The sequence below is a fragment of the Pseudomonas sp. SIMBA_041 genome, assembly GCF_046535095.1.
Taxonomy (GTDB): domain Bacteria; phylum Pseudomonadota; class Gammaproteobacteria; order Pseudomonadales; family Pseudomonadaceae; genus Aquipseudomonas; species Aquipseudomonas mucoides.
Genome location: NZ_JAWRXJ010000006.1, coordinates 165,306 through 222,603 on the forward strand (window position 1 = coordinate 165,306; position 57,298 = coordinate 222,603).

The window sequence follows — 57,298 nt, forward strand, 5'->3', positions numbered from 1 at the left end:
CAGGTCGATGCTCAACAGACCGTTACGCAGGTCAGCGGCCTTGATCTCGATGTGGTCCGCCAGGCGGAACGACAGCTTGAACGCACGTTGGGCGATGCCTTGGTGCAGGAAGGTCACGCTTTCGTTCGCTTCGCGTTTGCCGCCACTGATGGTCAGCACACCTTTCTCCACTTGCAGGTCCAGGTCTTCTTCCTGGAAACCGGCTGCGGCGACGACGATGCGGTATTGATCATCGCCGTGTTTTTCCACGTTGTAAGGTGGGTAGGTGCTGCCTGGCTCGTTGCGCAGGGCGGTTTCGAACAGGTCGTTGAAACGGTCGAAGCCTACCGAGGAACGGAACAGTGGGGCCAGGGAAAATGCAGTAGTCATGATTCAAATCTCCTGAAAACAATCAGCAAGGTTTTTTATCTCCGCGACCCGAATTCGGCATCGCGTAACCCTTAGATAGGGACCGTTGATTGCATTTCAAGAGACTTTTTTCAGATTTTTTTACGCCGCTTCGGCGACTGTCAGACCCAGCAAACGGGAAACCTGATCCAGCTCGGTTTCACGCCGCAACACAGTAAACAGCTCCACTGCTTCCGGATAATTGCGGGTCAGCATCGCCAACCATTGCTTGAGGCGGCCGGGAGATTGGCGGGGTGTCATCTGCGCCTTGGCTTGCAGCCAGAAGTCCTGGAGCAGCGGCAACAGCTCGGCCCAGGTCATCTCGACCACTTCTTCACCGGCACGCGCTGCCACGATTTGCCGGGCCAGGTCCGGGCGCGAGACCAGGCCACGGCCGAGCATGATGTCTTCCACGCCGCTGATCTCGCGGCAACGACGCCAGTCTTCGACACTCCAGATGTCGCCATTGGCAAACACCGGCACCTTGACCACCTCTTGCACACGAGGAATCCACTCCCAATGCGCTGGCGGTTTGTAGCCATCGGTTTTGGTCCGCGCATGCACCACGATGTGTGCTGCGCCGCCTTCAGCCAAGGCTGTGGCGCACACCAGCGAACCGTCCGGACTGTCGAAACCGAGGCGCATCTTGGCGGTCACCGGGATGTGCGCAGGCACCGCTCGACGCACGTGCTCGACGATTTCGTTGAGCAGTTCAGGCTCTTTGAGCAATACCGCGCCACCGCGAGACTTGTTGACGGTCTTGGCCGGGCAACCGAAGTTCAGGTCGATGACTTCAGAGCCCAACTCGCAGGCCAGCGCGGCGTTTTCCGCCAGGCACACGGGATCAGAACCGAGCAATTGCACACGCAGAGGCACGCCGGAAGCGGTGCGGGCACCGGTCAGCAGCTCGGGACCGAACTTGTGGTAGTAGGCAGGCGTGAGCAACTGATCGTTGATCCGGATAAACTCGGTCACGCACCAATCGATACCGCCCACACGGGTCAGCACGTCCCGCAGGATGTTGTCGACCAACCCCTCCATGGGCGCCAAAGCAATTTGCATGAAAAACACACTCGACGAAAAACGTGCGGCAGTTTACTGGATTGCGCGGGGAATCGCAGATTCCTTGTAGGAGTGAGCCTGCTCGCGATGAACGATGACGCGGCGTACCGGGTAAACCGCGCCGCCTGAATCGCGAGCAGGCTCACTCCTACATTAGATTTGGGTGGTATTTAATTCTTGCGACAATAACGCCGGGCCGTAGCCTTCAATGAACTCGGTCGGCATGCGTTTTGGCTTGCCGGTCGACAGTTCGATGCAGACGAACGTGGTTTGCGCGCGCAGCAACGTGGTGTTGTCGCGCGGGCGCTTCAACTGGAAATGTCGGGTCATTTTCAGGCGCTGATCCCAATCGACGATCCAGGTCGCCAACTGCAATTCATCATCTTCGTAGGCGGCAGCCAGATAATCGATCTCGTGCCGCACCACCGCCATCGCCCGGTCCAGTCGCCGATATTCGACCAGATCAAGGCCCAGACGCTGCGAGTGGCGCCAGGCGCAACGCTCGAGCCATGTCACGTACACCGCATTATTGGCGTGACCCAGCCCGTCGATGTCCTCGGCGCCCACTTGCAGATCAATGATAAATGGCGTTGCCCGATCCCAGCTCATGCCCCACTCCCGGTCAGATAATGTCGACCGGGGCAGTGTAACGGATGCTTACGCCGATTGGCGCGAATGCAGGCTGCGACCGGCCAGGAGTGATAACACGCCATCAATGACCCGGGGATCGGCCAGTACCCGCTGATGACCGCCTTCTTCGAGACGCAGCAAGCGACTGTCAAACCAGGCCTCGTGGATCAGTTGCGATTCCTTGGCCGACACAAAGCGGTCATCTTCGGCATGGACGATCAGGCCTGGCATGTCGAGCTGATAGTGCGCTACGTCCAGCGCCGCTGCGCGCATGCCGACGTCTTTCTCGACCTGACGGATGAAGGCCGAACGCGCCTTCGGCGGCAGTCGCACGTACTTGGCAAAGCCGCGCAGCACGCCGAGAATTCGCGCCGGAGCGGCGATGGTGACCAGGGTTTCGGTACGCAAACCCAGTTGCACGGCGAGCATGGCACTGGCGCCGCCCATCGAATGACCAATGACCGCCTGCAGCGGCGGCAACTCGGCGGCAGCTTCGAGCATGGCCCGGGCAAACAGCACGACGTTCGCTTCTTCGCCCGGTGAACGACCATGGGCCGGACCGTCGAGGGCAACCACGCTGTAACCGGCATCGACGAGCGCAGTGATAATGCTGGCGAACTGCGTCGGCCGCCCTTCCCACCCGTGCATCAACAACACGGCAGGGCCTTGGCCCCAGCGCAGCGCCGAGAGCCCAAAGCGCAGCGTGATACGTTCGGACTTCGCCAGCAGCGGCAGTTCCCAGTCACGCGGAGGCAGTGCTCGCGGGCTCATGAATGCCAGTCGCATTCTGCTCGCGACCAGTTGTGGTGCGAACCAGCCCAAGGTGCCATTAACGCCACGAACCCACTTCAACGTGCTCATCGCTCTCACTCCTCAGGCCAATGCCTTCAGGTCACAGCACCGCCGACTTGGCGGCGCGCAGCAATCGATCGGACAACTCTCCTGGCCCCAGCGCGCGGGCCAGCGCCAAACCACCCACCATCAACGCCATGTCAGCGAGGGCTTTGTCGGTGTCTTCCGGGCTGGCCGCCAACTGCGCGACCATCATTTCCACATGCTCATTCAGTGCGACACGAAACGCGTCCGGCAGCCGCCCCAATTCGCCGACCGAAGCCGGAATCGGGCACGCCGACTCAGAAGAGTCACGGTGTTTACGCGACAGGTAAAACGCCGCCACCAAGGCGCGACGCTCTTCGCCAGTCAACTCGGCATCCATGTCGGCGATCATGCCTCGACGGTGACCGAGCAACTGCTGGAACGCTTCGAGCATCATTGCGTCCTTGCTTTCGAAGTGCGCATAAAAGCCGCCGACGGTCAGGCCGGCTGCGCCCATCACTTCGCCAACGCTCGGTTCTGCCGGGCCGCGCTGAATCAGCGCTGCGCTGGCAGCCTTGAGGATGCGTTCGCGGGTTTGAGCTTTTTTATCGTTCATCGTTGCCTCCGAATATTACGACTAGAATATTATTCTCATAATAATTTTTCGCAAGTCGTGGATGTGACCGCTGGTCTGAAGAACAGTTTGAAAGAAATTGGGGGATTTGGCCAAACGCCAGACAAACAAAAGGGCCATTCAATAATTGAATGACCCTTATAAAATCCCGCAGAGCGGGTAATCGTGGCGTCCCCTAGGGGACTCGAACCCCTGTTACCGCCGTGAAAGGGCGGTGTCCTAGGCCACTAGACGAAGGGGACGCAAAACCTTCTATACAACTGATCAGTGCTGAGAGCTGATCGATTCAAGGCCTGCGTGGCCAGACCTTGAACTGTAAAATTGGTGGAGCTAAACGGGATCGAACCGTTGACCTCTTGCATGCCATGCAAGCGCTCTCCCAGCTGAGCTATAGCCCCGGATTTTTCGCCTCGCGGCGGAGCGACATCTTGCAACATCGCTTCTGTAAAACTGGCGTCCCCTAGGGGACTCGAACCCCTGTTACCGCCGTGAAAGGGCGGTGTCCTAGGCCACTAGACGAAGGGGACGCAAACCCTTCTATACAACAGATCAACGCTGAGTGTTGATCGCTTCAAGGCCGGTGTGGCCAGACCTTGAAGTGTAAATTGGTGGAGCTAGACGGGATCGAACCGTCGACCTCTTGCATGCCATGCAAGCGCTCTCCCAGCTGAGCTATAGCCCCTCATCGCTGAGGACGGGGCGAATCTTAATGGCGGATCGAAAAGCTGTCAAACTTATTTTTAAAATATTTCAAAGTTTTTTGCCGACATAACAATCACTTACCGCCCTCCCCCGTAAATCCGGGGGTGTATCCGCTCCTGTAGTAGCTGCCGCAGACTGTGTTCGAGTGCGCAGCGCTCGCCATCCCATTGGGTGGCGGCCCTCAAGGGCCGCTCCGCAGCCCGACGCAGCCTTCGGCAGCTGCTACAGGTGAACGTCATCAATTACGCGTGAACGCCGAAGAGCGAGTCTGTCAGGCGATGTTGCCCAAGAGTTTTTCCCATTCCTTGTTTTCTTTCTTCGACACGCCGCCCAGCAGGTCAATCGCCTGACGCAAACGGAAACGAGTCAGGTCCGGACCGAGGATTTCCATCGCATCCAGCACCGACACCGAGCTGGCTTGGCCAGTGATCGCGGCAAACATCAACGGCATGGCGTCACGCAGCTTCAGCTCCAGCGATTCAACCACCGCCTGAATCGTCGCAGTGATGCTGTCCTTCTCCCACTGACGCAGGCTTTCCAGCTTCCACAGGATCAACTGCATCAACTGACGCACCTGATCGCCCGAAAGCTTCTTGGATTCGAACAGCTTGGCATCCGGATTCACGCCACCGGCAAAGAAGAACCCGGCCAGCGGAGCCACCTGGCTGAAAGTTTCAACCCGGCCCTGAACGTGCGGCGCGATCTTCATCATGTACTCAGGGTTCAGCGCCCAGGTCTGCAGGCGCGCAGCGAACTCTTCCACCGGCAGGTCACGCAGCCACTGGCCGTTGAGCCAGGACAGTTTCTCGATGTCGAAAATCGGCCCGCCCAGCGACACACGGCTCAGGTCGAAGTGATCGACCATTTCCTGCAACGAGAACTTCTCGCGCTCGTCCGGCATCGACCAGCCCATGCGCCCCAGGTAGTTGAGCATCGCTTCCGGCATGAAGCCCATGCGCTCGTAGAACGTCACCGAGGTCGGGTTCTTGCGCTTGGACAGCTTGCTCTTGTCCGGGTTACGCAGCAGCGGCATGTAGCACAGCTCCGGTTGTTCCCAGCCGAAGTACTCGTAAAGCAGGATCAGTTTAGGCGCCGACGGCAGCCACTCTTCGCCGCGCAAGACGTGGGTGATGCCCATCAGGTGGTCGTCGACCACGTTGGCCAGGAAGTACGTCGGCAAGCCGTCGGTCTTCATCAGCACTTGCATGTCCATGCGATCCCACGGGATCTCGACATCGCCACGCAGCATGTCCGGCACCACGCACACGCCTTCGCTCGGCACTTTCATGCGGATCACGTGAGGTTCGCCAGCGGCCAGGCGGCGCGCGACTTCTTCCTTGGACAGCAACAGCGCACGGCCGTCGTAACGCGGGGTTTCGCCGCGAGCCATTTGCTCGGCGCGCATCTGGTCCAGCTCTTCGGCGGTGCAGAAGCACGGGAAGGCATGGCCCATTTCAACCAGTTGCTGGCAATACTTCTGATAAATATCGCCGCGCTCGCTCTGCCGGTATGGACCGTGCGGGCCACCGACGTCCGGGCCTTCGCTCCAGTCGATGCCCAACCAGCGCAGGGCGTCGAAAATCTGCTGTTCGGACTCGCGGGTCGAACGCAATTGGTCGGTGTCTTCGATCCGCAGGATGAACTCACCGCCATGCTGCTTGGCAAAGCAGTAGTTGAACAAAGCGATGTAAGCGGTACCTACGTGGGGGTCCCCGGTAGGCGATGGCGCGATGCGCGTGCGGACGGTGGTCATGGCAAGTCTCGAATGAAGATAAAACAAAGGGCGAATGGTAACAGGCGATACCCGCCCGGCTCCAGTGAGCAGGGCATTTAAGCCAAGTTTGCGCCTACAACGCGCGTATACCCTGGTGAATGGCCGAATATCAGCCGATGGCATTTACCGCTTGTCGGCTGTATGACAGATTCACCAGCTGTTAACTTTCCTTACAATTTCTCGACTACAGTCTGCCCCATGCCTGCCCAACTCAAGCGTCGCCTGTTTATTTTCCTGTTGATTGTCCTGCTGATTGCCGGGGGCTTCTTTGCCCAGTGGTTCTTCAAGGGACGGTTTTATGAAAGCACCGACAACGCCTATGTCCAGGGCGAGATCACCCGTGTCTCGAGCCAGTTGGGCGCGCGCATCGACCAGGTGCTGGTGCACGACAACGAGCACGTCGAGAAAGGCCAGTTGCTGATCAAGCTCGAAGGCGCCGATTTCGACCTCGCCGTCGACCGCGCCAACGCGACCCTCGCCACCCGTCAGGCCGAACGCCTGCAAGCGCAAAGCAAACTGACCCAGCAATCCAGCCTGATCGCCGCCAGCGAAGCGCAAGTGGCATCCAGCCAGGCCAGCCTCGGCCGCTCGCTGATCGATTTGACCCGCGCCCAGACCTTGCGCAAACCCGGCTACATCTCGGAAGAACGGGTGACCACCCTGTCCGCCGACAACCACATCGCCCGCTCGCAAGTGGCCAAGGCCCAGGCCGACGCTCAAGGCCAGCGCCAGCAGGTCAACGCCCTGAATGCCGAGATCAAGCGCCTCGACGCACAGATCGCCAACGCCAAGGCCGACCTGGCGCAAGCCGAACTGAACCTGACCCGCAGCGAAATCCACGCGCCGATCAGCGGCCTGATTGGCCAGCGCGCCGCCCGCGAGGGCCAAGTGGTGCAGGCCGGCGCGTATTTGCTGTCGATCGTCCCGGACCAGGACATCTGGATTCAGGCCAACTTCAAGGAAACCCAGATTGGCCACATGCAGCCCGGCCAGAGCGCCGAGCTGACCTTCGACGCCTACAGCGACACGCCGATCAAGGCCCGCGTCGACAGCCTGTTCGCCGCGTCGGGCGCGCAGTTCAGCCTGTTGCCACCGGACAATGCCACGGGCAACTTCACCAAAGTCGTACAACGGATTCCGGTAAAACTGACGTTCGACGCGGACAATCCGCTGCGCGGCAAGATCCGCCCGGGCATGTCAGTCACCGCCAAAGTGAACATCAAAGACGCCCCTGACGATGGCCGGTGATCAACTGATCCGCCCGGCCGACGAACCGACCCGACGGGACTGGATCGCGGTCATGAGCGTGATGCTCGGCGCCTTCATGGCCGTGCTCGACATCCAGATCACCAACTCGTCGCTCAAGGATATTCAGGGCGCCCTGTCGGCCACCCTGGAAGAAGGCTCGTGGATTTCCACCTCGTACCTGGTAGCGGAAATCATCATGATTCCGCTGACCGCCTGGCTGGTGCAGTTGCTGTCGGCGCGGCGACTGGCGGTGTGGGTGTCATTGGGTTTCCTCGCCTCCTCGCTGCTGTGCTCCATGGCGTGGAGCCTGGAAAGCATGATCGTCTTTCGCGCCATGCAGGGCTTCACCGGCGGCGCGCTGATCCCGCTGGCATTCACCCTGACGCTGATCAAACTCCCGGAACATCACCGCGCCAAAGGCATGGCCATGTTCGCCATGACTGCCACCTTCGCGCCCTCGATCGGCCCGACGCTGGGCGGCTGGCTGACCGAGAATTGGGGTTGGGAATACATCTTCTACATCAACGTGCCACCAGGCCTGATCATGATTGCGGGCCTGATGTACGGCCTGGAGAAGAAGGAAGCGCACTGGGAATTGCTGAAAAGCACCGATTACATGGGCATTCTCACCCTCGGCGTCGGGCTCGGTTGTTTGCAGGTATTTCTGGAGGAAGGCCATCGCAAGGACTGGCTGGAGTCGAACCTGATCGTGACCCTGGGCAGCATTGCGCTGATCAGCCTGATCACCTTTGTGATTGTGCAGTTTTCCAAACCCAACCCGCTGATCAACCTCGGCATCCTGCGCAACCGCAACTTTGGCCTGTCGAGTATTTCCAGCCTGGGGATGGGGGTCGGGTTGTATGGCTCGATTTACCTGTTGCCGCTGTACCTGGCGCAGATCCAGAACTACAACGCCCTGCAGATCGGCGAAGTGATCATGTGGATGGGCGTGCCGCAGCTGTTTCTGATTCCGCTGGTGCCCAAATTGATGAAGTACATTTCGCCGAAATGGCTGTGCACGCTGGGATTTGGACTGTTCGGGCTGGCGAGTTTTTCATCGGGGGTACTGAACCCGGACTTCGCCGGACCGCAATTCAATCAGATCCAGATCATCCGCGCGCTCGGTCAGCCACTGATCATGGTCACCATTTCGCTGATCGCCACCGCATACATCCTGCCGCAGGACGCGGGTTCGGCGTCGAGCCTGTTCAACATCCTGCGCAACCTCGGCGGTGCGATTGGCATCGCCCTCCTCGCCACCCTGCTGGATGCGCGAACAAAGACCTACTTTGATTATTTGCGTGAAGCCATCGTGCCGAGCAATCCGCAGGTGGCCGAGCGACTGGCGTCGATGGCAGACCGACTGGGCAATGAGACGGCGGCACTGGGGAAAATCAGTGAGATTGCGCATCAGCAGGCGTCAATCATGGCCTACAACGATGCGTTTCACTTTGTCGGGATTGCGTTGGGGGTGAGCATGCTGGCGATCTTGTTGACCAAGAAATTGCCGGAGGGGATTAAGGCTGGGGAAGCACACTGAGAGCGAGGCGCAAGCATCGCGAGCAAGCTCGGCTCCTACCGCAGGAACCGAGCTTGATCGCGATGGCGGCATGACAGGCGCTGCAAATATCAGACAGTGATCAACCGCTCCCGCAACTTGCCAATCTCATCGCGCATCTGCGCCGCCGCTTCAAACTCCAGATCACGCGCCAACGCGTACATCTTCTCTTCCAGGGCTTTAATCCGCTTGGCGATCTCACCCGGCGAGCGCAATTGCGCTTCGTACTTGGCGCTCTCTTCTGCAGCCTTGGCCATGCCTTTGCGCTTCTTGCTGCGCGAGCCCGGCACAGTGGCGCCTTCCATGATGTCGGCGACGTCCTTGAACACGCCCTTTGGCGTGATGCCGTTGGCCAGGTTGAAGGCGATCTGTTTGTCGCGACGACGCTCGGTTTCGCCGATCGCCCGCTCCATGGAGCCGGTGATGCGATCTGCATACAAAATCGCCCGACCGTTGAGGTTACGCGCCGCCCGGCCGATGGTCTGGATCAGCGAACGCTCGGAGCGCAGGAAGCCTTCCTTGTCCGCATCGAGAATCGCCACCAGCGACACTTCCGGCATATCCAGGCCTTCACGCAGCAGGTTGATCCCCACCAGCACATCGAACGTACCGAGGCGCAAATCGCGAATGATTTCGACCCGCTCCACGGTGTCGATGTCCGAGTGCAGGTAACGCACGCGAACGCCGTGGTCGGCCAGGTAATCGGTCAAGTCTTCGGACATGCGCTTGGTCAGGGTCGTGACCAGCACCCGCTCTTCGAGCGCGACGCGCTTGCCGATTTCCGAGAGCAAGTCGTCGACCTGAGTCAGCGCCGGACGGATTTCGATCTGAGGATCGACCAGCCCCGTCGGACGCACCAGTTGCTCAACGACACGCCCCGCATGTTCCGCCTCGTAATTGCCGGGCGTCGCCGAGACAAAAATCGTCTGCGGGCTGATGCTTTCGAATTCGTCGAAACGCATCGGCCGGTTATCCAGCGCCGACGGCAGACGGAAACCGTATTCCACCAGCGTCTCTTTACGCGAACGGTCGCCCTTATACATGGCGCCGACCTGCGGCACGCTGACGTGGGATTCGTCGATTACCAGCAAGGCGTCGGCCGGCAGGTAGTCGAACAACGTGGGTGGCGCCTGGCCCGATTCACGGCCGGACAGGTAGCGCGAGTAGTTTTCGATACCGTTGCAATAACCCAGTTCGAGAATCATCTCCAGATCGAAGCGCGTACGTTGCTCAAGACGCTGAGCCTCGACAAGCTTGTTGTTGGTGCGCAGGTAATCCAGACGCTCCTGCAACTCGACCTTGATCCCTTCGACGGCACCCAGCAGGGTTTCTCGTGGCGTCACGTAGTGGCTTTTCGGATAAAACGTGAAGCGCGGCAGTTTGCGAATCACTTCGCCGGTCAGCGGATCGAAGGCGGACAGGCTTTCCACTTCGTCATCGAACAGCTCGATGCGGATCGCTTCGAAATCGGATTCCGCCGGGTGGATATCGATCACATCGCCACGCACCCGGAAGGTTGCACGGGCGAAATCCATGTCGTTGCGGGTGTATTGCAGGTCCGCCAGGCGACGCAGCAAGGCACGCTGATCGAGTTTGTCGCCGCGATCCACGTGCAACACCATCTTCAAATAGGTTTCCGGGCTGCCCAGACCGTAGATGCACGACACGGTGGTGACGATGATCGCGTCTTTGCGCTCCAGCAACGCCTTGGTCGCGGACAGGCGCATCTGCTCGATGTGGTCGTTGATCGAGGCATCCTTCTCGATGAAGGTGTCGGACGACGGTACGTAGGCTTCGGGCTGGTAGTAGTCGTAGTAGGAAACGAAGTATTCGACGGCGTTGTTCGGGAAGAACGCCTTGAACTCGCCGTATAACTGCGCGGCCAGGGTCTTGTTCGGCGCCAGCACCAGGGTCGGACGCTGCACTTGCGCGATCACGTTGGCGATGCTGAAGGTCTTGCCGGAACCGGTCACACCGAGCAACGTCTGGTGCGCCAGCCCGGCTTCGATACCCTCGACCATCAGGCGGATGGCTTCCGGCTGATCGCCGGCGGGCTCGAAGCGGGTGACTAGCTGGAATTCAGACATTCAATACCCCTGGGGTCGCGCCTGACCGGTCAAACCGGACAGCAACGAGAAAGACCGCAAACGACCGACGTCGCCCGAGGAAAAAACTGGATTGTGCTCAATGTGGAGTCGATTGCCTGCTCTTTCAAGGCAAACGTCCTACATCCCGTGAATCCTTTGACGACGGCAATCGACTAACGGTCGAAAAATAATCGGAAAAACTTAGCGAAAAAGCCGAAACGTCTGTCGCCATCGGTCGCTGATGGCCTCTATACTAGCTCCCCGTTTGTGCACCGCTCTAGTGCATTCGGCTGGAGCGCCACACGTCCCTCCACACTCCATTCAGAGCCGCCGCAAAAATGAGCCTGTTCTCCGCTGTCGAAATGGCACCACGCGATCCAATCCTGGGCCTCAACGAAGCATTCAACGCCGATACCCGTACCAACAAGGTCAACCTGGGAGTCGGTGTTTACTGCAACGAGGAGGGGAAAATTCCACTCCTGCGCGCCGTTGTCGAAGCCGAGACGATTCGCGTCGCTCAACACGCTTCCCGTGGCTACTTGCCAATCGACGGTATCGCCGCCTACGACCAGGCCGTGCAGAAACTGCTGTTCGGCAATGACTCGCCACTGATCGCCGCTGGCCGCGTCATCACCACCCAGGCTGTGGGCGGTACCGGTGCACTGAAAATCGGCGCCGACTTCCTCAAGCAACTGCTGCCGAACGCTGTCGTGGCGATCAGCGACCCGAGCTGGGAAAACCACCGCGCCCTGTTCGAAACCGCTGGTTTCCCGGTGCAGAACTACCGCTATTACGACGCCGCGACCCACGACGTAAACCGCGTCGGCCTGCTGGAAGACTTGAACGCCCTGCCCTCCGGCTCGATCGTTGTGCTGCACGCCTGCTGCCACAACCCGACCGGCGTGGACCTGAGCCCGGCGGACTGGAACAACGTGCTGGAAGTGGTTAAAGCCAAAGGCCACGTACCGTTCCTAGACATGGCTTACCAGGGCTTTGGCGACGGCATCGACGAAGACGCCGCCGCTGTGCGCCTGTTCGCTGAATCGGGCCTGACCTTCTTTGTGTCCAGCTCGTTCTCCAAATCGTTCTCGCTGTACGGCGAGCGCGTTGGCGCCCTGTCGATCGTCAGCGAATCGAAAGAAGAAAGCGCGCGCGTGCTGTCGCAAGTCAAACGCGTGATCCGCACCAACTACTCCAACCCGCCAACCCACGGTGCAAGCATCGTCGCCGCGGTATTGAACAGCCCGGTCCTGCGCGCCCAGTGGGAAGAAGAACTGGCTGAAATGCGCCTGCGGATTCGCGGCATGCGCATTCAAATGGTCGACACCCTGGCGAAAAACGCCCCGCAGCGCGACTTCAGCTTCGTCGGCCGTCAGCGTGGCATGTTCTCTTACTCCGGCCTGACGGTTGAGCAAGTCACCCGCCTGCGCACCGAGTTCGGCATCTACGCCCTGGACACCGGCCGCATCTGCGTGGCGGCGTTGAACCAGAGCAACATCGACGCAGTGACCAAGGCCATCGTTGCGGTGATCTGAGTCGTTCGGTGATATGAAAAACGGGAAGCCGATGGGCTTCCCGTTTTTTATTTGTCGCAGATAACTCTCAACCCGACGGCCAAGCCCTCTAGACTGCACACCATCCCACTGTGGGAGCCGGGCTTGCCCGCGACGAGGCCATCACATTTAACATCAATGTTGGCTGATCGACCGCCATCGCGGGCAAGCCCGGCTCCTACAGGTTTTGTGTACACCCGAGAATTTTTACGAGAACCCACATGAAAAACGATGACCTACGCGCAGACCGCGATGAGCTGGACGACTTCGTCCCTCGCACCCCGGCCAAACGCGGGAATAACCTGATACTGCAAGTCGCTGCGGGTGTGTTTCTCGGCGGCCTGGCCTTGTGGCTGGTACAACTGGCCGCCGCGACGCTCTACGCCAAAATGATGCTCGGCACCTTCACGTTAGGCGGTTAAGCCAGTTCGGTAGCACGCTGGCTGGCGGCGTCGTCATAGGCGACATAAAGCGACTCGGCAATCTGACTCTTGATCGCCTTGGCACTTTCCAGGCCCAAAACAAAACCCTCGGCCTTGCCACCGGCACGGTTCAAATCCTCGGCCGTGCTGGCCTGCGTGATTGCGTCGAGCAGTTTTTCGGCGTGAGGGCCGACACCTTTGGGCAAGCTGATCTGAGCGATGCTCATGCGAACACCTCGTTTGTGTGAGGTGCAAGGATTGAATGATTCATGGCGCATACCTGTTTCGGCGAATGGCCGGTAGCGCGTGTGACCACTTCCGGGCAGCCATGGTAGACCTCTGGGACGATTCTGGTAACCGCTCATGGTCGATAAACCACCGCCTGTCCCGACGAATCGCCCAAGTTGCTAGCAGGCGCTTGACTTCTCTTTTTGAATCAGTAACATAGGCGCCATTCCGCGATAGCTCAGTTGGTAGAGCAAGTGACTGTTAATCACTGGGTCCCTGGTTCGAGTCCAGGTCGTGGAGCCATCTAGATACACAAAAAAGGTCAGCGCTTAGCTGGCCTTTTTTTGTGCCTGTTTATTGGGTTGTCCCACTCGCCCTCCGCTCAGCCCTTCCCCGCAACGCAATTAATAACCCCTCGCAGTCACGCAAAAAATAAGCAGCCCGCACCAAAAAAACAGCAATAAAACATTGGCTGACGCAGTGGCTGCCTTGCAAAAGAGTGGCCTACTGCTATCGTCGAAGACAGCAGCATTTTGTATTAGTTCCAAAGCAATATGACCTGTGCCAGCGCTGGCTAAGGCTTTGAATTTGAAACGATTCAGCTGCAAGCACAGGGACAGACACTTCGCTATCGGTGACACATTTAGCCGCTCGAATGGAGCGATTTGAATAAGGACCAGCCCTTGTCTTCTTATGACTTTGACCGCAATTATTCCTCCGTTCGACCTGACTTCACCTCCTTGGTTTGGCCCGTCCTGTTCATTGCCTCGGGCGGCGCTGTGTCGCTCCTGGTTTTGACCGGGTTGGCGGCACTGCCGATAACGGCCGCGCTGATCCTGCTCGCCAGTGGCGGCGCTGCCAGCGTCTGGATTGTCCGCAGCCAGCGCAAGCTGTTTGACCAGGCGTTGAGCCAGGCTCATGCCCGCAGCCTGAGCCAACACCAGGCCGCCAGTGCCGCGTCCGCAGCCAACGGTCTGGAGGCCGTGTGCCTGGAAGCGGTGCCCATCTGGACCAAGCAGATCGAGAACTCCCGCAGCCAGACCGAGCAGGCCATCGTCACGCTGAGCCAGCGCTTCTCAGGCATCTACAGCAAGCTGGAAGAAGCCGTACAGACTTCGCAACAAGCGGCGGACGGCCTGGCCGGCGATGCCCAGAGCGGCGCAGTGGTGGTGCTCGCGCAGAGCGAAACGGAACTGACGCAGGTGGTCAACTCCCTCAAGGCCACGCAACTGAGTCGCGACCAGATGCTGGAACAAGTCCGCAGCCTCACCGACTACACCGGCGAACTGCTCAGCATGTCTAAAGAGGTTGCGGCGATTGCTGCGCAAACCAACCTCCTGGCACTGAACGCCGCAATTGAAGCTGCACGAGCAGGTGAAGCCGGGCGTGGTTTCGCCGTAGTGGCCGATGCCGTGCGCAGCTTGTCGAGCCTCTCCAGCGACACCGGAAAAAAAATGTCGGCCACCGTCGGCATCATCAACAGCGCCATCACCCGCCTGGTCGAAGTCGCCGACGACACTGCAGCGAATGACCAGCACTCGGTCTCCGCCTCCGAAGCCAGCATTCAACATGTGCTGGACCGTTTTCACAGCATTACCCAGCGCCTGTCGGGTTCTACCGAGTTACTCCAGCAAGAGAGCGTCGGCATCCGTGACGAAATCAGCGAGGTCCTGATCGGCCTGCAATTCCAGGATCGCGTCAGCCAGATCCTCTCCCATGTTCGCGACAACATGCAGGCCTTGCACCAGCACCTGCAGAACGGCCAGCGCAATCCGGATCAGCTGGAACAGATCGATGCCCGAGCCTGGTTGGCGAGCATGGAGCTGACCTACGCCACCGATGAGCAACGGCAAATCCATCACGGACACAGTTCCAGCGCCGCCAAGGAACAGGAAATCACTTTCTTCTAGCAGGAGAGCAGCATGGCTAAAACCGTAATGGTCGTCGACGATTCCAGCAGCGTACGCCAGGTGGTCAGCATTGCCTTGAAGGGGGCTGGCTACGACGTGATCGAGGCCAGCGATGGCAAGGATGCGCTGACCAAGCTGAACGGACAGAAAATCCACCTGATGATCAGCGATGTGAACATGCCCAACATGGATGGCATCACGCTGGTCAAGGAGGTTAAGAAGCTGGCCAATTACAAATTCACCCCGATCATCATGCTGACCACCGAATCCCAGGAAGCGAAGAAACAGGAAGGCCAGGCTGCCGGGGCCAGGGCCTGGGTGGTCAAACCCTTCCAGCCGGCACAAATGCTGGCCGCCGTCGCCAAACTGATCCTGCCTTGATCGACCGAATCCGGAGGCGAGCATGAACATCCGCGTAGCCACAACCAACGGCCTGTGCCAGTTGCATATCGAAGGCGAGATGAACATCTATACCGCGGCCGAGTTCAAGGCACAGCTATTGCCCCACCTGGCCGAGCCCGGCGAGCTGGAAATCGACCTGTCCCTGGTCAGCGAGATGGACGGCGCCGGCATGCAGCAACTGTTGTTGGCCAAACGCGAAGCCACGCGCGTCGGCACGACCTTGCGCCTGGTTGGGCACAGCCGCGCGGTATTGGAAGTCTTCGACCTGTGCAACCTCGCTGCGTTCTTTGGCGATCCTCTGGTTATTTCCAACTCGGCCGCTAGCTGACCTCAGCGTAAAAGGAATTCAGCGTGAGTATAAATCTCGATCAAGCCCTGCAAACCTTCATCGCCGAAGCCCGCGAACTGCTGCAGGATATGGAAGAGTCGTTGCTGCGACTGGAGAGCGAACCGGGCGACAGCGACACCCTGGGCGCCATCTTTCGTGCCGCGCACACCATCAAGGGTTCGGCCGGGCTGTTCGGTCTGGAGCCGGTCGTTGGCTTCACCCATATCGTCGAAGACGTGCTCGATCGCGTGCGTGACGGCGCGGTCGGTATCAATAGCGAACTGGTCGCCCTTCTGCTGGAATGCGGCGACCATATGCTGGAGCTGGTCAACGTGGTTGCCGCCCAAGGTGGTCAGCTGGATACCCCGGCACAGACTCGGGAAAGCGGCCTGCGCCAACGCCTGAACACTTACCAGGGCAACTCGCTGGCGCTGGAGCCACCCGCCACCTCAATTGCGCCGTTCAATACCGATTATCTGACCGAGGTTTGCGCGGATGACAGCGTGGCCTCCGACCTCTGGCACATCTCGCTGCGCTTTGGCCAGGACGTGCTGCGCAATGGCATGGATCCGCTGTCGTTCCTGCGCTATCTCAACAGCCAGGGCGAGATCGTCCGCATCACCACCCTGGCCGACGGCATGCCGCAGGCCGATGCCATGGATGCCGAAGCCTGCTACCTGGGCTTCGAGATTGACTACCAGTCCACAGCGGACAAAGCGGCCATCGCCGAAGCCTTCGACTTTGTGCGCGACGATTGCCTGATCCACATCCTCCCGCCGCACAGCAAGATCGCCGAATACATCGAGCTGATTGATCGGCTGCCGGAAGATGCGGCCCGTCTGGGTGAGCTGCTGGTCAGCAGCGGCGCCCTGACCCCGCAAGAACTGGAAAAAGCCCTGCACGCACAACGCGCCCCTGTTGAATCCAACAACCCGGCTGTCCCCCTGGGCGAAATCCTCGTCGAGCAGCGCTCGGTGACGCCCGCACTGGTGCAGGCCGCCCTGAACAAGCAAAGCCAGATCCAGGAGAGCAAGAGCAAAGAGAACCGCTACGTTCGCGTGGATGCGGACAAGCTGGATGAGCTGATCAATCTGGTCGGCGAGTTGGTCATTGCGGGAGCCGGCGCCAACTTGCTGGCTCAGCGCAGCCACAACGATGCGCTGCAGGAAGCCAGTTCCCGGGTCTCAGGCCTGGTCGAGGAAATCCGCGACAGCGCCCTGCGCCTGCGCATGGTGCCGATCGGCGACACATTTAACCGCTTTCAGCGAGTGGTGCGCGATGTCAGCCTCGAACTGGGCAAGGACATCGATCTGCAGATCAGCGGCGCCGACACCGAACTGGACAAGACCGTGGTGGAAAAGATCGGCGATCCGTTGATGCACTTGCTGCGCAACGCCATGGATCACGGCATTGAATCGCCCGAGGTTCGCCAGGCGGCGGGTAAATCGCTAACGGGTACGCTGAGCCTCAACGCCTACCACGACTCCGGCAGCATCGTCATCGAGATCGTCGATGACGGCGCCGGACTCGATCGCGAACGCATCCTGTACAAGGCCCGCGAGCGCGGCCTGCTCTCCGCCACCGCCACACCGTCCGATCAGGACATCTACAACCTGATTTTCGAGCCGGGTTTCTCTACCGCGGCGACCGTCACCAACCTCTCCGGCCGAGGCGTCGGCATGGACGTGGTCAAGCGCAACATCACTGCCCTGCGCGGCAGCGTCGACCTCGACAGCCAGGCGGGTCGGGGCACCCGGGTGCGCATCCGCCTGCCGCTGACACTGGCGATCATCGATGGCTTTCTGGTGGGCGTCGGTCAGGCCACTTACGTGGTGCCTCTGGACATGGTGCAAGAGTGCCTTGAGTTGACCGAAGAAGATCGCCAAGCCACCCGCGAGCGCAGCTACCTGAACTTGCGGGGGGAAGTGCTGCCGCTGGTGTACCTGCGTGAACAGTTCAACGCCGAAGGCAGCCCGGGCCGACGCGAGAACGTGGTGGTGGTGCGTTGCGGCGAACAGAAAGCCGGTTTGGTGGTGGACGAACTGCAAGGTGAATTCCAGACCGTGATCAAACCGCTGGGCAAGCTGTTCAGCGCCCTGCGCGGCATCGGCGGCTCGACCATTCTGGGCAACGGTGAGGTGGCATTGATTCTCGATGTACCGAATTTGCTGCAACAGGTCACCCAACAGCAGGCACACAACCACCTGCAACCGGCGTTGGCTGAAGCCTGAAACTGACGTGAAAAACACGGTTGATGAACGCGCAAAGCGCTGATTCAAGGGGAACTGACGCGTGTCGAACAAGGGGCGCATGACTGACCTGCTCAATAACATCTGAAGCGATGCAACAGGCCACCGAATAAAAAATTGAACTTCATTGGGAGTTGTCATGAATCAGGCTAATCAATCAATGATCACCCGTTTAATTAATCGGTTCAGTTATAACCAGGAAGATCGCCTTAAAGAGCAAGCGCTGTTATCGGATTTAAAAGGGCAAATCGACGCTATCAACAAGGCACAGGCCGTCATTGAGTTTTCACTCGATGGCAGGATCTTGCACGCCAACGACAACTTCTTGAACACAGTCGGCTACACCCTGGCCGAGATCAAGGGCCAACATCACAGCATGTTTGCCGATCCGGCCTACAGCGCGTCCCCTGAATATCGCCTGTTCTGGGACAAACTGGGGCGCGGTGAATTCGATGCCGGCGAGTACAAACGCATCGGTAAAGGCGGCAAGGAAATCTGGATACAAGCCTCCTACAACCCGATCATGGACATGGACGGTAAGCCCTTCAAAGTCGTCAAGTACGCGACTGACATTACCCAGAGCAAGTTGCAGGCAGCCGATTTCGCCGGCCAGCTCAGCGCCATCGGCAAGGCGCAAGCGGTGATCGAGTTCTCGCTCGACGGCAAGATTCTGCACGCCAACGACAACTTCCTGAACACGTTGGGCTACACCCTCGCCGAGATCAAGGGGCAACATCACAGCATGTTTGCCGACCCCGTCTACCGCGCCTCGACTGAATATCGTCTGTTCTGGGAAAAACTCGGACGCGGTGAGTTCGATGCCGGTGAGTACAAACGCATCGGTAAGGGCGGCAGGGAAATCTGGATACAAGCCTCTTACAACCCGATCATGGACATGAACGGCAAGCCCTTCAAAGTCGTCAAGTATGCGACTGACATCACCCAGAGCAAGTTGCAGGCAGCCGATTTCGCCGGCCAGCTCAGCGCCATCAACAAGGCACAAGCGGTGATCGAGTTCTCGCTCGACGGCAAGATTCTGCACGCCAACGACAACTTCCTGAACACGCTGGGCTACACCCTCGCCGAGATCAAGGGGCAACATCACAGCATGTTTGCCGACCCGGTCTACCGCGCCTCTCCAGAATACCGTGTGTTCTGGGACAAGCTGGGGCGTGGTGAATTCGATGCTGGCGAGTACAAGCGCATTGGCAAAGGCGGCAAGGAGATCTGGATTCAAGCCTCCTACAACCCGATCATGGACATGAACGGCCAGCCCTTCAAAGTCGTCAAATATGCCACCGACGTGACGGCGCAGGTCAATGCCAACAACATGCTGGTGCAAGCGGTAGAGCAAGCGCAGCACGTGACTTCAGCGGCGAAGGATGGCGATCTGAGCCAACGCATTCCCCTTGAAGGTAAGAGCGGCCCGATCCAGGTGCTATGCGCCGGCGTCAACTCGCTGATGGAAACCACCGGGGTTATTTTCGCGGACGTGGGACGCCTGTTTGGCGCCATGTCGAAGGGCGACCTGGGACAACGCATCACCCGCGACTATTCGGGTGTCTTTGGCCAGGTCAAAGACGATGCGAATGCCAGCTGTGACGCACTCTCGAACGTCATCGAGGATGTCAGTCGTGTCTTCAGCGGGCTTGCCAATGGCGACCTCGGACAGCGCATCACGCGAGAGTCGACCGGGATCTTCACTCAGGTCAAAGACGATGCAAATTCCACGGCGGAGAAGCTGACCACGATTATCGAGGATGTCAGTGCCGCGGCGGACGCGTTGGTTACCGCCTCCGAACAGGTCAGTGCCACCGCCCAGTCCATGAGTCAGGCCACCAGCGAACAAGCGGCCAGCGTCGAGGAAACCAGCGCGTCGATCGAGCAGATGAGCGCGAGCATCAATCAGAACACCGAAAACGCCAAGGTCACCGACGGCATGGCCAGCAAGGCCTCCAAGGAAGCCACCGAGGGTGGCGAATCGGTACAGCAGACAGTCGCCGCGATGAAACAGATCGCCCAGCGCATCGGCATCATCGACGACATTGCCTACCAGACCAACCTGTTGGCGCTTAACGCCGCCATCGAGGCCGCGCGGGCGGGCGAGCATGGCAAGGGCTTTGCCGTCGTCGCCGCCGAGGTGCGCAAACTCGCCGAGCGCAGCCAGGTGGCGGCCCAGGAGATCGGCCAGTTGTCCTCCAGTAGCGTGGAGATGGCCGAGAAGGCCGGCAAATTGCTCAACGAAATGCTGCCCTCGATCAACAAGACCTCAGACCTGGTGCAGGAGATCAGCGCAGCGTCGGAAGAACAATCTTCCGGGGTGGCGCAGATCAACACGGCCATGAACCAACTGAACCAGATCACCCAGCAGAATGCCTCCAGCAGTGAGGAACTGGCCGCCACCGCCGAGGAGATGAGCAGCCAGGCCGAACAACTGCAACAGGCGATGAGCTTCTTTGCCCGGGAGTCCGATGTCAGCGACAGCCTGCACAAGGCCGTCGCGCACAGGACGCTGTCGGGCAAAAAACCGCCACAACCTCCCAAGCACCTGCCCCACCGGGCGGCCACTCACTACGCGACCAGCAGCGTCGCAGAAGCCGAATTCACTCGGTTTTAACGGGAGGTCAGCATGGGTGCTCTGATTACTACCAATCGACCCGAGGCCCTCCACCAGGAGGAAGCGCAGTACCTGACTTTCCTCCTGGGCGGCGAGATGTTTGCCATCGGCATTCTCGGGATCAAGGAGATCCTCGAGTACGGCAACATTACCAGCGTACCGATGATGCCCGCCTTCGTTCGTGGGGTGATCAACCTGCGTGGCGCGGTGGTGCCGGTGGTGGACCTGTCGGCGCGGTTCGGCCGGCAAAAGTCCGATATTACCCGGCGCTCGTGCATCGTCATTATCGAGGCCGACTCGGACGCCGGCACTCAGGATGTGGGGCTGATGGTGGATGCGGTCTCGGCGGTCCTGGAAATCCCCGCCAGCGAGATCGAACCGGCACCCAGCTTCGGTGCGCGGATACGGTCCGACTTCATCAGTGGCATGGCCAAGGTGGCGGGTAAATTCGTCATCGTCCTCAATGCCGACCGCGTGCTGTCGGTCGACGAGATGGCAAGGTTATCCGAAGTCGGCGCACTGACGGACGCCGTGTCGGGCTAGCGGCCCGGCCGGCTGATCATCGATTCTGGTCGAGGCGCCTGGTGCGCCTCGGCCTTGATCGATTGTGCATTGCAACGTCGTTCCTGGACCTGGCAAGGATGTTTGATCGTGAATGCAGAAGCGCTCAAGGATAGCGAGTTCAAGCAGTTCCAAAGCTGGCTGTATCGTGCCGCCGGCATCAACCTGAGCCCCGCGAAAAAAGCACTGGTTGCCGGGCGCTTGTCCAAACGTTTGAAGCACCATCAACTGAACAGCTACGGCGACTATTTCCAGATGATCATGGGCCATGGGGCCACTGCGGAACTGCAGATAGCCCTGGACTTGCTCACCACCAACGAAACCTATTTCTTCCGCGAACCCAAGCATTTCGATTTCCTGCGCCAGCAGGTTTTACCCAAGGCCGCTCCGGGCAAAACCTTCCGTCTGTGGAGCGCAGCCAGCTCTTCCGGCGAGGAACCCTACAGCCTGGCCATGACCCTGGCCGATGGCCTGGGCAGCACCCCTTGGGAAATCATCGGTTCCGACATCAGCAGTCAGGTGCTGGCCAAGGCCCGCACAGGACACTACCCGATCGAGCGCGCCAGCCACATTGCGCACCCCTTGTTGGCCAAACATTGCCTGAAAGGGACCGGTAGCCAGGAGGGTACGTTCCTGATCGAGCGAAGCCTGCGCAGCCGGGTGCACTTCATGCCGATCAACCTCAACGAAACACTGCCGGATATCGGCGAATTCGAGGTGATTTTCCTGCGCAACGTGATGATCTATTTCGACCAGGAAACCAAGCGCAAGGTGGTCGCGCGCATGCTGCCACGGCTCAAACCCGGCGGCTATTTCATCGTCAGTCATTCGGAAAGCCTGAACGGCATTACCGATGCCTTGAAACTGATCTCACCCTCGATTTACCGCAAGCCATGAACAGGCGCCTCGGCGGCAACGAGATTTTCCTGCAGCCCGGCGAGTTCTATTTCGGCGATGCGGCCACACGTATCCGCACCCTGCTGGGTTCCTGCGTCGCCATTACCCTGTGGCACCCGGCGCGCATGATCGGGGGCATGTGTCATTACATGCTGCCGAACCGGCAGAAGCCCGGCGGGCCACTCGACGGCAAATATGCCGACGAGGCCATGGCGCTGTTTCTGCTGGAGGTGGCCCGCCACCACACGCGGCCCGAGGATTACCAGGTCAAGCTGTTCGGCGGCGGCACCATGTTCCCCGGCTACAGCGAGGAAACCAGCGTCGCCCAAAGCAATATCAACGCCGCGCGCCTGTTGGTCACGCGTCACCATTTGCGCCTGAGCGCCGAGGATTTAGGACGCAACGGGCACCGTGACGTGATCTTCGATATCAGCAGCGGCCATGTCTGGGTCCGCCGTCAAGACTTGAACGAGAGCTAAAAGCGCCTATGAAAAAAATCAAGGTTCTGCTGGTCGACGACTCTGCCGTGGTACGGCAGGTGGTGCTGGCGTTGCTGGAGCGCGAGCCGGATATCCAGGTGATTGGCGCCGCCTCCGACCCCCTCTTCGCCATGGACAAAATGGCCAAAGAGTGGCCCGATGTGATTGTGCTGGACGTGGAAATGCCACGCATGGACGGCATCACCTTCCTGAAAAAAATCATGGCCGAGCGCCCTACTCCGGTGGTGATCTGCTCAACGCTCACGGAACGAGGCGCGGAAACCACGCTCCAGGCCCTTGCCGCCGGGGCCGTGGAAATCATTACCAAGCCCAAGGCCGGCCTGAAAGGTTTTCTGGAACAATCCTCCGCCGAACTGGTGGCGGCGGTCAGGGCCGCCGCCCAGGCCAACGTCAAGCAACTGGTCAGGAACGCCGCAGCGCATACGCCGGTGGGCGCCAAATTGAATGCCGACGCCATTCTGCCGCCCTCCAGCGGCCAGGCCATGGCGCAGACCACGGAGCGGATTGTCGCCATCGGCACCTCCACCGGTGGCACCCAGGCACTGGAACGGGTGCTGACCGCACTGCCACGGGTTTGCCCGGGCATCGTCATCGTGCAGCACATGCCGGAAAAATTTACCGCCTCGTTTGCTGCGCGCTTGAACACGCTGTCGCAGATAGAAGTGCGCGAAGCGAAGAACAACGACCGAGTGATTCCCGGCCTGGCCCTGATCGCCCCCGGCGGCAAGCACATGCTGCTCAAGCGCAGCGGCGCCTACTATCACGTCGAGGTCGTCGATGGCCCACTGGTCAACCGTCATCGCCCGTCTGTGGACGTGCTGTTTCGTTCGGTGGCCAAGTTCGCCGGGAAAAATGCCACCGGCATCATCATGACCGGCATGGGCGATGACGGTGCCCGTGGCTTGAAGGAATTACATGCGACCGGGGCACGCACCTACGCTCAGGATGAAGCCAGCTGCGTGGTGTTTGGCATGCCCAAAGAGGCGATCAAACTGGGTGGAGTGGACCGGGTGATCGCCCTGGACGACATTCCCAGAGCGATCACCAATGGCAGGTAACGCGCGTCGTTGGCAGGGAATTTACTGTTGCAAGATGAACGTGCTCAGGGTGTGCAGATCATCCGGGCTTAACTGCGCAAAAGGCGGCATCGGAATGTCCCCCCATTTGCCGGTACCGCCGTGCTGAATGCTCGACGTGACCTTGGCCAAAGCCTGCGGATCGTTGGCGTACTTGGCTGCCACCTCGTGATAGGCCGGGCCTACAATCTTGTGATCGATGGCGTGGCAGGACAAACAGGCGTTGCCCTGGAGCAATGCCATGGCATCGACTTTGGCCACGGGCGCTGCCGGAGGCTGGCTTGCCGGCGGGTTCGAGGCTGCCTGCACCTCGGCATCGTTCGCATGAGCACTGCCGTAAGTGACCGCCAGGTAAGCGCCGATCACGCTCACATCCTGATCACTGATCGGCGCCCCGTACACGTGCTGCATCTTGCTCGCCTCTCCCGTCCACTGCGCCAGGGTCATGCCGGGAGGCTGGAAGTTGATGTAATCCGCGGAATGGCAGGTGGAGCATTTCTGTTGGGCCAGTTGATAACCTGGCAGCGCATTGGGTTTGAGCACTGCCGTTTCGGGCGGCAAGGTGATCGAGAGCGGCGCTGCGCCAGCCAGGCCAATCCAGCCAACCTGAGCCGCGCACAGCAAAGTGGTCATGCGTTTCATAAGTTTCATGCAGGCCCCTCAGGCGACAGTCACGTGGCTGGTTTCTATGACGTGGCGGCGGTAGCCCCCCGGGTTCCAGTCGGCTTGCAGCGGCTGCGTCTCGCCCGCACTGTTACTGGCTCGCACCATCAACTGCGTGGCGCCCTTGCTGGTAAAGGTGATCGGTAGCGTCCACTCCCGGAAGGAGAAACGGCCAAGGTCCTGACCCAGTTTGGCTTCGCGCCAGTTTTTCCCGCCGTCGATGGAAACTTCCACCTTGTTGACGCCTGCGCCGCCGTCGAATGCGATGCCCTTGAGCACCACGCTTTTATTCAGCGGCAACACATCGCCATGTTTGACGCTGGTGATAAAGCTGCGCACCGGCAGTTTGGAAATCGGCTTGGTTTGCGCCGCCGTAGTGCCGGGGGCGATGCAGAAGCAATCGTTGTCGGGTACGCGGTAACCTTTGGCCATGAAAAAACCGTCGTAGGTGCGGTCGACGACTTCGATCTCGCTCAGGTGCTTGACCCAGTACGTGCCGAAATACCCCGGCACCACCAGACGTATCGGGTAACCGTTGAGGAATGGCAGATCAGTGCCGTTCATCGACCAGGCGATCATCGGCTCACCGTCCATGGCGTGACTGATGTCCAGCGCCTTGATGAACTCCGGAGTGCTAGGCAGCACGGGCTTATCGAGCCCACGGAAGGTCACCTGTTGAGCGTCGGCTTTCACACCGGCCTTTTCCAATACTGCCTTGAGTGGGACGCCCACCCAGCGGGCATTGCCCATTGAACCGTTGCCCAATTGAGCACCGAACACGCGCGGCATCGAGAAGCCACGGCTGTTACCCGAACACTGATTGACGGCGACCACTTCTACCGGCTCGGCGAGGGCTTTCAGCTCCGCCAGGGAAAGGGACAGCGGCGTATTGACCGAGCCCTTGATCGTCAGACGGAAGGTGTCCGGATCGATGCTGGTAGGGAAATTGGCCAGGTGATAACGCACGAAAAAGGCGTCATTGGGCGTGATCGGCCCTTCATTGAAAACCGGGAACGGCGTCTCAAGGTGCGGCGGGCGAGTGGTTACCAAGGTCAACGGACGCTTTTGCGGGTATTGCACCAACGGCCGTGGGCCAGCCGCGAAGGTGACTTCTTCGGCGGCTTCGTCAGCTGGCCCGGTTTGCTCGGCAGCCTTGGCAAGACTTGCCAACGGAGAAGCCGCAAAAGCCAGGACGAAGGTATCGCGTAGCACGCGCCGGCGGCTCGGCTGGCTGTTGTCTATAAAACTGAACTTCATTCTGCGCTCTCTATAATTGTTTTACTGAGATGCAACTGACCGCTCTCCCCCGCCAGGCTTGATGGGTAAACGGGGACTCGCAGGGAAACCAGTATCGCCACGAGCACGTCGACCGCTTTTCATTTGACGTCAGTGACTTCACATTTGACGACAGGCTTGGTTGGTCAGCACCGTCGCCAGAGCGTAGTTCAGGCAATAAAAAAGGCGCCCCGAAGGACGCCTTATTCATAGTTTCATGTCTTGAGTGTTGTCAGACATGCTCACTGCTTTTCGCATGCGCGGCACGCGGCTCGCCATGCCCATGGTCAGCCTCCACCACCGGGATTTCTTTCCCGTCGCAGTCATGCAGCTTGCCTTCACTGAAGTAATCCCCTTCACGCAGCGCTGCCAGATCCTGATAGCGCAGCACTCGCTCCGTACCGGCCGCAAACACCGACTGCTGATCCGAGTTACCGGCCGTGAGGTGGTTGAAGGTCAGGTTCAGCACAATCGCCATGATCGCCGACGAGCTGATGCCCGAATGAAAAATCGTTGCGAACCAGCTTGGGAAGTGGTCGTAGAAGTTCGGAGCAGCAATCGGAATCATGCCGAAACCGATGGAGGTAGCGACGATGATCAGGTTGACGTTGTTGCGGTAATCAACTTTGGACAGCGTACGGATACCACTGGCCGCCACGGTGCCGAACAGCACGATACCGGCGCCGCCAAGGACCGACGTCGGCACGGCGGCGATGACCCGCCCCATGAAGGGCAGCAAACCGAGGATCACCAGGAACAAACCGCCCGTGGCGACCACGAAGCGGCTCTTGATTCCGGTCACCGCCACCAGCCCGACGTTCTGGGCGAAAGCGCTTTGGGTGAACGAACCGAAGATCGGCGCGATCATGCTCGACAGCATGTCGGCGCGCAGGCCGTTGCCCAGGCGTTTGGAGTCGACTTTGGTGCCGATGATTTCACCGACGGCGAGGATGTCCGCCGAGGTTTCCACCAGTGTCACCATGACCACAATGCACATCGACAGGATGGCGGCGAAGTGGAAGGTCGGCGTGCCGAAATGGAACGGCGTCGGGAAGCCGAACATCGGGCCCTGGGTGACAGACGAGAAGTCTGCCATGCCGAGGAACACCGCGATGACTGTACCGATAACCATCGCTAGCAGAATCGACAACCGGGAGATAGTCGCGCTGCCAATCTTGCTCAACAGCAGCACCAGCACCAGCGTCACCGCTGCCAGGCCAATGTTCGCCATGCTGCCGAAGTCCGGCGCATGGCTGTTGCCGCCCATGGCCCAGCGTGCCGCCACCGGCATCAGCGTCAGGCCGATGGTGGTGATCACGATGCCCGTGACCAGCGGCGGGAAGAACTTGGTGATGCGTGAGAACACCGGCGTGATCAGCAAGCCAATCAACGACGCGGCAATCACCGCCCCGAGAATCGACTGAAACCCGCCCTCCCCGCCACTGCTGACAATCGCCACCATGGTCGCGACGCCAGAGAACGACACGCCCTGTACCAGCGGCAACTGACAACCGAAAAACGGTAAACCAAGGGTCTGCAATAACGTCGCCAGCCCCCCTGCAAACAATGAAGCAGCAATCAACAAACCGATGTCCGCCGGCGAAAGCCCGGCCGCCTGACCAATGATCAAAGGCACCGCAACGATGCCGCCGTACATGGTCAGAACATGTTGCAGGCCGTAAGCCATATTCGCGCCGATCCCAAGGTTTTCATCCTCGGGCCGTTGGTGTGAAACATGGGGCGTTTTCATAGTTAGGGGGTTCCCTGGTTTTTGTTATGCGCACACTGTATGCAAGACTCAGGACAAATGTCTATAGAGTTGTATACAACTCCCCAGTCAGATTATGGACAGGTGTCCATTTCGGCCTTAAACGCAGCCAACAAATTAAAGCACCAAGGCATCAGCCTTTCAGAAACGGAGCCGGTGTTCTATGACGAGCGGGCCCTTACGTTCCAGGACCTCCACCATGATGAACAGCGGTGGATCATCATGGGAATGGATGCAAAAGGTCGCCTGTTGGTCGCTGCCTATCGAGATCCGAATTTCGTTCGAATCATTTCCGCGCGTATCGCTACCAAAAACGAGCGTCGCCGGTACATGGAGGATTGACCAATGAAAGACGAATACGACTTCAGCAATGCCAAGCGTGGCGCCATCGCCAGCAGCAAAGGCAAAACCCGAATCACCATCATGCTGGACGATGCCGTCATAGAGGCGGCTCGCTCTCTTGCCGAGAGCGAGGGCTTTGGCTATCAGACGGTGATCAATAACACCTTGCGTCAGGCGCTGCTCAATCGCCGGGAAACACCCGTTGAGCTCGATCAGCGCACGGCTGTCGGGAATGCCAGGCATTTCAAGGAAGGGATAACCCCTGGCGAACTGAAGGACCTCGAGAAAAAATTAACCGAGGTGCTCAGTGAGATTCATCGGGTGATGGCGCCTTGAACACACCGCTCTGAGGCCGCAAAAAACACGGGCTCAGCTTGGGCGAATCAATCGCTCAAGCACGGTCCTTAATACCTCGTGTTCCGGCACCCGAATCGCGAACTCGTCCTGCAGTACCCCGACCAACTCGTCCACATCCGCCACCTGCCGCCGTTCGCTTTCGCGACCGACCCGGTGTATCGCAAAGCTGCCGTTATTCAGCGTACGGCGCCAGCCGTCTCCGGTCCGGGCGACCATCAACTGCCGCGCAAACGACGACTCGGGATGGGTGGAGACGTACCAGTTGCCGACGGTGTAATCGGTATCTTCCTGGCGCTGCAGGTCGAAAATGTACATCGGCCGCCACTCGCCGCCGACGTTGGCCCGCAGGGTGTAGCCGTCTTCATGGCGTTCAATGCGATACGGTTCATGGGGGGTGAGTTGTTCAGCGTCGGTATCGAGTATCAGGGGTGCGGTGGGGACCATGCCGCCGAAGCCGACGTCAGTGATGTAGCGCACGCCGTCCAGCGTAACCAGGCTCAAGCGGTGCGTGCGCGCAGTCCACGCGCCTTCGGGTTGGCCCATTACGACACGGCCGGTAATGCCGCGAGCATCGAAGCCCAGTTCCTGGAGCAAGGCCAGAAACAGGTTGTTGAGTTCATAGCAATAACCACCGCGACCGTCGAACAGGACTTTCTGCTCGATGGACGGCAGGTCAATCAGCACCGGCTCGCCCGACAACGTGGTGAGGTTTTCGAACGCGAAGGCACCGGTGTGGCGCAGTTGCAGCTGACGCAGGGTTTCCAGGGTCGGCGCCGGTGGGGCGTCGAAACCCAGGCGCTGTAGATACAACGCAAGGTGGGTCAGGCGTGGCTCGCTCATTGCTCAGTCCTTATGCTTGGGCCGCGGATCTCTCCGCCGATGGCCGCCATGTATAAGGGATAACGCGGTGCCACTGACAATTGATTTAGCCAATCAACCCACTGGCCAACATCAATGTCGCTTGCGCGAACTCACACGAATCCACGTCGGCGCGTGATCACTGGCATGCGGCTCATTGCGCACCCAGGCATCGACACCCGCCTCTTGCAGATAAGGACTCAGCGCCGGGTTCAGCAACAGGTGATCGATACGCAGCCCGGAATTGGTCTGCCAGTGTTGGCGGAAATAATCCCAGAAAGTGTAAAGCCGATCCTTGGGATACAAATGACGCAAAGAATCAGTCCAGCCCTGATCCAGCAAGCGTTGATAACACGCGCGGCTTTGTGGTTGCAGCAACGCATCCTTGAGCCAGGAGCGTGTGTTGTAGATGTCCAGATCGGTGGGCACCACGTTGTAGTCGCCGGCCAGCACCACGGGGTGCTCGCTGCTCTGCAGATCCTTGGCATAGGCGATCAGCCGCTCGAACCACGCCAGTTTGTAATCGAATTTCGGCCCCGGCTGCGGGTTGCCATTGGGCAGATACAGACACCCCACCAGCACGCCGTGCACTGCCGCTTCCAGATAGCGACTGTGGGTGTCCGTGTCGTCACCCGGCAAACCGCGTCGACTTTCCAGCGGTTGCGCATCCCGCGCCAGAATCGCCACCCCGTTCCACGACGCCTGCCCCTGCCAGAGGGCGCCATAGCCGACCGCTTCAAGCTCGGCAACCGGAAACGCCGAGTCGACCGACTTGAGCTCCTGCAGACACGCGATGTCCGGTTTTTCCCGTTCCAGCCACGCCAACAAGTTGGGCAGGCGTGCGCGCAGGCCGTTGACATTGAAGGTAGCGATTTTCAGGTTTTTCATGGTCCGAGGCTCGCAACGGATTGGCGGTATCCGGTTGTGACCCGATTGCGTGGCGACAGTTGCCATGACCCGCGCAGCAGGCGATTAAAGGTCTCAGTAGCGCACTTGCCAATCGACGACGGCTCCCCTTGTACCTGATGCCGTGCCATGCATTCGAGGTGCTGGACTGTGTGCGGGTGCAATTCACCACCGGCGAAAACAACCAGGGGGCGGTGCGGCTTAATCTCGAGAAGAAACTGGCGGAATACGTCCCTCGATAACACCTCAAAACACTGTAGGACTGAGCCTGCTCGCGATGGCATCAGGTCTGTCAGAGCTGAGTCGGATGAAAGGACGCTATCGCGAGCAGGCTCACTCCTACAATGATTCACTCCCAACCAGGGTGTTAAGCACTGCCACTCGTCATCCAACCGGCACCAACCACCCCGCCCTTCGCACCAACATCAGGTAACGACTCAGTTTTTGGAGACGAACCATGATGACCAAAAAATTCACGTCACTGTTACTCGCTGGCTTGTTAGGCGTCGCCTCGGCAGCCACGTTTGCAGCGTCCAACGAAGGCACCCGCTCGACCGGCTCCCAGTCCGGGACCAGCAGCGGCTCGAACACGTCAACCGACCACACTCCCGGCACGCCGCCGGCCGGAAGTAACACGGACTCGGGCGGCGGCACCGGCACCGGGACTAATGGCGGCGCCAGTGGTTCGGGCTCCGGAGCAGGTGGCGGAACCGGGGCGGCGGGAGGCGGAACCGGAGGTGCCGGGGGTGGAACGGGCAGCTGAACGAATAAAAGCAGGCCATGAAGCGATTCATGGCCCGCTTTCATTACCCGTCCATTACATGCGCTTGACTGCGGGAGGGTTCCACTTGCCGTTCAACGCCTCGGGTTTCGGGCCGTACAAGCGCATGGTCAAGTTGAACGCGCCTTTGGGAGCGGGCAGCCAATTGGCCTCCAGGTCCTTGCCGGGGCTTTCGTTCTGGAAGTAGATATCCAGAGAGCCATTGGCATTGGTCTTGAACGGCATCCAGCTACTGACCGCAAAACGGTTGAGTGAATTGCCCACCTGAAACCCTTCCGGATCGTACAAGGTGATCGACCAGAAGGCGTTCACCGGTGGCACTTGATCTTTATCGAAATGCAGCACGTACTTGTTGGCCCCGTCGAGCGGCTTGCCCTGGTCATCGCCCAGGTTCAGCGGATAAATCGCGTCCTCGGGCAAGTTCGCCCCCAACCCGACCTGTGCCACGATCGCGCGCTTAAGGTAGTAGTTGCCATAGACGCCCATGGTGTCGGTGTTCATCGACCAGCCATTGACCACCCGAGCAAGGGTTGCCACTTTCCACTTCATCAGCGTCTGCGCTTCATCAGGCACCGTCTGCAGCGCAGCTTTCACGGCCGGGTCCAGCGCCTCAAAGCTGAACGATTTGCCCACTTCAATGCCGATGCGTTGCATCTGCGCCAGGATCGGCTGGTCGGTGAGATGTGGCGGATGCAATTTGAGCAGCTCGGCTGCGTAGGCAAAATATTGTGCTGCCGACATCGTATCGACCTGAATCTTCGGCGGGGTTTTCATGTCCACCGCCGGGTCGATTTTTACCGTGACCGGTTCCACTTTTTTACCCAGCTGCGACAACGGCGTCACCGTGTAGCCCGCCTGAATGCTGTGCACCGCCGCGTAGTCCGCTTCGCCGTCGGTCTTGGTACGACCGATGATCCAGACGAAAGGCGTCGGCGCCGGCAAATGGCTCAATCCGGCCGGAACCGTTCCGGTCCAGCCCGGCGGGGTTACCAGAAACTGCCTGGCCTGCGTGCCGGTCGTGCGCCAACCGGGCGAGGCAAATACGTCGCTCCACATGTCGAGCATCGGCAACAGATAAAAACGCCCCGCCGTGTCCGGCGCGGAAATCACCAATGGCTCCTTGGTCAAGTCGAGCCAGGCGATGGAATACAACGTATCGAAATTCGAGCGCACGACCCCTTTGAAATCCGCGGGCGGGTACTGCGGCACGCTCACAAACATGTTCATCGGGCCTTTACCAAACGCTTTGCCGGGTTCGATATTGGTGAACTGTTTGCGGGTGATGTCCATGGTCAGCAGCGGATAAAAATACAGGTAGGCGTCGACGCCAATGGCGTGCGCTTCTTCGGGTGTGACTTTCGGTTGAGCCTGGCTGGCCAGTGGGAAAACGGCAGCCGCCGCGAGGGTTAGAGCAACGGCTGTCAATGCTTGAGTAATCAACATTTAGGCGATCGTCCGTGCGTTGGGGAGCGCTGCCGGGTTCGGCAGGGCTTACGGAACTCTAGACGATCGATTCAGCCAGAATTGACAGGCGGACGGCCGGTTGTCGGGGTGTTGCAAGACTGAAACAACAAGGCGGGCGACTCAACGATCCGAGCGCAGCAGCGCCTCCAAGCCCCCTTCCAACGACAACACGCAGGACCGGTTACGCCCCGAATGCTTGGCCTGATACAACGCGGCATCGGCGCGTTCGATGAACACCTCAATGCTGTCGCGCCCGGTCGGTATAAATGCGTAACAGCCCAGACTGACCGTCACATAGCCCGTGGGCGAACCACTGTGGGTGATGTTCTTGTCCATGACGCTGCGGCGGATTTGCTCGGCAATCGCCAACGCGCCATGGATATCGGTGTTGGGCAGCAACACGGCGAACTCTTCACCGCCATAACGCACCGCCAGATCGGCCTTGCGATGGCAGCAACTCTTCAACGCTCGCGCCACCTCGGCCAGGCAATGGTCGCCGGCGACATGGCCGTAGGTGTCGTTGTAGCGTTTGAAGAAATCGATATCGAGCATGACCAGGCCCAATGAACTCAACTGCCGGGCCCCGCGCGCGAACTCGATGTCCAGTGCCCTTTCAAACAACCGACGATTGGCCAGGCCGGTCAGGCTATCGTGAGTGGCAATCAGCTCCAGCGCTTCTTGCGCCTTGCGTAAATCAGCCTCGATCCGCTCACCGTCGCGCACCTGATGGATGAACACCCAGCCAAACAGCCCAACCCCCAGGATCACCAGCGCCACGATGACGCTGGATTGAAACGCCGTGTCGTACCAGCCCTTGAGCACCGCGTCCCGTGAGGACGCTGCGGAAACCACCAGCGGATAACCTTCCAGTTGACGATAGCCGTACAGACGGACGATGCCGTCCACGATCGAACTGATCATCGCGTTGCCGGCCGGTGCGTTCGGCAGCAGCGTCTGAAAGATGTCGCCCTTGGCCAATGACGTGTTGATCAGCGACTCCACAAACGGCCGTCGCGCCAACAGTGTTCCGTCGGTCAGGGCCAAAAACATCGAACCCTTGTCATCGATGCTGAAGCTTTTGAAGAATTGATCGAAGTACGCCATCTTGATGCCGGCCAGCAATACGCCCTGAAACTTGCCGCTCTTGTCATTGACGCGCTTGGACACTGGAATGATCCACTCGCCATTCTGCCGACTGCGGATGGCCGGTCCGATGTGCACGACCGACGACACGTTTTGCTGGTGAAACTTGAAGTATTCACGATCGGCAACCCCCGCGCCCCGGGGCAGATCCTCGAACGACGTCACCACCCACTGCCCCTGCTTGTCGAACAGGAAAATCCCGTGCAACTGGTCCAGCGTCAGCACCCTGCGGGCAAAGGTTTTCTGCAAACGCGCCCGTTGTGCAGTGCCATAACCGTCGGTTTGAATCCAGTCCACCAGGCTGGTCAGCACCAGGTCGGCTTTCATGAAGGTGTCTTCAGCCTGCTGCGCCATGGCCCGGGTCAGGTTCGACGACGCCACTTGCGCCTCGTCCAGATCGTGGCGGCGCGACTGCTCCAGTTGCAGGTACAACAAAGCACAGAGGCACAGGCACACCGTCGCGATGAACAGCACCGAAGCTGTCAGCAGCGGTAACCGTTTCAACGCGCCGCCGGGGGCGTGATGCGGGTCGTGAAGGGGAATAGGCAAAGCTCGTCCTGTAAGGGTAAGGCGTGGGCGAAGGCCCAAAACCCTTATTTTTTGTGAGCTTAGTCTACGCCGTGGTGAGGGGCAATTGTCCTTTGGACAGACGCCGCATCGCACTGTCCAATTGTGCACGAGCACTTTGGGCATCGCCCAGGTTGCAACGCGGGCTGGTGGAGTTTTTGCGGGGAGAATTGACGGTCCTGTCGGCCTGAAAAGAATTGTCACGCTTGTATGGCTGGCATGACCCAAGGCAAGACCCGGATGGCGCTGGAGGAGCTACGATTACTCTTACATCATGACAAGGAATCGAAATGAGTAAGGCAGACGAGCTCGCCACGAAGTTGAAACAAACCGGGTCTACCCGTGCCGATCAGGCGATCGACAGCTGGCCGAGCCAGGTTTATGACCTGTATCGCCAGATCGAGGTTTGGTTGCATCCGCTGACCGAGGTGGGTTTGGTCCTGCGGCGTAACCCCACTCATGTCATCGAGAGCCGTCAGGACGGGGAAACGTTCGACTATGCCATCGACCAACTGGTAATCGAAGGTAATCGCCACACCCTGACGTTCGACCCGGTCGCCCGCTTCACCACGGATGGCGAGGGGCGCATCGAGATTCACTCCAAAGGTAAAGAACTCGCCCTGTTGCGCACAGTGGATGAGCACGGCGAGACGCATTGGTGGCTGCAGACGATTGAGCAGTCCGGTGAACAAGCCGATGCGGTGGCATTAACAGAACACATCTTGCTGACGGCAGTGCAAGACGGCCTGGAACTCTAGACCCGCGCGACATAAGGGGTCCAAGCCTAACATCCCTCTTCTTATTGCACACCCGGCCCCGACGCCACCACCGAACCCGCCGCCGCACGCAAATCCAGCGCCGGCACTGGCGCCGGCCGGTTCAGTGCCTGCAACACCGGCGCGTCATAACCATACACATCAGGCTTGAACGCCACTCGCCCGTCACTCTCCAGGTCCACCGTCCAGTACGCCAGCAACACCGGCACTTTCACGGGAAGCCGGATGTTCTCGGTCTTGCCGTTGGCCAATTGTTTTTGAATGCCGGCGCTGTTCCATTTCACCGGGTCGTTGAACAGCAGCTCCACCAGTTGCAGCGGGTTTTCGACCCGAATGCAGCCCGAGCTGGTTGCGCGGACAGTCTTGGCAAACAACTCGCGATGCGGCGTGTCGTGGAGGTAAATCGCATAGTCGTTGGGGAAGCGGATCACGACCTGGCCCAGCGAGCTATCAGGCCCGGCATCCTGACGCAGGGTCAGTCCGCGTGCATTGCTCCAGTCAACGGTCGACGGATCGAGCACATTGCCTGCTCGATCCAGTACGCGTATCCGGTTGCTGGCCAGGTAACCTGGATTGGCCTGAATTTTTGGTATCACGTCTTCCTTGAGGATCGTCGGCGGTACCGTCCAGGTCGGGTTAAAGGTGATGTAGGTAATCTGCGCCTGAAAAATCGGGGTATTGCGCGCCGTTTTACCCACCTGCACCCGGGATCGCCAGATCGGTCGGCCATCGCGGTACATCGCCACCTTGTAGCCGGCGATATCGACGATAACGAACGTGCCCTGCAGTTTATAAAGCAGCCAGCGCGCCCGCTCCATGTTCACCCGCACCTGGTCGATGCGCGCCTCAACCGGCACATTCAATGCCGCCAGGGTGGTCGCCCCCGCCATACCATCCGCGCCAAGGTACTGTTCGGTCTGATACTTCTTCACCGCCGCGGTGACGGCGCCGTCGTACTTCGTACCGCGGATCAATCGTGGGTCGAGAAAACCTGCCGCGACCATCCTCGCGCGCAACTGTGCGACAGCAGGCTCGTCCATGCCGGGTTTGAGCGAATGGTCCACCACCACTTTCGGCCAGCCACCCCGATCCCGAATACCGCGCAGTTGCGCCAACGCCTGACGCAAACTGACGTACACCGCCTCTTGTGGCGGTGCCTGGGCGAAAGCACTCGCCACGTCGTGATTATCGAGCGCAGCGAAGAAGGCGTTAATGTCGTTACGGGGATCGACGCCGTTCGAATCAAAATTCCAGTGATTGTCCAGCCGTGAAGGGTCGACCTTGCCGCGCCGTAATTGCAGCAGCGCGGTAATAAAAGTGTGGGTGGTGGCGATATCAAACGCTGCGCGCTGCTCAGTCGAGGCAGTCAGGGTTTGCACCGAGGGTTGAGTCCGGACAATTTCATCCACATGAAAATCCGCCGGGTTCAAACCGTCGGCCTGGAGGTTGTTCAAACTTTTGATCAACTGTGCGACATCGCTGTCGTTGGTCCACGCCGCGCGATAGGCACGATGGGTATAAAAATCCATGACCAGACGACTGACATCCAGCCGCCGATAGCGCTTTGAAGTGAGCAAGGGCGGGAATGCGGTTTTCAATGGCGCAAGCGACGCCTGAATCGTTTGAGCGACGTTGTCGTCCGCTGCGGCGTCCATCACGGTGTTCGGTTCAGTTACCGACTCAATCGGCGAAGTTTCGGCGACTGCTGCACCGCTGATCAGAAAGCCCATAAAAAATACGCGGCTTATGACGAATAACCTTGTTAATTGCACCATGGATAATCCTTAATCTCCCGCATTCACTCGCTAGCTTCCCACGCACTGCTAGACTCGAACTTAACATGATGAGACATCTATATGGCGCTACTACGTTTTGGCCTTCCATTGGCGGCCCTGCTACTGACTGCAATGTCCGTACCATCAGCCTACGCCGATTCGCTGGCCGCCGCCCTCGTCAAAGCAGCGCCGGGTGCCGACGCAAAAGTCATTAACCTGGCCGTCCGCGCTTCACAATGCAGCATCGCTCAAGGCGCAGCCCCTGTCCAAAGGCTTGCGATCATCGACTATTCCCTGCCCTCCACCGAACAACGGTTATGGGTGTTTGACCTTAAAAAACGCAAGCTGCTGTTCCATGAACTGGTGGCCCACGGTCGAAACAGCGGCGAGAACATGGCCGTCAACTTCTCCAATCAAAACGAAAGCTTCGCCACCAGTCTCGGCTTGTACCGGACACAGTCAAGTTATGTCGGGCAAAACGGTTACTCGTTGCGCATGGAAGGCCTGGAACCCGGTTTCAACGACAACGCCTTTGACCGGGCGATCGTGATTCACGGCGCGCCCTATGTGAATCCAATGCTGGCCCGGGTCAATGGCCGGATTGGCCGAAGCCTCGGCTGCCCGGCAGTCAGGCCGGCGATTGCGCATCGGCTGATTGATTCGATGAAAGATGGGCAGCTGTTGTTCTCTTACTATCCGGATCAGCGCTGGTTGAAAACCTCTTCGTATATCAACTGCGGCAGTGGCACGGTCGCGTCGGCGTCAAAATCCACCCTCCGCAAGTAAACACCGCGTGAACCTGTCAAAACTGTAATCCCCTCCTCAGTCTTCTGAAAGGCAGCCCTCGTTAGTCTCGCCGTCAACTCCACGTTGACGGTCCGGGAACAACGGCATGCATTCCAACACCTCAAGACGCACTTTCGTGAAGGGCCTGGCCGCCGGCGGCTTGCTCGGCGGCCTAGGCTTATGGCGTGCGCCAGTCTGGGCCGTCTCCAGCCCCGGTGAACCTCAGGTCCTGGCGGGCAACGATTTCGACCTGTTGATCGGCGAAACCCCGGTTAATATCACCGGCAGCCCACGCACCGCCATGACCATCAACGGCGGCATCCCCGGCCCCCTGCTGCGCTGGCGTGAAGGTGACACCGTCACACTGCGGGTGAGGAACCAGCTCAAGGACGACACCTCCATCCATTGGCACGGCATTTTGCTGCCGGCGAACATGGACGGCGTGCCGGGATTGAGCTTCCACGGGATCGAGCCCGGTGGAATGTACGTCTATCAATTCAAGGTCCGGCAAAACGGTACTTACTGGTACCACAGCCATTCGGGCCTTCAGGAACAGTCCGGTGTTTACGGCCCGCTGGTGATCGACGCCAAAGAACCGGAGCCTTTCCAGTACGACCGCGATTACGTGGTGATGCTGACCGACTGGTCCGACGAAGACGCGGCCGGCCTGATGAAGACGCTGAAAAAACAGTCCGATTACTACAACTACAACAAACTCACCGTGGGTGACTTCATCCACGACGTCGGCGAAAAAGGTTGGGGCGAGACGGTCGCGGATCGAAAGATGTGGGCCGAGATGAAGATGAACCCCACCGATCTCGCCGACGTCAGTGGCGCCACTTACACCTTTTTGATGAATGGCCAGGCGCCGGACAGGAACTGGACCGGCGTATTCCGGCCCGGCGAGAAGCTGCGCCTGCGCTTCATCAACGGCTCGGCCATGACGTATTTCGACGTGCGCATTCCCGGCCTGAAAATGACCGTGGTCGCGGCGGATGGACTGCACGTCAAACCGGTGAGCGTCGACGAGTTTCGGATCGCTGTGGCGGAGACGTTTGATGTGATTGTCGAGCCGACGCAAGAGGCCTACACCCTCTTCGCCCAATCAATGGATCGCACCGGCTACGCCCGTGGCACGCTGACTTCGAAGGCGGGTTTATCCGCGCCGATCCCTGCGCTGGACCCTCGCCCGCGTGTAACCATGGATGACATGGGCATGGGCGGGATGGACCACGGCAGCATGGGCGATATGGCGGGCATGGATCACGGCGGCATGGCCATGCCGGGCATGCAATCTCATCCGGACACGGAAAAAGACAACTCGCTGGTGGACATGCAGGCCATGACCACCTCGCCAAAACTCGACGATCCGGGCTTGGGCCTGCGCAACAATGGGCGCCGGGTGCTCACCTATTCCGACCTGCGCAGTACCTTCGAAGACCCCGATGGCCGAGAGCCCGGTCGTACCCTCGAACTGCACCTGACCGGCCACATGGAGAAGTTCGCGTGGTCGTTCAACGGCGTGAAATTTTCCGACGCCGAACCGCTGCGCCTCAAGTATGGCGAGCGGGTCCGCGTGGCGCTGGTCAACGACACGATGATGACTCACCCCATCCATCTGCACGGTATGTGGAGCGACCTCGAAGACGAAAACGGCCAGTTCATGGTGCGCAAACACACGATCGACATGCCACCCGGCTCTCGACGCAGCTACCGGGTGACGGCCGATGCGCTCGGCCGCTGGGCCTATCACTGCCATCTCCTGTACCACATGGAAATGGGCATGTTCCGTGAAGTTCGCGTGGAAGAATGAGGCGCTACTCCATGACCCGACTTACCCCGATTTCCTTGGCATTCATAACGGTGAGCCTGACACTCTCTTCGGCCATGGCCGCCACCCACGACATGCAGGGCATGGACCACAGCCAGATGACCGGCATGGACCCCGGCCAGATGCAAAGCATGGACGAATTCCAGATGCAGCCCGCCGCACCGACCGAAAGTCGCACGCCGATCGCGGCACTGACCGATGCCGATCGCGCTGCCGTATTCGCCAGCCCCGGCGGGCACAAGGTGCATGACTCTGCGCTCAATTATTACTTTCTCGCCGACAAACTCGAATGGCAGGACGCTGATGACGGCAGCGCGCTCGCCTGGGATCTGTCCGGCTGGGTCGGCGGCGACATCGATCGCCTGTGGCTGCGCTCCGAAGGCGAGCGCAGCAATGGCAAGACCGAGGACGCCGAAGTCCAGGCCTTGTGGGGCCATGCGATTTCCCCTTGGTGGGACGTGGTCAGCGGCGTGCGCCAGGACTTCAAACCCGGCGCCCCACAAACCTGGGCGGCCTTCGGCGTGCAAGGCATGGCGCTGTATAACTTCGAAGCCAAAGCCACCGCATTCATCGGCGAAGCCGGGCAAACCGCCGCCCGACTGGAAGGCGACTACGACATTCTGCTGACCAACCGGCTCATCCTGCAGCCGACCGCCGAACTGAACGTCTACGGCAAAAACGACCCGCAACGGGGGATCGGCTCAGGCCTGTCCAACACCGAAGCCGGCCTGCGCCTGCGCTATGAAATCCGCCGGGAGGTCGCGCCATACGTTGGCGTGACCTGGAACCGCACCTACGGCAAAACCACCGACTACGCCAGCGACGAAGGTGAGGATCGCAGTGAAGCACGTCTGGTCCTCGGGGTTCGGCTGTGGTTTTAAACCTCTTCACCCAAAACAACACTTTAATGAGGTCTTGCATGCGCACCATCAACATCACCGCTATCGCCGTCGGATTGCTGATGAGCACACTCGCTCAAGCGCACCCGAAACTGCTCTCCTCCGTCCCGACTGAGGGTGCGGAGGGCGCGTCACCGAACACCATCGAACTGCACTTCTCGGAAAACCTCATGACCCAGTTCTCTGGCGCAAAACTGGTGATGACCGAAATGCCCGGCATGGCCCACTCGCCCATGCCGATGAAGGCCAAAGTCAGCGGGGGCAGCGACCCGAAAACCATGGTCATCACACCACTCTCGCCACTGCCCGCCGGCACCTACAAAGTGGATTGGCGCGCAGTGTCATCGGACACCCACCCGATTACCGGCAATGTCACGTTCAAAGTGAAGTGATCGATGAGCGACTCGGTCAGCATTGCGCTGCGGTTTGCGTTGTACCTGGACTTGATGCTGCTGTTCGGGCTGGCGCTGTTTGGGATTTACAGCCTTCAGGGACGGGAGCGTTTGTCAGGGGTGGTGCTGCCGTTTTGGTCGTTGTTGACGGGGACGGCAGGGCTGGGGCTGTTGCTGTCCATCGTCAGCATGGTGGCGATGGCGAGCGCCATGAGCGGAGAGTCAGACCTCGCTGAACTGCGTCCGCACATCGAGATGATGGTGTTTGAAACGGATGTCGGATGGGCCTGGATCGTGCGCATCGTCGCGCTGGTTGTCTGTGGTTTGGCCGTGACGCTCAACCTCCGCGCGCCCGGCATGAGTTTGTTGATCGCCTCGATTGGCGGCGGTGTCGCCCTCGCCTCTCTCGCGTGGAGCGGACATGGGGCGATGGATGAAGGCAGTCGGCGCCACTGGCATTTCACCAGCGACATTCTGCATTTGTGGGGCGCTGGTGCCTGGCTGGGTGCGCTGGTGGCGTTTGCGTTGATGGCGAAGATCAATGCGTTGCAAACTGACGAGCGCATCAAAATATTGGCCCGTGCGGTTTCGCGGTTTGAAACGGCAGGTGCGCTGATCGTCGTGGTCATTACGGTGACGGGCGTTGTGAATTATCTGTTTATCGTGGGCCCGACACTGGATGACGTATTGCTCAGCACCTACGGGATTTTGCTGTTCATCAAAGTGGCACTGTTCGCCGGGATGCTGGTGCTCGCGGCGTTGAATCGCTTTCACCTCGGGCCATTTTTGGAGCGGTCGCTACGAGACGGTCAATATCAGGTCGCCGCCAATGCATTGCGGCGCAGCGTGTGGGTGGAATTGGCAGCGGCGGTATTGATTGTAGGTTTGGTGGCGTGGTTGGGGACGTTGAGTCCAGAACTGGCACTCAAACCCCAGAACAGCATTTAGTGTTTATGATGCGTTCGGGGACGGCTCTGCGTTATCGCTGGGCTGATGAGAATCCATCAAAAAAGTCCGAGAACAATGAAGAACATAAAAAGCACAATGATGCTCGGTGGTTTGTTCGCTCTATCGTTTGGCGTTCAGGCAGAACCTTCGCATCTGGACAGCATCATCCAGCAAGGCCAACTTCGCGTATGCACCACGGGTGACTACAAACCCTATACCTCCAAAGCCGAGGACGGCGAATACTCAGGCATCGACATCGCCATGGCCCGCTCACTGGCGGACAGCCTCGGTGTCAAAGTTGAATGGGTACCCACTACCTGGAAAACCCTGATGCCGGACATGCTGGCGGGTAAGTGCGACATCGGCATGGGCGGTATCTCGGTGACACTGGAACGGCAGAAAAAAGCCTTCTTCAGCACCACGCTGGACGTCGACGGCAAGATCCCGCTAGTGCGTTGCGACGATCAGGCGCTGTACCAAACCATCGAGCAAATCAACCAGCCTTCAGTGCGCCTGGTTGAACCGGCTGGTGGTACGAACGAAGCGTTTGTTCACGCCTTCCTGCCCAAGGCGCAATTGAGCCTTCACGACAACGTGAGCATCTTCCAGGAACTGCTGGACAAGAAGGCTGACGTGATGATTACCGATGCGTCGGAAGCGCTGTACCAGCAGAAACTCAAACCCGGTTTGTGCGCAGTGAACCCGAGCAAGTTTATGCAGTATGGGGAAAAGGCTTACCTGCTACCGCGCGACGACATCACCTGGAAGTTGTATGTCGATCAGTGGCTGCACCTGGCCAAGGTGACGGGCAGTTACCAAAAAGTCCTGAGTCAGTGGATAGCAACGCCCGAGACTAAATAACCCGCCAACTCCCCCCTGTAGCAGCTGGCGAAGCCTGCGTCCGACTGCGCAGCAGTCGCCCTCGCCTACCTACACGCCCTATCAGGCAAAACACAAAACGGCGGAAACACTTCCGCCGTTAGTTAATCGTCGTGCAACAACCCCGAACTGTACTCGCCGAAACTGTTACCAAGCGCACTGCCATGCACATTCATCTTGCTGGGGTTGTTGGTCGGCCCCGGGCCAAAACCGGCAGACGGCAGCGTGGCTTCCGAATATTCGCTATGGGTACTTGCACCCGAACAGGCGCTCAACAGCACTGCACCACCGACTAGCACAACTTTGAAGAGATTCGAGATCATTTTTCAGTTCCCTGTGGGATGGAGGGCGCGGTGATACGAGCGTGAGTTGTCATCCTAGGCTGCAATGTCGGTAGGGATTATGAAACTTTGCGGGGCGACAGCGTTGGTTCAGGAATCGCAGTTTTGGTCAGTTCAATGGTCGCAGAACGTTACAAAGCCAATCGCTTAACGGGTGACCCCATCCAGCCAAATGTCATCAGACGTTGCTAGCGGTGCTTTGCTCCACGCGAGCCACGAGCAATATAGATGGGCTGACGTCGCCCTTACTCTTTTCCGAGACACGATGAATGAAGCAATGGCGAACATGGCTACCTGTATTGATGCTGCTGACCTTGACGGGTTGCGCAACGCCACCCCCCAAAGACCAGAACAACCTCTGCAACATCTATCGTGAATACCCTGACTGGTATGAAGACTCGCTGAAGATGCAGGAGAAGTGGGGCACGCCTCAACATGTGGCGATGGCCATCATGAAGCAAGAAAGCAGTTTTATTTCCGATGCCTTGCCACCTCGCGACTACCTGTTGTGGGTCATCCCTTGGGGTCGAGTCAGTTCCGCCTACGGCTATGCGCAAGCGCAAGACCCGGTGTGGGGTGAGTACAAAAACGGCACTGGCAATGGCGGCTCGCGTGACAACTTTGATGACGCGATCATGTTCATAGGCTGGTACACAACCGGCACCCAGCGCCAACTCGGGATCTCGAAATGGGACGCTTACAACCAATATCTGGCGTACCACGAGGGGCGTGGCGGCTATCGTAACGGCACCCACCTCAGCAAGCCTTGGCTCATACAGGTAGCGCGCAAAGTGGAACAACAATCACAAAGTTATAATTCGCAGCTCAAGCTTTGTCGCCAGGCACTGGAAGATAATCGCAGTTGGTTTTTTTGAGTTGGGCCCTTGACGAGAATGTACGAGAAAGGGGCGGAGCTGTTTAATGCGTCGCCTCCCTTTCAGTTCAAAAATCAGCAAGCCTCTACAGGCCTCTCAACTTTGAACAGGTCGGCCTGACCTCTGGGAATCTGACTAATACGCTCCTTAAACAGCTTTGCAATTTATAGCCAGATGCCATCAGTCCGCCTGATGAATGTCTCGCTCAATACCATTCCCGGCGTCCGGAGGGCTATCTCGCAGGACTCGCCTCAACCCAACCAGCCCATTCCTGATAAACTCCGGTCTTTCGCCCCACCGATTCCAGACCCCCAATGCCCCCAATCACTGCCGCACCCGCCCCGCTCTCCCGCCGCTTCTCCGTCGCCCCGATGATGGATTGGACTGATAGACACTGCCGTTTTTTCCTACGCCTATTGTCGAAAAACGCCCTCCTCTACACCGAAATGGTCACGACCGGCGCGCTGCTCAACGGCGATCACGAGCGTTTCCTGCGTCACAACGAAGCCGAACACCCGCTCGCCCTGCAGCTCGGTGGCAGTGTCCCGCTGGACCTCGCCGCCTGCGCCCGCATGGCCCAGGAACACGGCTACGACGAGGTGAATCTCAACGTCGGCTGCCCAAGTGATCGGGTGCAGAACAACATGATCGGCGCGTGCCTGATGGGGCATCCGCAGTTGGTGGCGGATTGTGTGAAGGCGATGCGCGATGCGGTGTCGATTCCGGTGACGGTGAAGCACCGCATCGGGATCAATGGGCGGGACAGTTACGAGGAGCTGTGTGATTTCGTCGGCACGGTTCGGGACGCCGGGTGCACGAGTTTTACGGTGCATGCGCGGATTGCAATTCTGGAGGGGTTGTCGCCCAAGGAGAACCGCGACATTCCGCCCCTGCGTTATGACGTGGCAGCGCAGTTGAAGACGGACTTTCCGGAGTTGGAGATTATTCTCAACGGCGGGATCAAGACGCTGGAGGCCTGTCACGAACATTTGCAGACGTTCGACGGCGTGATGTTGGGGCGCGAGGCGTACCACAATCCTTATGTGATGGCTGAGGTGGATCAGCAACTGTTCGGCAGTACGGCACCGGTGATCAGCCGTGCCGAGGCGCTGGCGCAGTTGCGGCCTTACATTGCCGCACACCTCGATGCGGGTGGCTCGATGCACCATATCACCCGGCATGTGCTGGGCCTGGGCACCGGGTTTCCGGGAGCGCGCAAGTTTCGGCAGTTGTTGTCGGTAGATATTCACAAGGCTAAAGAGCCGTTGGCGTTGCTGGATCAGGCGGCGGAGTTACTTGAGGGGCGCTAACGGTTAGCGAAAAACCAGGCTGCATTTCTCGCAGCCTGGTTGGTGTATCAGAGCGCTGCCGCCTCAGTCCAGTTAACCCAGCCAAATGCCCAGGTTGCCAGGATCAATAAACCGAATGCGATCCGGTACCAGGCGAATACCGCGTAACTGTGGTTGGCGATGAACTTGAGCAAGCCGCGCACAGCGATCATGGCGAACAAGAACGCGGTGACAAAACCCAGGGCAAACACTGGCAGGTCGGCGGCCTGGAACAGGTCTCGATACTTGTAGCCTGAGTAGACCGCGGCACCGACCATGGTCGGCATGGCCAAGAAGAACGAAAACTCGGTGGCGGCCTTGCGCGACAGGCCAAAAAGCAACCCACCGATAATGGTCGATCCAGAGCGTGAGGTGCCCGGAATCATTGCCAGGCACTGTGCGAAGCCGACCTTTAGAGCGTCGGTCCAGCGCATGTCGTCAACATGATCGACATACACCACATGTTCCCGCCGCTCTGCCCACAACATGATAAAGCCGCCCACTACCAACGCCACTGCCACGGTGATGGGATTAAACAGATACTCATGGATCTTGTCGGCGAACAATACGCCCAAGACCACGGCCGGCATAAAACCGATCAGCAAGTTCAAGGTAAAACGTTGTGCATTACGTTGAGTTGGCAAGCCCGTGATGATTTCGAGGATCTTGCGACGAAACTCCCAGACCACCGCCAGGATTGCACCCAGTTGAATGATGATATTGAAGGCCATTGCTCGCTGACCACCGAAATCGAGCAAGTCCGCGACAATAATTTGATGCCCTGTACTTGATATAGGCAAAAACTCTGTCAGCCCTTCGACCACGCCTAAAATCAATACCGATACAGTAGTCCAAAAATCCATCAATCCTCCCCATCAAAAAAAACACGTCCGCTGACGTGCTTTTAATGCATCGTTAAACAGAGAGTAAAACGCATTCAGCCGCGCATGAGAACACCTTGTTAATTATTGTCCAGCACTACACCTGACAACCCTGATGTTATACAAGGATCAATAGCAGTTAGTTCAGCACCAAAGAAAAGCTCAATCCAACCTGCCAGCTGATCATTCATAACACTCCCCTCATAAAGTCACGCAGCGGCCGGGTTAACCAGAAGCACAGGGTACTGCGCTGGAAAGGCGGGAGAACAAGCCGAAAGATGGCACAATGACACTCTTTTGCCTGCAACCATCAACTACACAGAAGTGCAATGATTTCTAACAAATTCACCAGCAATGTTAAAAAAATGTGATGCCTGCGAGAAAACCCCATGAAATGTTACCAATTGTCAGTCACAGATGAGAATCAGTGCTTTAACATTCGAACGTCAGCACCCAGCCGAGTCAAAGCATGATGCTTACAGGGAAAATAACGACTACCAGCCACAGTCACGCGAAGGAGGTGATCGGTATTCTCACCATTGGGCGGACCCAAACGTTAGTGGAGGACTTTAAGACTCTATTAGCAAGCCACGTCCCGAATGATATACCTGTTGATACAACGTGCTACAGCAACTCTTTCAGAAAAAATCAAGACGTTCATTCATACCGGGCTGTCTTCATTGTCATTGACAGCCCTCAAGCGTTTGTTGAGAGCCTTGCCCTCGTTGAAAATATGCGTGCTGACAACCATGCACTCCTTATTTTTGTAGCGATCACCGGTAGAGGCACCTACAACAAGATGAAATATTATCTTGCCGGGGCCGACTATTGTATTAAGTTTGGTACTTTGGCAGACGAAAACTCGGACGTGCTTTCCGAGTTTTTTAATAGCGCGGAATGGCAGAAGCAACACAATCTGCTTCTGGACCCCACTCGCATGTGCCTAATTGGAGACTGTAAAAGACTGGATGTATCGTTTCCGGAAATGAAGATACTAGAAGCATTTTCCGGCACAAAAAATCAAATATTGAGCCACGATGAAATCGCCAGAATCATGGGGCTTAATATTAATTTTTATGACCCAAGGGCCTTGGAAAAATCCATCAGCCGCCTTCGTGGAAAGATAAAAGGCCTATATGGCACAAATGCTATTCAAAGTATTCGTGGCCATGGTTATCGTTTAATCAGGGGTCTGATCTCGACCGCCTGATGATTAGTATCAAGGGAGTAATTGCAGTATGAACGCAACGGGGAGCGCGTCTCACATCTATCGTGCGAGTCATTATTTATCTCGACAATTGATCCTCACTCGCGATGACTGCCCATTTGGCAGCGAGATCAGAATACAATTTGACGACAGTCAGGTTCCGCCCGCACGTGCCTGCAGTGCACCACCCATGAAGCAGATGAGTGGCATCTACAGTGAAGTACTGATGCAGACCCGGCTGATTGCCTTTTCGCTGAAAGACCGCAATGTTTCCAGCGAAAATAAATACCTGAGCCGGCGATTCGTTTGCGTAGGGCAATCAGATCTCGCCAGTCCTGCACTCACCGAAGAGTTGATCCAGTGCAACGATGCGCTGAGTAACTTTGGCCAGACACTGGCTGTCGCTCTCAATGAGTTGCCTCTTTCGGCGGTGAGTTTCACCGACAAAAAGAAAATCCTCAACAACATTTATCTGCTGAAAGATCATGGGATAGAGATTGCTTTTGACGGCTATGATATCCACGACGAAAGTATCGAACTCTTTACCACCCTGAATCTATTCGACTATATAAAAATCCCCCTTCCAACCCTAGACTTGAACCTTAAACAAACTGGCAACCCTGAGTTATTCAATCGACTTCATGAACGCATGACCATGCTGACTCACACCACCAAAGTCGTCTTCATAGCCGACAGAGTCGAGCAGTCTGCCAGTCATGTACTGGCACGCGCGTTGCCCTTTGATTACTTCCAAGGGAGCCATTACTCCCCTGCCGACATCCTTTTGAATTAAAACCGAAAGTGCACTTCAGGAGAGAAGACATGGAAAGCAGCACAACCCTCCCCAGAAAATATTTTGTCGTCGTTACTCACAGCTCGGCATTACAACTTGAGCTGGAAGCATTGCTGTCGAACAAGCGATACAACTCATTTGGCACCTCACAGGCAAAAATGTTTGTCGAAGGTGTTGCCCCACCTTCTTCCCCCCCTAAGCTCATGGAGTTTTTTTCCCCTCACCTGGACAGTATTGTCCCGCCTGTTATCAAACGTGATACACAGCGTATGCTTTCGTCATTCGAATCCGAGTGGCGAACAGTCCAGCCCGACACGCGATTCAATAACAGCAACGCTCGTACAGATGAAGCCTCGGACGCCATGTACACGGCGGCCAAGCCACTCAATTCCCATGCAGAAGCCTGGCGACTGAGCAACGGCAACGGAGCTCTGATCAGAGATGATATCGAGATTGTCTTGACTGGCCTCGAGGCCGCGCTGGTCAAAAAAATGCTCAACCATGATGATCGCGTCGTGAGCAAAGATGATCTTATTCGGAGCATCGGCAGGGAGCCGGAACATTATCGAGGTCTCGAGATGTGCCTTAGTCGACTACAGGAAAAGTTTAAAAACGCCAGTAACGGCGAACGCCTGTTCCGAGCGGTCAGGAACCGAGGTTATTGCCTGACACAAAAAATCATACGAGGGAAAAGCCTCACCTGAAAAAACGCAACGACCCTGCGGGTAGTGCATTACAAAAATAAGAAAGCACACTATCTTATACTCCCCCCCTCGCAGCTGAAATCCCCCTCCAAACATGCCATGCCACCCCAACTTACATTTATCGACTATTTCTAACACCCCGCCGTTCAAGATCAACAACCCGCAGAACTTATCAGCCGTTAGAAGTCGTCAGACAGCCCTCTCCCCAATAAATTAATCTATTCACTGGCGAGCGCACCGCATAGTGGCAATTCGCTCACTAATGCTTTGCCATCTTATAAAAATAATAACGTTTGCTTCATCAACTTTGGCTGTTGTCTGTCGACGCGCGAATGGACGTATTTTGGGGATATCGCATGGTTAACAATCTTCGTATCAATCGAAATACCCACCTCAAAGGATTGACCTTCTGGGGACAATGGGCACTGGGTCAGGGCTTTGTAGTTGCCCTGTTGTTTTCATTGGTTTATTACCACACCGGAACGCTAGAGTTCTATTATCGAGTCTGTGCAATTCTGACTGTACTTGCTTCGGTTCCCGCCTATACATGGTGCGGCGTCTATGCAAAGAAAGATAACTATCTGACGGGCTTGGGACGTTTGTTCATGGGTTGGTCAATGACATTGGCCGCGTTAGCCTGTGTCGCGTTTATCTGTAAGGCTGACGAACTGTTTTCTCGTCAACTTATCCTGGTCTGGGCCGCCTGCGGTTACCTCGGGCAAGCGCTGTTGTACGTCCCGTTACACGGATTCTCGCAATACTATCAGCGGTCGCTTCAAAGCGAGCATAAGACCCTGATCGTGGGGACTGGCGAATTGGCATTGGGATTGGCCCGCAAACTGCGCAGCCTGGAGCACTTCCCGCTGGTGGGCCTGGTCAGCACGGACACCACGCTTCCGCCGGCGCCGGGCTCACCGCGTATCGTGGGCCCCCAGGAACAGCTGCTGGAGTTGATCGAAGCCCATGACATCCGACGGTTGTACATTACGCTGCCCCTGAGCGAAGCGGCGAAAATCGAGGCCATGTATATCGATTTGCTGGGTGCCAACGTAGACGTGGTCTGGGTGCCGGACTTGAATAGTCTGACGCTGCTCAATCACTCAGTAAGAGTCGTGGACGGCTTGCCGGCGATCTACCTGAATGAAAGCCCGTTGACCAGCCAGCCCACCGCCGCACTGAGTAAAAGCCTGCTGGAAAAGAGCGTGGCGTTGTTGGCCATTGTCCTTCTAAGCCCCCTGTTGTTGCTCATTGCCTTGGCGGTGAAACTCAATTCGCCAGGCCCGGTGTTCTTCAAGCAGGACCGTCACGGCTGGAACGGCAAGGTGATCCAGGTCTGGAAGTTTCGCTCGATGCGCGTACACGATGATCACGAGGTCAAGCAGGCCAGTCGTAACGATTCGCGGATTACCCCGGTTGGACGTTTTATCCGCCGTACTTCGCTCGATGAATTGCCGCAGCTGATCAATGTGCTGCAAGGCCACATGGCATTGGTCGGGCCACGTCCGCACGCCGTTGCACACAACAACTACTACTCCGGGAAAATCCTCGCCTACATGGCCCGTCACCGAATCAAACCGGGGATTACCGGGCTGGCTCAAATCAACGGTTGCCGCGGTGAAACGGACACCCTGGACAAGATGCAGAAACGGGTGGAGATCGACCTTAAGTACATCAACAACTGGTCGTTGTGGCTGGACCTGAAGATCCTGGTGAAGACGCCTTTCACCTTGCTGTCCAAAGACATTTATTGATGGCTTGGTAGACAGACACAAGCAACACCACAAGGGGACGCAAGTCCCCTTTTTCATGGGCGTCGATCAGGTTGCAGTGCTGATTCAAGCGTGGGATAGCGCAGAGAATACGGCGCCATGTCTTGCAGTGGATACGGTGCGATCTACAACGTCAGTTGCGCTGTAGATCGCCCGCCTTTCACTCGGTGATCTTGCCGAAGTTGCGATAGAACAAATCGCTGTCACGGCTCTCGGTCATGGCATGCAGCGAGTAGCTGCGATTGAGCCTTGCACCACCGTCGCGGGTCAGTGGTGACCAGACGATATTGGCGCGACGCATTGTCGACATACTCATCATTTCATCGAATGGAATGGAGATGTAAATGCCTTTGTCGAAACTGCCTTCACCATATTCCGCGCTGGTTGCAGTGGTCAACGTGGCCCAGGCCCCGAATTTCACGCCATTGTTGAACTGCCGAGACAAGTCGAGTGTGGCGCCCCAATCCCGCGCCAGATAACGACCGACGCTGACGGCCGCCTGGGATTCGAAAGGCAGGTCGGTATAACCCGTGATGTGGCCGGTAACGGTCGAGTAGTCCCTCAGGCCAAAGCCTTGGTCAAACTCGCGCTGACGTACGTAGTTCAGGTCCGCGCCGACAGACCAGCCCTGCCCCATCGGACGGAACAGCACCTCACCGCCAACGCCGGCAAACATCGATTCCAGGTAGCCACCGTAGACCATGCCATACAGGTCTTTATCCAGTTGCTCAGCATGACTGAGCTGGAACATCGGCATCGTCACATCCGAGGTCGTCAGGTACTTGCGCAGGTCCGTCCGCACCCGGGGCAGGCCACTCGGCGCGTCGTAGGTGAAGTTGTCGTAGTTGTTCACCAGATTGGCACTGAGCAGGCCGCTCCACCAGGTATTGCGTGTGAAGCGGTACTCGGCGTCCGCATCGGCAGTCAATTGATAGAGCAAACCGTCAGGGCCACCGACGTTCTGTTTGTAACCCAGCCCAAGCCCGTAGTTGAAGGGTTGGAGCGTGCCGGTATAGAGCGTGGTCTCCCGGTGCGGCACCGGCGCGTTGACCTCGGTCGTACGGTGCAGGCTTTGCAGTGGTTCTTCATTGTTGACCACTTCGCGAAAGGTCTCGCGAGGCACACTGGTTTCGTCCAGCGGCATGTCGTAGCGCTTGTTTACCAAGGTAAACCAGTCGATATCGTCATTAACGCTGTTGTCCAGAATCCGGCTGGCGCGGCCGACAGCTTTTGCCGAATAGAAATAATTCGACTGTTCGCCGTACACCAATAACTCTGAGCCGCGCTGGGCAATGCGCTCAACGTTGTAACCTGCATTTTGCTGCAGTCGTTGGGCGACGTTGGCCCAGTTGACCTGATCCGGCGCGGTGACCGGTGCATGGGCCGGCAGACGCTCCGCAGGTGGATCGTAGGTCTTGGTGGGTGCCTTGCGGCTGACGAAGTTGGTGTGCAGGGTGATGCCGAACATGGCGGTATTGCCGCGCTCCCAGCCAGCGCTGAGATCAACCAAATCGGTCAGCTTGAACACCGCGCCGATGTTCACCGGCGAGTCCTGCTTGATCTGGTTGTCCTTCGGCTCGTTCTTATAGTCGTTGCCTTCGTATTCCAGTTTCAGGCTGAGCGGCTCCCAAGGCGTCTGGTAGGTCACGCCGCCGAACAACGAAGGACGCCCACGGAAGTAGGCATTGGTATTGACGTCGCCGGTGCCTTCACTGGCTGGCCGGGTTTTGAAACGATCATCGACCCACCCCAACGGGTTATCGAAATCGCCGCGATTGCCCAGGTAGCCCCAGGCAACACCCGCGCTGAAATCGAAGTCGTCATAGCGCTTGTTGGCGACCACGAACTCACTGGAGAACAGACCGGTACCCCCGATGTCGCGAAACCCTACGGCCAACTCGGGCGCCCAGTGGCTTTCTTGCCACAGGCGCAGCTTTAGGTCCACGGCCTTGTCTTTATAGCTCTGGTCGCCACTCAGGGACTCGGGGCCATATTTGCGGTTGGTGATTGCGGTATAGCGAAACGAGCCTTCCAGCCACTCAAAGGGCTGCAAGGACACGCTGTAGCGGCTATAGGGGCTGGTGCGGCTGGCATTCACGCTCAGCTCGCCGGCCGGCGCCATTCGGGCCGTCGGCGTCTGCATCAAGCCCACGCCGCCAAAATCACTCTGGGTAAATCGCGGCTCTGCATGAGCCAGACCACAAGGCAACAACAGTACTGCAGCAAAACGTAAATTCAAGGAACCACCCCAGCCAGTTGCGTGGCAAGAAATTCGGCCAACTGCTGATTCAGTTCAGGTATAGGCGGACTAAGATCATCGTTTTTGACAGGGACCAGGATTTTGCTGCCAGCCGCAGGCACCTGCCCGCTCTCGCGATTCCACGGCGCAATGCCGACCCGACGGGTGATGCCATCGGGCTGAATGATCCACAGGTAATCGGCTTCAGCATCGGCCAGCGGCGAACACCCTTGCAGGTAATCCCGCGCTTCCTGCATGGCGCGATACGCAACCCGGCACGGTGCGGCGACAGCGCCCAACACTTCAACGACATCGGAACGCATCGGGTAGATCAGGCTGTCGCCGTCAGCCACGCGAAAATTGAGCGCGAACCCGACCTCGACCGAGATCGGGTCCAGCACGGCCACCTGGCGCCCCGTGACGGGCAAATGGCTGACTTGCTCGTACAACCGCAACGCCAGCGCCGCTCGACTGGGTAGATCCAGGAGCAACGCGGTACGCTGCAGCACTTTCAGATCGAACAAGACGCCGGCTTTAAGCCGAGTCTGCTCTTCGAGCAAGGGCCGTCGCAGCCAGGCCGCCGCCAGCCAGTAGCCTTCAGGATTGGGTTGCGCGACGCGCATCACATCCAGCACGCGAGCACCGGGTTGCAGCTCAACGGGCCCCGGATTGCGCACGTCGCCACTGACGGACACCGCCGCGCTCACGCCGCCGGAGATCAACCACAGGCACGTCCATAAAACCTTGGGAAACTTCAACGGACAGTCCTGCGTTCAGAGGTCAGCTGAACGATCGTGACCCTGAGCTGTGCAGTCAGTTGCTGCTCGCTCTGCAGGATGAAACCGTTCTGCGGATTGACCCAATAATGATTGGTTGCGTGCAGGCCGATAGCCGGTGCATCAATACGCTCATCGACACGCATCACGGCGTACTCCTTGTCCAGAATCCTGATGGTTTCCATGGGGTGTCGCGTGAAGCGACTGCTCACGGCAACCCCCACTTCATAGCCGTGATAGAGATCGATCCAGCGCTGGCTGGTGTAGCCATCGGGCAGCGAATGCAGCCCTTGTTTGAACGGCGAGACCGCTTCAAAACGGGTCCCGTCCAGATCCCCGTCGAAGCCCAGTCCGACACTGCGAACGGCCAGGCCATCGCGCAGTAACAGCACCTGCTTGCCGGATGCGACCCAGTACTGCAAGTCACCTCGTTCACGCACCATCGCCAACACCCCTACACCGGAAGGGGTGGTCAGCTTGAGTTGGGGGTAGCGAACTTCGGCTATTTGCGCCGGGGTCAATTCCAGGTCGTCGGGCCCGCCGGCCACGGCTTTGAAGTTCGCCAGCGTGGCCTTCATCAGCGGGTTACATCCACACAACAGCAAGGCCGCCATCAAGCAGACGCTAACTTTCAACGTTCTCACAGTTGGACCAGACCTTATCGGGAGTTAGCTTCGCTTAAGTTGTTTTGTGCGGCAGCGCCCATGCCCAGAATCGAGGCCGATGGCACCAATTGACTGATGAAGCGGTTCCAGCGGGTGACGTTGGCAGGGCCCACATAAACAATGTCCTGGGGGCGAACATCGAAGTGGGTGGCGAGCGCCATGGCGGAAGGCGACTCGGCTTGCAGCTGGTAGATTTTGGCGGGTTCTACATCGAGGTTTTCTACGCCCCGGATGACGTACACGGCGTTGCCGTTAGAGGTGGTCTGGTTCAACCCGCCTACCGAGCCAATAACGTCAGAAAGATTCATGGTGCGGGTCTTGAAGGTCAACGCGCGTGGCTGATTGACCTCGCCCATGACGTAAATCTTCTTGCTGTCGTTGTACGGCAGGTACAACTGATCGCCGCCTCTGAGGTAGACCTTTTGCAACTCGGCATTCTGTTGATTGAGTGCATCCAGATTCAGCGGATATACCCGCCCGTTTCGCGTCAACAGCAACCCGGACAAGTCAGCATTAAGCGGGTCAATGCCGGCGGAACCCAAGGCTTCAACAACGTTGAGCGGATTGGTGGAAATGGCTTGCGGACCGGCTTTCAACACAGCGCCCGACACCACCACTTTCTGACTGGCAAAGCGCAACACCGCGACATCCACTTGCGGGTCCGAAATGAAGGTCGACAACTTCTCGGCGATATCGGATCGCAGTTGCTGGATGGTCTTGCCGGCGGCCTGGACTTCTTTGATGTAGGGGTAGTAGAGCGTGCCATCGGAACGAACCAGACGGCCGTTTGCATCGATCTGCTGCTGCGCGCCGGAAGGTGCTGTCAGCTCGGGGTGATCCCATACCGTGATGTACAAGACATCGTTATTACCAATGCGATATTCGGCGGGTGTGGTCAACAACTCCGGAGGGAGTGACTCATGGACCTGTGTTGCCCTGTCCATGGCGATGAGCTTGGGGGTGATCGGAATCAGCTCGACCCGACTGCTTTCGCTGGCACCTTCGCGCGTGATATCACTGGTGCTCAGATGTTGCCCCGGCGAAAACATACAACCTTGCAAAGCAATACTTGCCAGCATTAAAAAAGGAACACTACGAATCATAATGGCACTACGCTATTCAAGGGCAAACCCAAAACAAGATCGCCCAGTGTTAGCCGGGCAATCTTGTATTACACGTGCGAAATTTGTTAGTTATGGGTGCCGGTCGTCCCGGTAGTACCCGTGGTGCCGGTGGTCCCGCCATTGGAACTTCCACCGCTGTTGGACGCTGCCACGGCACCGGCAACCAGCGCGGTGCCGGCCAATACTGCTTGTCCCGCCGTCACATCACCGACAACTTGGGTATCCAGCGTGAGGGCTTCTTCTTCGACTGCGAGTGCCCAACTGCTCATCATGGACAACAGGGCGATTACCATTATCTTTTTCATATCAAACTCCTTCCTGCGAGTTCTTTATATCTACGGACTTGCCGGATGGGTTGCCAGTCAATTTTCCCGACCATAATTAACATCGCGTCCTTATATAACAGTTCAGCAGAAAAGCAGGACGCTATAGGCCCGCCCGTCAGCCTTGATCGGCATATCCACGAGGATGATTCGATTGCCAACGCCAGGTATCGGCCATCATCTCCTGCAAATTTCGAGTGGCCTTCCAACCCAGTTCCTTTGCCGCTTTGGAGGGGTCAGCCCAACACTCGGCAATGTCGCCCGAACGTCGTGGCATCACTCGATAAGGCACCGCCCGGCCCGAAGCCTGCTCGAATGCCCGCAGTACTTGCAGAACGCTGTAACCGTCGCCGGTGCCAAGGTTCCAGATATTGATCCCGGTGCGCGTCGAGATCGTCTGCAACGCCTTGAGATGCCCGTCCGCCAAGTCCACGACGTGGATGTAGTCGCGCACGCCGGTGCCATCGACGGTGGGGTAATCGTCACCAAATATCGACAACTCCTGCAGGCTGCCGACAGCAACCTGACTGATGTAAGGCACCAGATTATTGGGAATCCCGTTGGGGTCTTCGCCCATCTGCCCACTGGCGTGAGCGCCGATCGGATTGAAATACCGCAACAGTGCAATACTCCAGCGGGGCTCCGCTGCACACAGGTCATGCAGTACGTTTTCGATGATCAGCTTGGATTGCCCGTAGGGATTGGTGGGCGTGCCCGTCGGAAAGTCTTCACGAATCGGCATCTGCTCAGGCGCGCCGTACACCGTGGCCGAGGAACTGAACACCAACCGGAATACCCCGGCAGCGGCCATGGCCTGACAGAGCGTAATGCTCCCGCACACGTTGGACTCGTAATACTCCAGCGGCTTGCGCACACTCTCGCCTACGGCTTTGAGGCCGGCGAAATGCAGGACCGCATCAATGGAGTGCGCCTGGAAAATCCGGTCAAGCAAGGCTCTGTCGCACACGTCCCCGTGAATCATCAATGCGGACTTTCCGCAGATGGCTTCAACGGCATGCAGCGCTGCATCAGAGCTATTGCTCAAGTTGTCCAGCACAACCACTTCGAAGCCCGCTTCAAGCAGCGCAAGTGTGGTGTGAGAACCGATATAACCGGTTCCACCCGTTACCAGAATCTTCATAGAGCGGTCCATAGTGGGGTATTGAAGTATTCAACTGCGCGCCACGTTTAAAACTTTTGTTGCACGCAATAATTGACGCCAATGACTTATTAGCACTTCACAAGAACCGATACTATTAATAGACACCGACGAAAACTAACCAAACACTGACAGGCCCGACAACTAATAACATTCACCCCATTCTGCGCATGCCATTAATTGCCATCAAACCATGTCTCAGGTATTAAAGTACAACCACCGTAAAACATCCAAACTCACGGCCACCGTCTTTTGTGTGACTGTGAACAATGTCTTTCCAGGATATATCTATGATTCGTAAATGCTTGTTCCCCGCCGCCGGCTATGGCACACGCTTCTTGCCTGCAACAAAAGCAATGCCGAAGGAAATGCTGCCGATCGTCAACAAGCCTTTAATCCAATATGCCGTTGAAGAGGCACGGGACGCCGGTTTGCAGCACATGGCCATCGTGACCGGTCGGGGCAAACGCGCACTGGAAGACCATTTCGACATCAGCTATGAGCTGGAACATCAGATTCGCGGCACCGAGAAAGAAAAGTTTCTGGCCGGCACGCGTGAGCTGATAGAAACCTGCACGTTCGCCTACACCCGCCAGGTCGAAATGAAAGGCCTGGGGCACGCGATTCTCAGCGGCCGTCCTTTGATCGGTGACGAACCCTTTGCCGTGGTACTGGCGGACGACTTGTGCCTGAACCTGCAAGGTGACGGCGTACTGGCGCAGATGATCAAGCTCTACAAAAAATTCCGCTGCTCGATCGTCGCCATTCAAGAAGTCCCGCGGGATCAGACTCACAAGTACGGGGTGATCGCCGGCGAGCTGATATCCGAAGGGATCTACCGCGTCAACAGCATGGTTGAAAAGCCAGCGCCTGAGGACGCACCGTCCAATCTGGCAATCATTGGCCGGTACATTCTGACCCCGGATATTTTTGATCTGATCGCCGACACCCAACCCGGCAAGGGCGGCGAAATCCAGATCACCGATGCGCTTATGAAGCAGGCACAAAATGGCTGCGTGCTGGCCTATAAGTTCGAAGGCCTGCGCTTCGATTGTGGTGGTGC

Annotated in this window: 52 protein-coding genes, 5 tRNA genes and 5 pseudogenes (2 of these 62 only partly in view); 34 read left to right on the top strand and 28 right to left on the bottom strand. The window is 58.2% G+C overall.

From position 1 onward, the window contains the following. The 10 genes from SB725_RS16260 to gltX form a co-directional block, all read right to left on the bottom strand. Window positions 1-369, bottom strand: partial view of an Hsp20 family protein gene (locus tag SB725_RS16260; RefSeq protein ID WP_007943514.1) — the 5' portion only. The gene continues 78 nt to the left of window position 1, outside the view; 369 of the gene's 447 nt are visible here — the first part of the coding sequence; the start codon lies at window positions 367-369; the stop codon falls past the left edge of the window. Window positions 370-489: 120 nt separating this feature from the next. Next, entirely contained in the window at window positions 490-1,449 is a 960-nt protein-coding gene (locus SB725_RS16265) for a tRNA dihydrouridine synthase (protein ID WP_027921595.1), read from the bottom strand. Between the two features lie 153 nt (window positions 1,450-1,602). Beyond that, window positions 1,603-2,058 (bottom strand): acyl-CoA thioesterase, encoded by a 456-nt coding sequence (locus tag SB725_RS16270; RefSeq protein WP_027921596.1) that lies wholly within the window; start codon window positions 2,056-2,058, stop codon window positions 1,603-1,605. Window positions 2,059-2,106: 48 nt separating this feature from the next. Next, window positions 2,107-2,940, bottom strand: a complete 834-nt coding sequence (locus SB725_RS16275; RefSeq protein ID WP_059181212.1) for an alpha/beta fold hydrolase — start codon at window positions 2,938-2,940, stop codon at window positions 2,107-2,109. Window positions 2,941-2,971: 31 nt separating this feature from the next. Beyond that, window positions 2,972-3,511, bottom strand: coding sequence for a TetR/AcrR family transcriptional regulator (locus SB725_RS16280; RefSeq protein WP_027921598.1), 540 nt, complete (start codon window positions 3,509-3,511; stop codon window positions 2,972-2,974). Between the two features lie 184 nt (window positions 3,512-3,695). Next, window positions 3,696-3,771: transfer RNA gene (locus SB725_RS16285), tRNA-Glu, on the bottom strand. Between the two features lie 80 nt (window positions 3,772-3,851). Beyond that, window positions 3,852-3,927 (bottom strand) — tRNA-Ala (locus SB725_RS16290). A gap of 53 nt (window positions 3,928-3,980) precedes the next feature. After that, window positions 3,981-4,056 (bottom strand) — tRNA-Glu (locus tag SB725_RS16295). Between the two features lie 79 nt (window positions 4,057-4,135). After that, window positions 4,136-4,211 (bottom strand) — tRNA-Ala (locus SB725_RS16300). A gap of 291 nt (window positions 4,212-4,502) precedes the next feature. After that, on the bottom strand, window positions 4,503-5,984 hold the full coding sequence (gene gltX / locus SB725_RS16305) for a glutamate--tRNA ligase (RefSeq protein ID WP_027921599.1): 1,482 nt from the start codon (window positions 5,982-5,984) through the stop codon (window positions 4,503-4,505). A 219-nt stretch (window positions 5,985-6,203) separates the two neighbouring features. Between gltX and SB725_RS16310 the strand changes: the two genes are divergently transcribed. Both SB725_RS16310 and SB725_RS16315 read left to right on the top strand, forming a co-directional pair. Then, window positions 6,204-7,253 (top strand): HlyD family secretion protein, encoded by a 1,050-nt coding sequence (locus tag SB725_RS16310; RefSeq protein WP_027921600.1) that lies wholly within the window; start codon window positions 6,204-6,206, stop codon window positions 7,251-7,253. Continuing rightward, entirely contained in the window at window positions 7,243-8,793 is a 1,551-nt protein-coding gene (locus SB725_RS16315) for an MDR family MFS transporter (protein ID WP_410922254.1), read from the top strand. The genes SB725_RS16310 and SB725_RS16315 overlap by 11 nt, the downstream gene beginning before the upstream one ends. A gap of 89 nt (window positions 8,794-8,882) precedes the next feature. On the opposite strand, the gene uvrB is transcribed toward SB725_RS16315, so the two are convergent. Continuing rightward, window positions 8,883-10,898 (bottom strand): excinuclease ABC subunit UvrB, encoded by a 2,016-nt coding sequence (gene uvrB / locus SB725_RS16320; RefSeq protein WP_027921602.1) that lies wholly within the window; start codon window positions 10,896-10,898, stop codon window positions 8,883-8,885. A gap of 338 nt (window positions 10,899-11,236) precedes the next feature. Here uvrB and SB725_RS16325 point away from each other — a divergent pair, with 338 nt between their 5' ends. Beyond that, window positions 11,237-12,433, top strand: a complete 1,197-nt coding sequence (locus tag SB725_RS16325; RefSeq protein WP_027921603.1) for an amino acid aminotransferase — start codon at window positions 11,237-11,239, stop codon at window positions 12,431-12,433. 239 nt (window positions 12,434-12,672) lie between these two features. Then, on the top strand, window positions 12,673-12,873 hold the full coding sequence (locus SB725_RS16330) for a hypothetical protein (protein ID WP_410922255.1): 201 nt from the start codon (window positions 12,673-12,675) through the stop codon (window positions 12,871-12,873). Here SB725_RS16330 and SB725_RS16335 read toward each other — a convergent pair. After that, window positions 12,870-13,100 carry a hypothetical protein gene (locus tag SB725_RS16335; RefSeq protein WP_027921605.1) on the bottom strand — a complete coding sequence of 77 codons (231 nt, stop codon included), beginning with the start codon at window positions 13,098-13,100 and terminating at the stop codon, window positions 12,870-12,872. The genes SB725_RS16330 and SB725_RS16335 overlap by 4 nt on opposite strands. Before the next feature lie 228 nt (window positions 13,101-13,328). Between SB725_RS16335 and SB725_RS16340 the strand changes: the two genes are divergently transcribed. From SB725_RS16340 to SB725_RS16395, 12 genes and pseudogenes are all read left to right on the top strand, one after another. Beyond that, window positions 13,329-13,404, top strand: a tRNA-Asn gene (locus SB725_RS16340). Window positions 13,405-14,345: 941 nt separating this feature from the next. Further along, complete coding sequence (locus SB725_RS16345) at window positions 14,346-15,011, top strand: methyl-accepting chemotaxis protein (RefSeq protein WP_371258929.1); 666 nt, start codon at window positions 14,346-14,348, stop codon at window positions 15,009-15,011. A 12-nt stretch (window positions 15,012-15,023) separates the two neighbouring features. Then, window positions 15,024-15,392, top strand: coding sequence for a response regulator (locus SB725_RS16350; RefSeq protein ID WP_027921610.1), 369 nt, complete (start codon window positions 15,024-15,026; stop codon window positions 15,390-15,392). A gap of 22 nt (window positions 15,393-15,414) precedes the next feature. Then, entirely contained in the window at window positions 15,415-15,741 is a 327-nt protein-coding gene (locus SB725_RS16355) for a lipid asymmetry maintenance protein MlaB (protein ID WP_027921611.1), read from the top strand. Window positions 15,742-15,764: 23 nt separating this feature from the next. Then, entirely contained in the window at window positions 15,765-17,972 is a 2,208-nt protein-coding gene (locus SB725_RS16360; protein WP_410922256.1) for a chemotaxis protein CheA, read from the top strand. A 178-nt stretch (window positions 17,973-18,150) separates the two neighbouring features. Beyond that, window positions 18,151-18,567, top strand: a pseudogene (locus SB725_RS16365) (PAS domain-containing protein); the annotation flags it as partial. 9 nt (window positions 18,568-18,576) lie between these two features. Further along, window positions 18,577-19,314: pseudogene (locus SB725_RS16370) on the top strand (PAS domain-containing protein); the annotation flags it as partial. A gap of 414 nt (window positions 19,315-19,728) precedes the next feature. Beyond that, window positions 19,729-20,607, top strand: a pseudogene (locus SB725_RS16375) (methyl-accepting chemotaxis protein); the annotation flags it as partial. Window positions 20,608-20,619: 12 nt separating this feature from the next. Beyond that, on the top strand, window positions 20,620-21,150 hold the full coding sequence (locus SB725_RS16380) for a chemotaxis protein CheW (RefSeq protein WP_410922257.1): 531 nt from the start codon (window positions 20,620-20,622) through the stop codon (window positions 21,148-21,150). Between the two features lie 108 nt (window positions 21,151-21,258). Beyond that, complete coding sequence (locus SB725_RS16385) at window positions 21,259-22,065, top strand: CheR family methyltransferase (protein WP_407692645.1); 807 nt, start codon at window positions 21,259-21,261, stop codon at window positions 22,063-22,065. Beyond that, window positions 22,062-22,581 (top strand): annotated as a pseudogene (locus SB725_RS16390) (chemotaxis protein CheD); the annotation flags it as partial. The gene SB725_RS16385 and the pseudogene SB725_RS16390, both read left to right, overlap by 4 nt. After that, window positions 22,553-23,623 (top strand): chemotaxis response regulator protein-glutamate methylesterase, encoded by a 1,071-nt coding sequence (locus SB725_RS16395; RefSeq protein ID WP_027921616.1) that lies wholly within the window; start codon window positions 22,553-22,555, stop codon window positions 23,621-23,623. The pseudogene SB725_RS16390 and the gene SB725_RS16395, both read left to right, overlap by 29 nt. Window positions 23,624-23,644: 21 nt before the next feature. Here the strand turns inward: SB725_RS16395 and SB725_RS16400 are convergent, their stop codons facing one another. The 3 genes from SB725_RS16400 to SB725_RS16410 all read right to left on the bottom strand — a co-directional run bounded on the left by SB725_RS16400 (window position 23,645) and on the right by SB725_RS16410 (window position 27,329). After that, the gene (locus SB725_RS16400; RefSeq protein ID WP_027921617.1) at window positions 23,645-24,292 is read right to left on the bottom strand and encodes a c-type cytochrome; all 648 of its coding nucleotides are present in this window, start codon (window positions 24,290-24,292) and stop codon (window positions 23,645-23,647) included. Window positions 24,293-24,301: 9 nt separating this feature from the next. Continuing rightward, window positions 24,302-25,561, bottom strand: coding sequence for a molybdopterin-dependent oxidoreductase (locus SB725_RS16405; protein WP_410922258.1), 1,260 nt, complete (start codon window positions 25,559-25,561; stop codon window positions 24,302-24,304). A gap of 250 nt (window positions 25,562-25,811) precedes the next feature. After that, entirely contained in the window at window positions 25,812-27,329 is a 1,518-nt protein-coding gene (locus tag SB725_RS16410; protein WP_027921619.1) for a nucleobase:cation symporter-2 family protein, read from the bottom strand. A 57-nt stretch (window positions 27,330-27,386) separates the two neighbouring features. On the opposite strand from SB725_RS16410, the gene SB725_RS16415 reads away from it, so the two are divergent. Beyond that, window positions 27,387-27,689 (top strand): BrnT family toxin, encoded by a 303-nt coding sequence (locus SB725_RS16415; RefSeq protein WP_410922259.1) that lies wholly within the window; start codon window positions 27,387-27,389, stop codon window positions 27,687-27,689. 3 nt (window positions 27,690-27,692) lie between these two features. Continuing rightward, window positions 27,693-28,025 carry a BrnA antitoxin family protein gene (locus SB725_RS16420; RefSeq protein WP_059181223.1) on the top strand — a complete coding sequence of 111 codons (333 nt, stop codon included), beginning with the start codon at window positions 27,693-27,695 and terminating at the stop codon, window positions 28,023-28,025. A 33-nt stretch (window positions 28,026-28,058) separates the two neighbouring features. Here the strand turns inward: SB725_RS16420 and SB725_RS16425 are convergent, their stop codons facing one another. Both SB725_RS16425 and xth read right to left on the bottom strand, forming a co-directional pair. Then, entirely contained in the window at window positions 28,059-28,886 is an 828-nt protein-coding gene (locus SB725_RS16425; protein ID WP_410922260.1) for an arylamine N-acetyltransferase family protein, read from the bottom strand. Window positions 28,887-28,997: 111 nt separating this feature from the next. After that, on the bottom strand, window positions 28,998-29,792 hold the full coding sequence (gene xth / locus SB725_RS16430; RefSeq protein ID WP_027921623.1) for an exodeoxyribonuclease III: 795 nt from the start codon (window positions 29,790-29,792) through the stop codon (window positions 28,998-29,000). Between the two features lie 131 nt (window positions 29,793-29,923). Between xth and SB725_RS16435 the strand changes: the two are divergent. Then, a pseudogene (locus tag SB725_RS16435) lies at window positions 29,924-29,998 on the top strand (GNAT family N-acetyltransferase); the annotation flags it as partial. A gap of 269 nt (window positions 29,999-30,267) precedes the next feature. Further along, the gene (locus SB725_RS16440; RefSeq protein WP_081743874.1) at window positions 30,268-30,573 is read left to right on the top strand and encodes a hypothetical protein; all 306 of its coding nucleotides are present in this window, start codon (window positions 30,268-30,270) and stop codon (window positions 30,571-30,573) included. Window positions 30,574-30,627: 54 nt separating this feature from the next. Here SB725_RS16440 and SB725_RS16445 read toward each other — a convergent pair whose 3' ends face one another. Beyond that, window positions 30,628-32,034 carry a DUF1254 domain-containing protein gene (locus tag SB725_RS16445; RefSeq protein WP_027921625.1) on the bottom strand — a complete coding sequence of 469 codons (1,407 nt, stop codon included), beginning with the start codon at window positions 32,032-32,034 and terminating at the stop codon, window positions 30,628-30,630. A 141-nt stretch (window positions 32,035-32,175) separates the two neighbouring features. Continuing rightward, complete coding sequence (locus SB725_RS16450; RefSeq protein ID WP_027921626.1) at window positions 32,176-33,747, bottom strand: GGDEF domain-containing protein; 1,572 nt, start codon at window positions 33,745-33,747, stop codon at window positions 32,176-32,178. Between the two features lie 308 nt (window positions 33,748-34,055). Here SB725_RS16450 and SB725_RS16455 point away from each other — a divergent pair, with 308 nt between their 5' ends. After that, window positions 34,056-34,523 carry a hypothetical protein gene (locus SB725_RS16455; RefSeq protein WP_027921627.1) on the top strand — a complete coding sequence of 156 codons (468 nt, stop codon included), beginning with the start codon at window positions 34,056-34,058 and terminating at the stop codon, window positions 34,521-34,523. Window positions 34,524-34,564: 41 nt separating this feature from the next. Here SB725_RS16455 and SB725_RS16460 read toward each other — a convergent pair whose 3' ends face one another. Next, a complete protein-coding gene (locus tag SB725_RS16460) occupies window positions 34,565-36,316 on the bottom strand; it encodes a murein L,D-transpeptidase (protein WP_059181227.1) in 1,752 nt (583 codons plus the stop codon). A gap of 81 nt (window positions 36,317-36,397) precedes the next feature. On the opposite strand from SB725_RS16460, the gene SB725_RS16465 reads away from it, so the two are divergent. The 6 genes from SB725_RS16465 to SB725_RS16490 all read left to right on the top strand — a co-directional run bounded on the left by SB725_RS16465 (window position 36,398) and on the right by SB725_RS16490 (window position 42,033). After that, entirely contained in the window at window positions 36,398-37,102 is a 705-nt protein-coding gene (locus tag SB725_RS16465; RefSeq protein WP_027921629.1) for a murein L,D-transpeptidase catalytic domain family protein, read from the top strand. A gap of 106 nt (window positions 37,103-37,208) precedes the next feature. Then, window positions 37,209-38,915, top strand: a complete 1,707-nt coding sequence (locus SB725_RS16470; RefSeq protein ID WP_410922263.1) for a copper resistance system multicopper oxidase — start codon at window positions 37,209-37,211, stop codon at window positions 38,913-38,915. Window positions 38,916-38,926: 11 nt separating this feature from the next. Next, complete coding sequence (locus SB725_RS16475) at window positions 38,927-39,814, top strand: copper resistance protein B (RefSeq protein WP_027921631.1); 888 nt, start codon at window positions 38,927-38,929, stop codon at window positions 39,812-39,814. Between the two features lie 38 nt (window positions 39,815-39,852). Then, window positions 39,853-40,224 carry a copper homeostasis periplasmic binding protein CopC gene (gene copC, locus SB725_RS16480; protein WP_027921632.1) on the top strand — a complete coding sequence of 124 codons (372 nt, stop codon included), beginning with the start codon at window positions 39,853-39,855 and terminating at the stop codon, window positions 40,222-40,224. Window positions 40,225-40,227: 3 nt separating this feature from the next. Further along, window positions 40,228-41,172, top strand: a complete 945-nt coding sequence (copD, locus tag SB725_RS16485) for a copper homeostasis membrane protein CopD (protein ID WP_027921633.1) — start codon at window positions 40,228-40,230, stop codon at window positions 41,170-41,172. A 75-nt stretch (window positions 41,173-41,247) separates the two neighbouring features. Beyond that, entirely contained in the window at window positions 41,248-42,033 is a 786-nt protein-coding gene (locus tag SB725_RS16490) for a transporter substrate-binding domain-containing protein (protein WP_027921634.1), read from the top strand. Between the two features lie 122 nt (window positions 42,034-42,155). Here the strand turns inward: SB725_RS16490 and SB725_RS16495 are convergent, their stop codons facing one another. Then, on the bottom strand, window positions 42,156-42,374 hold the full coding sequence (locus SB725_RS16495) for a hypothetical protein (protein ID WP_027921635.1): 219 nt from the start codon (window positions 42,372-42,374) through the stop codon (window positions 42,156-42,158). A 287-nt stretch (window positions 42,375-42,661) separates the two neighbouring features. On the opposite strand from SB725_RS16495, the gene SB725_RS16500 reads away from it, so the two are divergent. Together SB725_RS16500 and dusA are read left to right on the top strand one after the other, a co-directional pair. Next, window positions 42,662-43,267, top strand: a complete 606-nt coding sequence (locus tag SB725_RS16500) for a hypothetical protein (protein ID WP_027921636.1) — start codon at window positions 42,662-42,664, stop codon at window positions 43,265-43,267. Window positions 43,268-43,581: 314 nt separating this feature from the next. Next, a complete protein-coding gene (dusA, locus tag SB725_RS16505; protein ID WP_081743876.1) occupies window positions 43,582-44,577 on the top strand; it encodes a tRNA dihydrouridine(20/20a) synthase DusA in 996 nt (331 codons plus the stop codon). A gap of 47 nt (window positions 44,578-44,624) precedes the next feature. Here the strand turns inward: dusA and SB725_RS16510 are convergent, their stop codons facing one another. Then, window positions 44,625-45,458 carry an undecaprenyl-diphosphate phosphatase gene (locus SB725_RS16510; RefSeq protein WP_059181284.1) on the bottom strand — a complete coding sequence of 278 codons (834 nt, stop codon included), beginning with the start codon at window positions 45,456-45,458 and terminating at the stop codon, window positions 44,625-44,627. Window positions 45,459-45,945: 487 nt separating this feature from the next. Here SB725_RS16510 and SB725_RS16515 point away from each other — a divergent pair, with 487 nt between their 5' ends. From SB725_RS16515 to SB725_RS16530, 4 genes are all read left to right on the top strand, one after another. After that, window positions 45,946-46,686 carry a winged helix-turn-helix domain-containing protein gene (locus SB725_RS16515; RefSeq protein WP_059181285.1) on the top strand — a complete coding sequence of 247 codons (741 nt, stop codon included), beginning with the start codon at window positions 45,946-45,948 and terminating at the stop codon, window positions 46,684-46,686. A gap of 28 nt (window positions 46,687-46,714) precedes the next feature. After that, window positions 46,715-47,476, top strand: a complete 762-nt coding sequence (locus tag SB725_RS16520; RefSeq protein WP_027921640.1) for an EAL domain-containing protein — start codon at window positions 46,715-46,717, stop codon at window positions 47,474-47,476. A gap of 29 nt (window positions 47,477-47,505) precedes the next feature. Then, on the top strand, window positions 47,506-48,180 hold the full coding sequence (locus SB725_RS16525) for a transcriptional regulator (RefSeq protein ID WP_027921641.1): 675 nt from the start codon (window positions 47,506-47,508) through the stop codon (window positions 48,178-48,180). A 356-nt stretch (window positions 48,181-48,536) separates the two neighbouring features. Continuing rightward, the gene (locus tag SB725_RS16530) at window positions 48,537-49,931 is read left to right on the top strand and encodes an undecaprenyl-phosphate glucose phosphotransferase (protein ID WP_027921642.1); all 1,395 of its coding nucleotides are present in this window, start codon (window positions 48,537-48,539) and stop codon (window positions 49,929-49,931) included. A gap of 178 nt (window positions 49,932-50,109) precedes the next feature. On the opposite strand, the gene SB725_RS16535 is transcribed toward SB725_RS16530, so the two are convergent. The 6 genes from SB725_RS16535 to galE all read right to left on the bottom strand — a co-directional run bounded on the left by SB725_RS16535 (window position 50,110) and on the right by galE (window position 56,217). Further along, complete coding sequence (locus SB725_RS16535) at window positions 50,110-52,188, bottom strand: YjbH domain-containing protein (protein WP_410922266.1); 2,079 nt, start codon at window positions 52,186-52,188, stop codon at window positions 50,110-50,112. After that, window positions 52,185-52,946 (bottom strand): capsule biosynthesis GfcC family protein, encoded by a 762-nt coding sequence (locus SB725_RS16540; protein ID WP_027921644.1) that lies wholly within the window; start codon window positions 52,944-52,946, stop codon window positions 52,185-52,187. Before SB725_RS16540 ends, SB725_RS16535 begins: the two co-directional genes overlap by 4 nt. Next, window positions 52,943-53,608 carry a YjbF family lipoprotein gene (locus SB725_RS16545; protein WP_027921645.1) on the bottom strand — a complete coding sequence of 222 codons (666 nt, stop codon included), beginning with the start codon at window positions 53,606-53,608 and terminating at the stop codon, window positions 52,943-52,945. The genes SB725_RS16540 and SB725_RS16545 overlap by 4 nt, the downstream gene beginning before the upstream one ends. 14 nt (window positions 53,609-53,622) lie before the next feature. Continuing rightward, complete coding sequence (locus SB725_RS16550) at window positions 53,623-54,678, bottom strand: polysaccharide biosynthesis/export family protein (RefSeq protein ID WP_050590133.1); 1,056 nt, start codon at window positions 54,676-54,678, stop codon at window positions 53,623-53,625. A gap of 140 nt (window positions 54,679-54,818) precedes the next feature. After that, complete coding sequence (locus tag SB725_RS16555; protein WP_027921647.1) at window positions 54,819-55,058, bottom strand: hypothetical protein; 240 nt, start codon at window positions 55,056-55,058, stop codon at window positions 54,819-54,821. A gap of 136 nt (window positions 55,059-55,194) precedes the next feature. Then, window positions 55,195-56,217, bottom strand: coding sequence for a UDP-glucose 4-epimerase GalE (gene galE / locus SB725_RS16560; protein WP_027921648.1), 1,023 nt, complete (start codon window positions 56,215-56,217; stop codon window positions 55,195-55,197). A gap of 308 nt (window positions 56,218-56,525) precedes the next feature. On the opposite strand from galE, the gene galU reads away from it, so the two are divergent. Next, window positions 56,526-57,298, top strand: the 5' portion of a protein-coding gene (gene galU, locus SB725_RS16565; protein WP_027921649.1) for a UTP--glucose-1-phosphate uridylyltransferase GalU. The gene runs 61 nt beyond the window's last position; the window shows 773 of its 834 coding nt (coding positions 1-773); its start codon is at window positions 56,526-56,528; its stop codon lies off the right edge, out of view.

Coding starts and splice junctions, on each gene's coding strand:
- SB725_RS16550 (WP_050590133.1), bottom strand. CDS start 54,678: ATGTTTTCGCCGGGGCAACATCTGAGCACCAGTGATATCACGCGCGAA.
- SB725_RS16330 (WP_410922255.1), top strand. CDS start 12,673: ATGAAAAACGATGACCTACGCGCAGACCGCGATGAGCTGGACGACTTC.
- SB725_RS16280 (WP_027921598.1), bottom strand. CDS start 3,511: ATGAACGATAAAAAAGCTCAAACCCGCGAACGCATCCTCAAGGCTGCC.
- SB725_RS16460 (WP_059181227.1), bottom strand. CDS start 36,316: ATGGTGCAATTAACAAGGTTATTCGTCATAAGCCGCGTATTTTTTATG.
- gltX (WP_027921599.1), bottom strand. CDS start 5,984: ATGACCACCGTCCGCACGCGCATCGCGCCATCGCCTACCGGGGACCCC.
- dusA (WP_081743876.1), top strand. CDS start 43,582: ATGCCCCCAATCACTGCCGCACCCGCCCCGCTCTCCCGCCGCTTCTCC.
- SB725_RS16410 (WP_027921619.1), bottom strand. CDS start 27,329: ATGAAAACGCCCCATGTTTCACACCAACGGCCCGAGGATGAAAACCTT.
- xth (WP_027921623.1), bottom strand. CDS start 29,792: ATGAAAAACCTGAAAATCGCTACCTTCAATGTCAACGGCCTGCGCGCA.
- SB725_RS16445 (WP_027921625.1), bottom strand. CDS start 32,034: ATGTTGATTACTCAAGCATTGACAGCCGTTGCTCTAACCCTCGCGGCG.
- copC (WP_027921632.1), top strand. CDS start 39,853: ATGCGCACCATCAACATCACCGCTATCGCCGTCGGATTGCTGATGAGC.
- SB725_RS16500 (WP_027921636.1), top strand. CDS start 42,662: ATGAAGCAATGGCGAACATGGCTACCTGTATTGATGCTGCTGACCTTG.
- SB725_RS16525 (WP_027921641.1), top strand. CDS start 47,506: ATGGAAAGCAGCACAACCCTCCCCAGAAAATATTTTGTCGTCGTTACT.
- SB725_RS16345 (WP_371258929.1), top strand. CDS start 14,346: ATGCTGGAACAAGTCCGCAGCCTCACCGACTACACCGGCGAACTGCTC.
- SB725_RS16555 (WP_027921647.1), bottom strand. CDS start 55,058: ATGAAAAAGATAATGGTAATCGCCCTGTTGTCCATGATGAGCAGTTGG.
- SB725_RS16470 (WP_410922263.1), top strand. CDS start 37,209: ATGCATTCCAACACCTCAAGACGCACTTTCGTGAAGGGCCTGGCCGCC.
- SB725_RS16400 (WP_027921617.1), bottom strand. CDS start 24,292: ATGAAACTTATGAAACGCATGACCACTTTGCTGTGCGCGGCTCAGGTT.
- SB725_RS16395 (WP_027921616.1), top strand. CDS start 22,553: ATGAAAAAAATCAAGGTTCTGCTGGTCGACGACTCTGCCGTGGTACGG.
- SB725_RS16380 (WP_410922257.1), top strand. CDS start 20,620: ATGGGTGCTCTGATTACTACCAATCGACCCGAGGCCCTCCACCAGGAG.
- SB725_RS16335 (WP_027921605.1), bottom strand. CDS start 13,100: ATGAGCATCGCTCAGATCAGCTTGCCCAAAGGTGTCGGCCCTCACGCC.
- SB725_RS16420 (WP_059181223.1), top strand. CDS start 27,693: ATGAAAGACGAATACGACTTCAGCAATGCCAAGCGTGGCGCCATCGCC.
- SB725_RS16415 (WP_410922259.1), top strand. CDS start 27,387: ATGTCTATAGAGTTGTATACAACTCCCCAGTCAGATTATGGACAGGTG.
- SB725_RS16315 (WP_410922254.1), top strand. CDS start 7,243: ATGGCCGGTGATCAACTGATCCGCCCGGCCGACGAACCGACCCGACGG.
- SB725_RS16405 (WP_410922258.1), bottom strand. CDS start 25,561: ATGAAGTTCAGTTTTATAGACAACAGCCAGCCGAGCCGCCGGCGCGTG.
- uvrB (WP_027921602.1), bottom strand. CDS start 10,898: ATGTCTGAATTCCAGCTAGTCACCCGCTTCGAGCCCGCCGGCGATCAG.
- SB725_RS16455 (WP_027921627.1), top strand. CDS start 34,056: ATGAGTAAGGCAGACGAGCTCGCCACGAAGTTGAAACAAACCGGGTCT.
- SB725_RS16520 (WP_027921640.1), top strand. CDS start 46,715: ATGAACGCAACGGGGAGCGCGTCTCACATCTATCGTGCGAGTCATTAT.
- SB725_RS16265 (WP_027921595.1), bottom strand. CDS start 1,449: ATGCAAATTGCTTTGGCGCCCATGGAGGGGTTGGTCGACAACATCCTG.
- SB725_RS16530 (WP_027921642.1), top strand. CDS start 48,537: ATGGTTAACAATCTTCGTATCAATCGAAATACCCACCTCAAAGGATTG.
- SB725_RS16495 (WP_027921635.1), bottom strand. CDS start 42,374: ATGATCTCGAATCTCTTCAAAGTTGTGCTAGTCGGTGGTGCAGTGCTG.
- SB725_RS16275 (WP_059181212.1), bottom strand. CDS start 2,940: ATGAGCACGTTGAAGTGGGTTCGTGGCGTTAATGGCACCTTGGGCTGG.
- SB725_RS16270 (WP_027921596.1), bottom strand. CDS start 2,058: ATGAGCTGGGATCGGGCAACGCCATTTATCATTGATCTGCAAGTGGGC.
- SB725_RS16350 (WP_027921610.1), top strand. CDS start 15,024: ATGGCTAAAACCGTAATGGTCGTCGACGATTCCAGCAGCGTACGCCAG.
- SB725_RS16515 (WP_059181285.1), top strand. CDS start 45,946: ATGATGCTTACAGGGAAAATAACGACTACCAGCCACAGTCACGCGAAG.
- SB725_RS16325 (WP_027921603.1), top strand. CDS start 11,237: ATGAGCCTGTTCTCCGCTGTCGAAATGGCACCACGCGATCCAATCCTG.
- SB725_RS16465 (WP_027921629.1), top strand. CDS start 36,398: ATGGCGCTACTACGTTTTGGCCTTCCATTGGCGGCCCTGCTACTGACT.
- galE (WP_027921648.1), bottom strand. CDS start 56,217: ATGAAGATTCTGGTAACGGGTGGAACCGGTTATATCGGTTCTCACACC.
- SB725_RS16425 (WP_410922260.1), bottom strand. CDS start 28,886: ATGAGCGAGCCACGCCTGACCCACCTTGCGTTGTATCTACAGCGCCTG.
- SB725_RS16310 (WP_027921600.1), top strand. CDS start 6,204: ATGCCTGCCCAACTCAAGCGTCGCCTGTTTATTTTCCTGTTGATTGTC.
- SB725_RS16475 (WP_027921631.1), top strand. CDS start 38,927: ATGACCCGACTTACCCCGATTTCCTTGGCATTCATAACGGTGAGCCTG.
- SB725_RS16440 (WP_081743874.1), top strand. CDS start 30,268: ATGATGACCAAAAAATTCACGTCACTGTTACTCGCTGGCTTGTTAGGC.
- SB725_RS16510 (WP_059181284.1), bottom strand. CDS start 45,458: ATGGATTTTTGGACTACTGTATCGGTATTGATTTTAGGCGTGGTCGAA.
- SB725_RS16490 (WP_027921634.1), top strand. CDS start 41,248: ATGAAGAACATAAAAAGCACAATGATGCTCGGTGGTTTGTTCGCTCTA.
- copD (WP_027921633.1), top strand. CDS start 40,228: ATGAGCGACTCGGTCAGCATTGCGCTGCGGTTTGCGTTGTACCTGGAC.
- SB725_RS16355 (WP_027921611.1), top strand. CDS start 15,415: ATGAACATCCGCGTAGCCACAACCAACGGCCTGTGCCAGTTGCATATC.